Below are 57142 nucleotides of genomic sequence, written 5' to 3' on the forward strand. Positions count from 1 at the left end.
GCATACACCGACACATCCACCGGCGCCAGATCCAACACACCCCCCACCGGAAAACCCGGCCCACGCAACGAGAACTGCTCCCACAACCGCCAACGCCCACCGGGCAGATAAACGGCTTCCTGCTCTTCCGTCTGCTTTTCCGCGGCCATGACGCTCTACCTCTCAAGGCTCCGGTCCGCCGCGCACCATTCGAGAACGGCGCGCGCACTGTGGTATTTGTTCTCGGCCTGGTCGAAGGCGATGCTCTCCGGGCCGTCCAGCACGTCCGCGGTCACCTCTTCGCCGCGATGGGCGGGGAGGTCGTGCATGAAGACCGCGTCCGGGCTGCTTGCCATGGTTTTCTCGGTGACCTGGAAGGGTGCGAACACCTCGCGCCAGTCGGCGGTCGGCTTCTCGGTCCCGGTGGTCTGCCAGCGGGTGGTGTAGACGACGTCGGCGGCCGGCAGGTCCGCCATGTCGTGGCGCTCCTCGATCCGGGCACCGCTCCGCTTCGCGCTGACCGCGGCCCGTTCCAGGTACTCGGGTGCCAGCCCGTACCCGGGCGGGGTGCGCAGCGTGAGCCGGGTGCCCCGGAAGCGGGAGAGCGCCAGGGCCAGGGCGGAGGCGGTGTTGTTGCCCTCGCCCACGTAGATCACGTGCAGGTCCTCGATCCGGCCGAACCTGCGCAGCAGCGTGGTGAGGTCGGCCAGCGCCTGGGTGGGGTGCTCCCCCTGGCTCATCGCGTTGACGACGGCCATCCGCCGCTGGTCGGCGTAGGCGCGCAGTTCGCGCTCGGGACCCGCGGTGCGCGCCACCAGCACGTCGATCATCCGGGAGAGCACCGCGGCGCTGTCCTCCACGGTCTCCCCGGTGTTCTCCTGGAGGTCCCCGGGGCCGTAGGTGATCAGCCGGGCTCCCAGCCTCAGCGCCCCGGCGGAGAAGGCGGTACGGGTACGGGTGGAGGTCTTGCGGAACAGCACGCCGACGACGGTGTCCGCCAGGGGACGTACGTCGTCGGCGGCGCCCGCGGAGAACTCGGCGCCGCGCCGGGCGATGTGCCGCAGTTCCTCGTCGGAGAGGTCGTCGATGGAGATCAGATGGCGGCGTTCGGCCTGGGGCATGGTGCTTCCTCCTGGATGGAGCGGTTCTGGCGGTCTCAGCGGTTGAGCAGTGCGGCGCGGAGCACGTCGATGCCGTGGTCGAGCTCCTCGGGGGTGATGGTCAGCGGCGGCAGCACCTTGATCACCTCGTCGTCCCGGCCGGAGAGTTCGACGATCAGCCCGTGGTCGAAGGCGTACCGCTGCACCTCTTCGGCGCGCTTGCCGCCGCCGCAGCGGCCCAGGTCGACGCCGAGCACCATGCCGCGGCCCCGGATGGCGATCTCCGGTTCGGCGGCGGCCAGTTCGGTTCCGAACGCGGCCAGCCGGCGGGCGGGTTCGGGCAGCCGGTCGAGGAAGTCCGGGCTGCTCCACAGCTCGGCGGCGGCGGTCGCGGCGACGAAGGCGAGCTGGTTGCCGCGGAAGGTTCCGGTGTGCTCACCCGGCTCCCAGACGTCCAGTTCGGGGCGGAAGAGGGTGAGGGCCAGGGGAAGGCCGTAGCCGCTGATGGACTTGGAGACGGTGACGATGTCCGGGACGATGCCGGACTCCTCGAAGGCAAAGAACGTGCCGGTACGGCCGCACCCGGACTGGATCTCGTCGCAGATGAGCAGGATGCCGTGGCGTTCGGTGACGGCGCGCAGTCGGCGCAGCCAGTCCGGGGACGCCTCGTAGACCCCGCCCTCCATCTGCAACGGCTCGACGATCACCGCGGCCGGCGTCTCCACTCCGGAGGAGGAGTCGGCCAGCAGCCGTTCGATGAACGCGACGGAGTCGAAGGGGCCCCGCGGTCCGTCCTCGTACGGGATGAAGGTGACCTCGTCCTGCCCGTGCACCCCGCCGGCACGGCGGGCCCGGCCGTTACCGGTGACGGCCAGCGAGCCCCGGGTCATCCCGTGGTAGCCGCCGCTGAAGGCGAAGATCCCCCGGCGTCCGGTGGCCTTGCGGGCCAGCTTCAGCGCGGCCTCGACCGCATCGGCGCCGGTGGGCCCGGCGAACTGGGCGGTGTACTCCAGGCCGCGGGGGCGCAGGATGTGCTCGGTGAGCGCGACCAGGAAGGACCGCTTGGCCACGGTGTACATGTCGAGCCCGTGCATCATCCCGTCGGAGGCGAGGTAGTCGGCGATCCGCTCCTTGATCGGGCCGGGGTTGTGGCCGTAGTTGAGCGATCCCGCGCCGCAGAAGAAGTCGGTGAAGACGCGGCCGTCCTCGGCGTACAGCCGTGCGCCCCTGGCGCGCTCGAAGACCACCGGGAACTTGCGGCAGTAGCTGCGGACATGGGATTCGTGCCGCTCGAAGACGGCGACGTCCGGCGCCTCGGCCGCGGCGGGGGGCGGGGGCGCGGAGGTGGGAGGGGTGAACGCGATGGTCATGGTGATCGGTGGTCCTTTCGGTTCTCGCCCGTCGTGCCGACCGGCCGGGAGTGGCGGCCCCGGGCCGGTATGACGCGCCGTCGCGGGGTGATGACATGCGGTGACTGCCGGTGGTGTGGTGGTGCCGTGGCGGCCCGCCGCCGTGCCGGGCTTCCTCGCTACCGGCCGCCGTCCGCGAGCCGGGCGGCGGGGCGGCGTGCTCGGCGCCGGGCGCCCAGGACCGGTGCGGACGGTCCGGCGGCGACGGCCGGGTAGCCGGGGAGCGCGGCGCAGAGCGCGGCCACGGTGGGGTGTTCGAAGAGCGCCCGGACCGGGACGTCGATGCCGAGTGCGGCCCGCAGCCGTACCGAGACCCGGGTGGCGAGCAGGGAGTGCCCGCCGAGCTGGAAGAAGTCGTGGTCGACGCCGATGTCCTGGACGCCCAGCACCTCCTGCCAGATCCCGGCCACGGTGCGTTCGCGGTCCGTGCGCGGCCGTGCCCCCGCGGTGGTGTCCCCGGCCGGGCGCCAATGCGCCACCGGGGGCAGCGCCTTGCGGTCGACCTTGCCGTTCGGTGTGCGCGGCAGGGCGTCCAGCGTCACAAAGGCTTCGGGCACCATGTAGTCGGGCAGGGTGGCCAGCAGGGCCGTCCGCAGCTCCTCGTGGCCGGGAGCGCCGGTGGTGTCCTCCCCCGGCACCAGGTAGGCGGCCAGCCGCTGGTCGCCGTCCGGCTGCGGTACGGCGAGGACCACCGCGGCCCGGAAGGGGCCGAGGGCGAGCAGCGCGGACTCGATCTCGCCCGGCTCGATCCGGTGGCCGCGGATCTTCACCTGGTGGTCGGCGCGGCCCAGGATGTCCAGGGAGCCGTCGGGGCGCCGACGCGCGAGGTCGCCGGTACGGTACAGGCGTGCCCCGGGCCGGTCGGCGAACGGATCGGGGACGAAGGCCCCGGCCGTCTGGGCCGGGCGGCCGTGGTAGCCCCAGCCCAGTCCGCTTCCGCCGATGTACATCTCCCCGACCGCGCCTTCGGCCACCGGTTCCATCCGCGCGTCGAGCAGATGGAGCCGGGTGTTGCCGCGGAGTTCCCAGTCCACGGTCCGCCCGTGGGCGTCGAGGCGGGCGGTGGTGGACCAGACGGTGGTCTCGGTGGGGCCGTACAGATCCCATACCCGGGCGCCGCCGGCGGCCAGCCGGACCGCGAGGTCGGTGTGCAGCTTCTCGCCGCCGCTGAGGAGGGTGAGCCCGGCGCCCGGCCGCCAGCCGGCGTCCAGCAGCATCCGCAGGGTCACCGGGGTGGCCTGCACCAGGGCGGTCTGGGCGGTGTCGATCAGCGCGGCCATCCGCTCCGGGTCGCGGGCCTGTTCGCGGTCGGCGAGCAGCAGCCGGGCCCCGGTCAGCAGCGGAAGGCACAGCTCCATCAGCGAGGGGTCGAAGGAGACCGAGGTGATGCCCAGGAACGTGCCACCGGGGCACAGCGGCAGGCGGCCGGCCATCGCCACCAGGAAGTGCGTCAGCGAGCGGTGCTCGACCAGCACGCCCTTGGGATGGCCGGTGGAGCCGGAGGTGTAGAACATGTAGGCCAGTTCGTCCGGGCCGGGGCGGCGCGGCGGTGCCGAGCACGGGGCGGCGGCCACCCTGGCCGCCTCGGCGGGGTCGTCGAGCAGCAGGGTGCGCTCCTCGCCCGGCCGGGGCCCGGCTCCCGTACCGTCCAGCCGCCCGGCGAGCGCCCGTTCACTGACGAGCATCTCGGCTCCGGCGTCCTGGAGCAGATAGCCGATCCGGCCGGCCGGGTAGCCCGGGTCGAGCGGCAGGTAGACGGCGCCTGCCTTGTGTATCGCCAGCAGGGCCACCAGCAGCGCGGGGCCGCGTTCCAGGAAGACCCCGACGGGGGTGCCCGGGGCGGCGCCCAGCTCGGCCAGCCGGTGCGCCAACTGGTTGGCGCGAGAGTCCAGTTCGCCGTACGCGAGCAAGCCGCCGGGGCCGCTGACCGCGACCGCGTCGGGGGTGCGGGAGACCTGCTGGGCGAACAGCTCGGTCCAGGGGAGGTCCGACACCTCCAGCGCGGTGTCGTTGCCCTGGGCCAGGAGCCTGCGCCGCTCCCGGCCCGGCAGGTTCGGCAGTGTGCCCGCGAGCCGGGCGACCGGGGCCTCCGGTTCGGCCACGGCGGCGGTCAGCAGCGCCGTGAAGGCGGCGCCGATCAGTTCGGCGGTGTCCGGGTCGAAGAGCGCGGTGGCGTACTGCATCCGGCCGGAGATCCGGCCGTCCGGCTGGGAGAAGAGGTCCAACGCCAGGTCGAAGGCGGTGCCGGAGGCCGGGGTGGAGATCATCTCGGTGTCCAGGCCGGGCAGATGGTCCGGTTCCTCGGGCAGGGGGAGCAGTTGGAAGGAGACCTGGAAGAGGGGGTTGCGGGAGAGATCGCGTTGCTGGGCCAGCTCGGTGACGATCCGCTCGAACGGCAGCTCGGCATGGGTGAGCGCGGCCAGCGTGTCCGTCCGTACCCGGCCCAGCAGTTCGGCGAAGGACGGTGCGCCGCCGAGGTGGGCGCGTAGCACCACGGAGTTGACGAACAGCCCGATCAGCTCGTCGAGCCGGGGCCGTCCCCGGCCGCTGACCGGGGTACCCACCGCGACGTCGCTCCGGCCGGCCAGCCGGCCCAGGGTGGCCTGGAAGGCGGCGAGCAGCACCATGAACCGGGTGGCCCGGTACTCCCGGGCCACCCGGTCCACCCCTGCGGCCAGCTCGGCCGGGATGGTGAAACGGGCGATGTCGGCGGCGCCGTCCCAGACAGCCGGGCGCGGCCGGTCGGTGGGCAGCTCCAGGGGTTCCAAACCGGCCAGCCGCTCGCGCCAGTAGGCGAGTTGGCGATCGCCGCGCGGACCCGCCAACCGTGCGGCCTGCTGGGCGGCGGCATCGGCGTACTGGAGGGGCAGCGGCGCCGGTTCGACCTGCGGTGCGGTGCCGTCGGTGCGGGCCCGGTACCCGGCCGCCAGTTCCTGGGTGAGGACGGGCCAGGAGAAGAAGTCGAAGGCGATGTGGTGGACCACGATCAGCAGCAGGTGTTCCTGCTCGGCCAGCCGCACCAGGGTCAACCGCATCGGTGGCGCGGTCTCCAGCGGCAGGGGCCTGACCAGTTCGGCGGCGACGAGCCCCGCGAGCCGCGACTCGCGCTTCTCGGACGACAGATGCCGCAGATCCCGGTGGTCCCACGGTACGTCCACGGTGGGCTCCACCACCGCGACCGGCTCGCCGTCCACGGCCGGGTACCGGGTCCGCAGCACCTCGTGACGGGCGAGCACCGCGGCGAACGCGCCGGTCAGTGCCTTCTCGTCGAGGTCTCCGCGGATGCGCAGCGCCAGGGGCAGCAGATCGTCCGGCGTACCGGGGCGCAGGCTGTCCAGAAACCACAACCGCCGCTGTGCGAACGACATCGGCCGGCCGGAACCCGTCTCCTGGGCATCAGCGCTGTCCACCGGTCACCTCCATGGATGCGGACGAGTCCGGGCCTGGCACGGCTCCGGACATCTGCGAGTCTCCGTGCCGCCCCGCTTCCCGCCCAGAGAACTTCCGGCAGCCGTGTCGGCGGCCCACTCCTGCCCATGACTCCCTTGCCCGCCTCCGGCGGCCGTCGGCGGTCTTCCGCCGGCCGGTACGTCCGCCTCGCCCGTCACGACAGGTGAGCGCTCCGGGGCAGCACGGAGGGCGGGCCGCCGTGGCGGCTGCGCACCGATCCGGTCAAGCTTGCCCACGGGCCCGTCCTTCGTGGCCCCCTGGTGCCTCCACGCACCGGCGCCGGCGGGCGCCGATGCCGTACGACTCCCTGCGGCAAGTGGCGGTCACAACGGGTCGGGGGCACCACACAGCCGACGCAACCATCGCCGCGCGCGACGATCCAGGCGGGTTGCCCCCGACGCAGGTGCGGATGCCGCAGAACGGATCCGTACGAGGTCCCGACGACGATCACGCGGGCGCCGACCCCTATGAGACCTGGCCGGTGGGGCCTCTGAACGCGTGCGGCGCCGGCGGGACCGGATGAGGGGGCGACGATCGCGCCGACGACGGTGATGCCGCGCGGATCCGCGCCCACCGGCACGGCTCCGGCTTGCTCGGTCGCGTTCCGAGGTCGTCCGTTCCCGGCATCGGCCGCGGACGCCGATCACTCGGTCGAGGTCCCACCCGCACCGCCACATCGGCCTGGTTCAGGAGAGCCAGTCGCTGTAGTGGGTGGGGGCGATACGGGCGTCGCCCTTGGCGATCAGAGCATCGCCCTGGACGGCGGCAAACATCCCGGCGGTGTTGTCGGTGACGACCGTGCGGCCGTCGGGATGGGCATTGAGGGTGATCCGGCCGAGTTCGTCGAGGGGGAGGACGTCGGGCCCGGCGATGTCGAGGGGGCCGTTCAAAGGGGCACCGACAGCGACTTCGGCGACGGCGTCGGAGACGTCCTGGGCGGCGATCAGCTGAAGCGGAGTGGTGGGCAGCCGGACCGTGTCGCCCTCGGTGGTCCAGGACAAGACCGCGTCCATGAACTCCATGAACTGGGTGGCATGGACGATCGAGTAGGGGATCGGCCCGGCCTTGAGGATGTCTTCCTGCAGGACCTTGGCCCGGTAGTAGTCGAGGCCGGGCACCTGGTCCGCGCCGACGATCGAGAGGATGACGACGTGGCGCACCCCGCCCTTCTGGGCGGCGGCCAGGAGGTTGTCCATCGAGGTCTGGAAGAACGCCGGTGAGGCGTCGTCGAAGGTCGGAGAATTCGTCAGGTTGACGAGGACGTCGGCATCGGCCACCGCCTCCGCCAGGCCCTGTCCGGTGATCACGTCGACACCTGTGGACTGCGAGTGCGGCACAGCCTTGTGCCCGGCCGCGTTCAGCTTCTGCACGACCTGCGAGCCGATCAGGCCGGTACCACCGATCACTGCGACCTTCATGGTTCACCTTTCGTCGCGCACCGACAGGTCATGCCTCCAGGTTGCGACAGTGCGGTGCGCGGCGCACGCGGACCGTGCGCTCCTACGGGCACGCCTTCCTGTGGGCCTGCTCCATCGCGGCGCGCAGCACGACCTGGATCAGGTCCACGCCGGACGTCTCGCCGCACCGGTCGATGTGGCCACCTGGGCAGCCCCGGCGCGGGCCTCCGAAGCGAAGGCCTCGACGGCGTGGTGCATCGGATCCGGCATCTGTTCCTGCGCGTCGATCCGCAGGAGGGGGAACCGTTCCCCGGGCTCCTCTCCACGCATGCCGCGAACCTGAGTCCTGGAGACCCGGTGGTCGTGCACCATCGGCCTGACGACCCCGACGTGCTCTACGAACCGGAACCGCGCGACCCACAGACACCCACGGTGCTGAACGGACGTCCACAGGAGGTACGGCCACGGGTAGGCGGCCTTCCGTTTGGGGACGTCGGTGCCCGCATCGGTCCAGCCGACCATCACCGACGCCGTGATCGGCCACCAGGCCGTCCAGAGCACCCATGAGACATCCTGAAAGATCTGGTTGCTCGCCGACCAGGAGCGACTCCTCGGCAACGAGCACCCCCGATACTCGTGCTGCTCATGATGTGCTGTCCCGGTGGCGGTCGGCGGGAGCTGGCTCTGGGGAGCCTCCGTTGTAGACGAGGCCCGTTCGGTTTGTGCGGGCTGGCGGCGCCGGGCGGGAAGGCTCGCGTTGCCCACGGGCGGGCAGGCTTGCCGGATGCCTTGTCGGTGCAGATCTCTTCGTAGCCAGCCACGCGGAGCGCGTCTTTCTGGGCTTCGGGGTGTTGGTCGCGGGTCGATACACGGGCAGTCTCCGGGCATCTTCCTGGTTTCCTGCTCAAGTCCGGGCGCGGTCCCGAGGGACGTGGTAGCAGTCGGCTGAGCCGCCCTTCGTAAGGTGGGAGCCCATCAAGTGATCCCATCCGAGGAGCCGTCCGCCATGCCGCAGATCACCGTCGACTACTCCGGCGCGCTCGACGCAGCCTTCGACCCGCCGGCCTTCGCGCTCGCCCTGCACCCGATCGTCGTCGAGACCGTCGACGCCCGCCTGGAGGCTTGCAAGACCCGCTTCCGCCGGGTCGAGGACTTCGCCGTTGGGACCGAGACCGGGAGCCACGCCCTCCTGCACGTCGAGATCGGCCTGCTCCACGGCCGCACCGACGCGGCCAAGGCCCGCCTCGCGGCCGCAGTGCTCGCCCTGGTCGCCGCCCAGGTCAAGCCAGTCGATGGCATCGTCCTGCACGCCTCCGTCGAGGTCCCCAACCTGGACGCGTCCTACCGAAAGAACTGACCCACCCACTTCCCGAACACAACGAGCGAGCCAGGCGACAAGCTCCCCCAGCAGCGGCGGGCGGACCTGGACGCACTCGGGATGTGCTGGTGGGGCGGGGGTTGCTGGTCATCGACTCCGAGAACACGTACTGGCGACGCGGGGTCGAGGCCGCCACCTGTGGCTGCCCGAGCCCGGCCTCGCCCCATGCTGCGTACGGGATTGCACAGAGAGACAACCACGGCTGTACACGTTCAACGGTGTTCGGCCGAACAGCTCCTACCGGAATGACCACTCGATTGTCGGCCGAGTCCGGGGCGAGGGTGACGTAGGCGACGGGGACTTCTCCGGCATGCGGGGCGGGGCGGCCACCGCGCTCGCGCCCGCGACGGCAGGGTGGGCGAGGAGGGCGTCCTCGATGACGGCGGGGGCGGTGTTGTGGCCGCCGCGGATGATCAGGTCCTTGGCACGGCCGAGCAGGTGGATGAAGCAGTCGGGGTCCAGGTGGGCGAGGTCCCCGGTGTTGAGCCAGCCGTCGCGCACGCTGCCGGGGTGTCCAGCTGGGGTCCGTGGTCGTCGTGGCCGACGACGTAGCCGGGAAGGACAGTGGGGCCGCTGAGGGCGAGAATCCCCGGTTGCCCCGATGGGAGGTCGTGCCAGTGGCCGTCGTTGCCGATCCGTATCGTCTTCGCGTGCTGGTAGGGCATGCGCTGTCCCGCTGCCTCGGGCCGGCCTCGCTCGCGGAGGGATCTCTGTACGGCGGGCTCAACCAGGGGCGGATCGATGTCGCACGACTGCGCCGTGGCCTGGTCGAAGTGCCGCAGCCCAGGGCGGCGGCTGGTCCTGGCCGTGGACGTCTCGCCATGGCCGCGACCGGACGCCAACACATGTGCTGACCGGGCCTTTTGCGACCACCCCCACACCCCGACTGCACCCCCATGAAACGAAGGAATCCCGGCTTTCGTACGCGGGCGGGTAAGGCTTTGTTCTCTACCCGATGCCGCGCCGTGCGAGGTCGGCGGCTATGCCGTCCAAGACGCCGGTGAGGCCCGAGACGAAAAGGGCGTCGAGGTCCCAGGGGTCGGCGCCCGCCTGCATCGCGGGACCGAGTCGTGGGTGCGCGCCTGGTTTGTAGAGCGAACGGCGTGCATCGTCCGTGGCGTTCGCCGGGCGCCGGTCGGTACGTCGAGCTTGCCGTTCCGCCTCCACGTCGCTGACGTAGGTCAGGGCCACTCCCTGAACGTTGGAACTGAACATGAACATGTAACGGAAGGCGTCGGCAGGTTCAAGGCCGAGTCCGTCGAATTCGGCGAAGGTGCTCTCGCTGTCCGCGGCCAGTGCCCAGCTGGAGTGCGTGCGGGTCGTCACGAGGACCTTCAACAGGATCCACGGATGACGGTGGTACAGCTCCCAGTCTCGGCGGGCGGTTCGTTCAAGGCCGTGCCGCCAGCCCTGCGGCGGCGTGCGGGGCAGCGGGGCATCGGTCAGCGCAGCTTCCGCCATCAGGGCCACCAGTTCGTCCCTGGACGCGATGTGCCGGTACAGGGCCATGGTGCTCGCGCCGAGGTCGGCGGCGACCCGCCGCATGGACAGTGCGTCGAGCCCCTCCGCGTCCGCGATGGCGATTCCAGCCCGCACGATGCGCCCAACGGTGAGGTGATGTGCGCCAGCCTCGCCTTCCGGGGCACTGCTCTCCATGCTGCTTGTCTCCCTGTGTGCCTCTGTCTTCCGCGCCCGGTACGCGCTCGCCCGGCAGGCTTGTGAGCAGAAGCGCCGCGGCCGCCCCCGCCCCGCAGGTGCCAGATCCTTCCCACAGTCTGCGCAGCCCGTCTGCTCCGGCATCACCACACCCCTTTTCGTCACACCCTTCATGCGTGACGAAATCCTAACTCGTCAACGAGGGAGAGGCCGCCTGAGCTGGACATAATCAGCTGCCGAAACGTATTTGCCGCCTGGGGCACCCGTATGCGTATGCTGTACACGAACGATGCGTACTAAGTACGCATGGCATGACGCAATTGACTCCGGCTGATCCGCGACAGCTGTCGGCCAAGAGAGCGCGAGTGAGGGGCATGACACAAGGAAGCAAGAAAGCCGGCACCCGGCAATGGACCAGGCTCGCTGTCCTGGTACCGCCGTGCGTCTTGGCCTCCATGGACATGTCCGTCACGTTGGTGACGCTGCCGTTCCTGGGCCACGGGCGACCACCAGGGCCTCGACCAGGCATGGACCGCCGACGCCCTCCCCGACCTCGGCTCCGCATGGGAGAACGCACGCACCAGGGCCACCGGCAGACTCTCGCTGATGCCCTGACCTCTGCCACCCGCGACAGCTAGCGAGACGCCGCCACCGCCGTCCTGCTCCTCCGCCTGTGCCTGTCCTGCGGCGAGCTCAGCGCCAACCGCATCGCCGGCGACGTCAACGCACTGGCCCTGCTGCGCCTGGCACTCAGAGCCACGGGACACGAACACCGCCCATCGCACGCTGCTCGTACTGTGGCCGAGCCCCGCCTCCCTGCGCCGTGTGACAGAACACCAATGGCTCCACGTACACGACTCCTTCAGTCCCGTCAGGAGAAGCAATGCGCCCCATGACCAGGGAAGAGGTTCGCGGTGCGATCGTGAACCTGGACCCCACCGCAAAGAGGGTCCGACTGCCTACCTGGTTCGACGACGTCCGGTGGCACCGTATCGACTACCTCGGGTGGCGGGATCTGCGCGCTCCGAAACTCGCCTACCTCGTCTCCGAGGCCGACGGCCAGGCGCTGGGAGTGCTGCTGCGGCAGGCGCCGAACGAAGCCGCACTCGGATCGCGCGCGGTGATGTGCGACCTGTGCAGGTCCTCCCGCCGGTTCAACGAGGTTTCGCTGTTCACCGCTCGACGCCCGTCACGCGACAAACGCGAACGCCTCAACACGCTCGGTCTTCTCCTGTGCACCGATCTCGACTGTGCGGACAAGATGAACGCCAAGCCGATCCGCCAAGGCTTCGATCTCCCGGTCGACGACCGCATCGAGGCTCGCCGCGAAGGCTTGCGTTCACGCACGATCGCGTTCATTCGTTCGGTATCCGACACCGAACGAACCACGCGACACAGAAGGTGATATTCAACCTGCGGCAACGCGGATGCAGATCGTCGCCCCTCTTGGCGCGACGGGCCACGCACGGTTCAACGACGGCGTGCTGGGGGCTGCCGAGCTGTACTGGGATTTGTGACTCCACCCACGCGTAAACGCGCGGGCTTCCCGCGTCGGTGGCTAAGCCGCCGTGCGGAGGACCAGCCCGGCCCTGTTGAGGACGTTCGTCGCGCCGACGTGGTCCGCGTTCGCCGCGAACCCGCACGCCGTGCACCGGAACCTCGCCTGATCAATGCGGTTCTCCTTCGCGACGTGCCCGCACTCGGGACACATGCGGGAGGTGTTGCGCGCGTCCACGGGGACCATGAGGCGACCGGCACTCTCAGCCTTGTTCGCCAGGATTCCGAGGAACTGCGTCCAACCCGCGTCAAGGATGCCGCGGTTGAGCCCGGCCTTCGCGGCAGCACCGTTCGGCAGGAAACCGCCGGGCTGCTCGGGGTCGCGCCTGGGAGCGGGGCTCTTGGTCATGCCCGCCGTATTCAGTCGCTCGTGCGCGATCACGTCATGGCCGGTGATGAGCGCGCGGGCGGCCTTGTGGTGGAAGTCGGCGCGCTGCCGCCGGATCCTGCCGTGCAGCCGGGCGACCTTCCGGGCGGCGGCGCGGTGCTTCTTGGTGCGCTGCCGGGTCCGCTTCGGGAACGCCGACAGGCGCCGCTGCGCCTCGGCCAGCTCCTCCGCCATCGATTCGAGGAAGCGCGGGTTGGCGACGTGTTCGCCGTCCGAGGTGGTCAGAAAGTGTGCGACGCCCATGTCGATTCCGACGATCGCACCGGTAGGGGGCAGCTCCTCGGCGGGGACGCTGTCGCAGGCGAGGACGACGTACCAGCGGCTTCCTTCGCGCTTTACCGAGACCGTCCTGACTCGGCCCTGTACCGGCCGGTGCTGGTGGACGCGGATGTGTCCGACGCCCTGGAGGCGGACGCGGGTCTGACGGTCGTGCGGGACAAAGTCCCAGCGGCAGCCGTCCCCGTCCTTGGGGAAGGTGACGGTGTCGAAGTGCCCGACGCCCTTGAAACGCGGGTAGCCGGGGGCCTGTCCGGCCTTGACCCGGCGGAAGAACGCCTGGAAAGCCTTGTCGAGGCGGCGCAGTGTGGCCTGCTGGGAGGAGAACGACCAGCGGCCCTGGCGCTCGGGGTCGAACGCGCGGATCTCCTTGAGCTGCGCGGACTGGTCGCCGTAGCGGACGGTGGTCTTCGAGGTGTGCCGGTAGGCGTCCCGGCGTTCCTGCAACGCGCCGTTGTACAGGGAGCAGTGATCCCGCAGCATCTCGCCGAGCGCCGCGGTCTGACGGACCGTGGGGCGCAGGAGGAACTTGTACGCGCGGATCACGAGCCGTCCCCCTTCTTCAAAGGGCGTTCCCACTGGGTGTCGATGTACCGGCGCACGGCGTCCGCCGAGAGGGCGCCGACCGATGCCGCGAAGTACGACGACGACCACAGGGTGGGCATCCGCGACTTCAGGTGCGGGAACTCCTCGCGCAGCACGCGTGAGGTGAAGCCCTTGAACTGGTTGGCCACGTACGAGGCTGACGACTTCGGGTCGTGCTTGACGAACAGGTGGACGTGGTCGGGCATGACTTCGAGCGCCACGATCTCCCACCCCCGTTCGTCGGCCTTCTGCCGGATCAGTTCGTCCAGTCGTCCCGCGACCCGGCCACTGAGGACCGCACGGCGGTACTTCGGGCACCACACCACGTGGAGTCCGAGGTCACACACGCCGCCGGAGAATCGACGAACCTTCCTGGTCACGACCATGCAATCACTATACACACGCCGCATATCTAATACGGCAGAGAGGCAGGCTCAGGTGAACAGTGCGGATCCGAGCACACAGTTGAGGTCAGCGCAGGACTCAGAAGCCATTCCCCACCCCGCTCAAGCAGGGCGCCCCCTGGCTAGGCCCTGATGGAGTCCCTGATGCCAGGATTGCGGTCCTGGCGGAGGAGGACCACCAGCACCATGGCAGCGCCGCGTAAATACCCCGACGACCTCCGCAAGCGCACGGTCCGTGAGGTACGTGCTGCCGAGCGCGAGAAACTCAGGCAACTCCGCTGGGAGAATGCGGAGTTGAAGCGGGCGAACGAGACCCTGAAAGCCGCGTCGGTGTTTTCTTCCCAGGAGATCGACCGTCCCCGGACGAGCCAAGCAGGTGATCGACCACCTGCGCGGGAGGGGCCTCGGGGGCGGTCCCGTCTGCCGGGTTCGGAGGGGGGCCGTCGACGTACTTCGCTCGCAAGAAGCGGCCGAAGTCGGCCCGCCGGCTCCGTGAGGAGCAGGGCGAGCGAGTACATGAGGGATCTCCGTTTCGTTCAAAGAGGGGCGCTCGGGCTGAGCGCGGGGCCACAGTCCGCTGTCCGGGCCGCTCGATCGAGTTCTCGCGAATATCCGTTTTGGCCCCTCGTGCGGGGTGCGGTGACGGGGTGTCGGGACGGATTCGCGAACGCTTGACAAGGGCGGCCGGGGCGGTGGGGCAGCACCATGAGGGATGCGGGAGCAAGCTACGCAAGCCCGTATTTCCAGTGGAGTTATGTGGGGGTGACAGCCGGATCTTGCGCCGCCGAACGCAAAAGTGGAATACGCCATATTATAACAGGAGGGAGGAGGTTTCTGATCTCTCGTCCGGCGACCAGAAGATCGCAGAGAAGATAAAAACCCATCTGGCGGTAGCGCGAAATGCGGCCGGAGCCTGGAACAGTCCCATTTCAATGGTGACCGGCTCTCGCATCGACCGAGCATACTCCAATGTGCACAAGGCCGAGGTGAAGCTGCTCAAGCTGGTACCTGAAGATGAAGGCGAGCTGAAATGGGCCGGGACCGTTGTCCTCGCTCAGGCCAGGCAGCACCTCGGGCCGAACGATCCCAGGCTGGTGGCGTTGGACGACCGCTTGAAGAACAACGGTCAGGAAATGGGGCCGGATCTGAAAGAACTGGCCATCGCCACCCTGCTTGCCGCACACGAAGCGGAAGAAGTGGAGAGAGCCCAAGCCCGGAGCTTCCATAATGTTCTGCTGGCTGCCGTCATAGCCACCAGCATCGTAGCCACGCTGTTCATCATCTGGAATTTCAAGGGTAAGTCGACGATATCCGCTTTCCTTTGCTTCAGTCCCCCCACCGGGCGGGTTTGCCCAACCGGTAAGGACGCAAGCAGGATCGACGCCTTGCTTGTGGAGGGGTTTGGTGCCGGCGCGGCAGTCTTGGCGAGCTCACTCGCAATCAGAAAGATTCAAGGCACGAACACTCCGTATTCGATACCCGCCATGCTCATCCTCCTGAGGCTCCCCGTCGGGGCCCTGTCGGCCCTGTTCGGGATAGTACTTATCAATGGTCGAGTCGTTCCTGGCCTCTCGAATTTGGATTCCACCGCCCAGATTGCCGCCTGGGCGGTAATTTTTGGAATCGCACAGGAATCTGTTACGCGGATGATTGACACTCAAGGAAACAAGGTCTTGGGGAAAATGCGCGGCCCGGAACGGGGTTTCGAAAGTGACGAGAATTCGTAGTGGCGCTCTTTGGCCTGCGTTCACGTCAAGAAGACCATGATCAGGCGTAATCGGGGATCGCCAGCGGCGCATCCCATGACGCCGGCCAACGCGCGCCGATGCCCATCTCGGCACCCCGTGCCGCTCCGCGCCCTCCCGCCTGCGCGTCGACGGCCCCGGGGAACACGGACTCGTCATCCCCGCTCTCACCGCGCCGGTGCTCGAAGGCGCCGGTGGAAGCACCGCCCCGGGGGACATGGCCGACTGGTGTACAGACGCCGATCAGGCAGGCCGGCCGAGCGGTCGTCCTGCCTGTCGACCAGCTTCCCGAGGTACTCGATTGGTCTTCCCCTGGTCTTCCCCGCTGAGCTCGGGCACTGCCCGTGGCGGCTGCGCGCACGCCCTGGCTTGCCCTCGGACGCCATCCGCTTTTCGGACGTGATCGGTTGGTCCCGGCTGGGTGGGCTCCGCACCATGCCGTCCGGACGGTACTGCGCGGGTGGCTGCGTCCGGTTCGACGACATCCGTCTTGCTGATGTGCTGTCAGGTCTGTTAGGAAACAGGGAGAAGCGGGGTCGACATGCTCAACCAGCCCGCCTGGCCCCGGCCCTTCGCGCCGTTCGTGGCCCAGATGGCGCTTTTGGGTCACGTGCAACGCCGCTGGCCGGCATGGCCGACGATGCCTCCGCGCGCGGCACTCCAGGAACTGATCGACACGGTCGGCAGCGGCAGACCTCTTGATCTGCCCTGCTTGGACCGACAACCCTCCGTTCATCGGCTGCTCGGGTTGGCGTACCCCCGAGCCCGGGCGGACGATGAAGACAGGGGCACTCGGCACCGTGGGCCGGACACGGACCGCGGTCGGCACGTGGAGGTCGGACATGACCCGATCCGGTTCCCTTGCATCGTCCCCGATTCCCGACTCGCTCAAGCCCGGCGGGACCGAGTCGGAGAACCATCCCTGGAAGATTCGGCTGGTCGAGCACCCCGAGCGCTTCGAGTCGTCGTTCTTCCGCGCCGCGAAGAAGACAGCGCACAAGATTCTCGACGAGATGAGTGACACGGATCTGCCGTACGGGCCCCGGCCCGCCGGCTCCGAGCACTGGGAGATGCACCACGGAGGCAGCCTCTGGGTCAGGGGAGCGGGCGGCTGGCGGATGTACCGGGCCCGGGCGGGCATCGAGTGGAGCATGCAGTTCTGCGCTGAGCCGGCGAAGGTCGACCGGCTCAGGCAGGAGGCGGCCGAACTCATCGATGCCTTCCCGCTGACCCTGCCGGCCCTCACAGAGCTGGCATACGAGGAGGCCGACGCACTGCTGCGCACCCCGATCAAGGATGCGGACGGTGTGGAGGCGTGGACCGACTCGTTGTTCAATGCGTGCGTGCCCATGAGCCACGGCAACCACCAGGGGATTCTGCCCAAGGTGCCCGGTGAGCACCACTATCCCTGGCCCGTCAAGGGGGCGGACTTCGTCCGGTACGACGACTTCCAGCTGTGGGTGACTCTGCCCGACGGTACCCATGGCGCCGTCTCTCCGGTGGACCGGCGGGGTTCCGGAGACGGACACGTCCGCCTGGTGCACGTCCCTGAGGGCAGCAGGGCGGCGGAGACAGTGGCCGAGGCGCAGGAGCAGGGGCTGATGGCGGTCCTGCCGCCGAACAGTTCCGCCGCGCTCCAGGCGTTCGCCGGGCAGATCGACGCCGGACGACGCACCGCGGCCGGCCACCTGGCTACGGGCCGGGCGCGCGGGAACGGCCGAGGCTCCCGCTAGCCGCCGGACGAGGAGCCGATATGCCACGCAGGATCGTCATCTGCCTCGACGGGACGGGCAATCAGGTCGGCGCCTGCCACCCCACCAACGTGGTGCGGCTATTCGAAATGCTGGAGGCGGACGACCCCTCGCGCCAGATCCTGTATTACGACCCCGGCGTCGGCACCATGTCGTCGGCCGTCGCCCGCGGCCCGGTCGACCGCTGGCTGTCCCGTGTGTGCGGTCTCGCCTTCGGCACCGGGCTGAGGACCAACCTGGCAGAGGCGTACACGTGCTTGATGCGGAACTGGGAGCCCGGCGATCTCGTGTATGTCTTCGGATTCAGCCGCGGCGCCTATACCGCCCGCGCGCTGGTCGGGATGCTCAACAAGCCCGGACTCATGCGGGCCGGCTCGGAGAATCTCGTCCCCTACGCGGTGGCCAAGTACGCCTTCAACCAGGACATCGACAAGAGCGAGCGGGAGGTGGCCCGGTTCTCGCACGCCTTCTGTCAGCGCACCGACCGCGAGCCGCTGTGGGCGGCGGTCAAACGCAACAATCCGCGGCAGGTCTCCCACTACGCGCTGCCGGTCGCCTATCTCGGTGTCTGGGACACAGTGAAGGCGGCGGGCATCCTCCGCCTGGGCAATCTGCAGTGGCCCTACACCCACCAACTCCCCAATGCCGCCCGCATCCGCCACGCCGTTTCCCTCGACGAGAAGCGGCGCCCCTTCCGCGAGTTCCTGGTCAAAAGCCGGCCGGCGCCGCTGCACGACACAGCGCAGGAGGTCTGGTTCGCCGGTGTGCACTCCGATGTCGGCGGCACCTTCGCCCATGAGAAGGGCGATGCCCTGCTCTCGACGATCACCCTCAAGTGGATCACCGATGAAGTCTGCCAGGATCTGGTCTTCCGCCCCGGCGCATACGCCGAGGCATGTGCGGTGACCGAGGAGTTCGCCGACGCGGCCATCCACCACAATGGCCCGTTCTGGATCCTGGCCGGCCGACGCTCGCGCCGCGTACCCGAGCACGTCGTGCTGCACACCAGCGTCCGGCTCCGCCTGGAGCGAGACTCCACGTACCGTGAGTACCGTACGGACCTGCCCGATCCGGCCGAGCCATACCGCTGGGCCGACCCGGATTGGACCAAGCCCTCCCAACAGCAGGACGGCTGACAACGCCGGACGTCACCAACTGGGAGTCACATCGGTGCCGAAACGACCACCGGCCGGGCGCTTTTCGAAGTGCAGGTGGGGTCCGGTGGCGTTCCCGGTCGAGCCCACTTCAGCGAGCCGTTGCCCGGCCCGTACGGAACCACGGGTGACGGTGGGAGAGGTGGCAGTACCAGTAGTCGAATACGCCTGACCTCAGCACCAGGTAGTTACCGAAGCTGCCGTCCTGCCCGACGCGAACGGAACCGCTGAGGACGGCGACACAGGACGTCCCCTCCGGGGCGGCGTAGTCCGCACCCGTGTGGTAGCCCAGACTCCAGTGGGGTCCCCGCTTGTGGTAGGCGGTTGTCACTGTGTGTCCTGGCACGGGAGAGGAGACGTGCCCACCCGTACCAGTCGTCGCCGGGACGCGGAGCCGGTCCCAGGACTCCCGGCCGGGTATACCGTCGGCGTCACCCCCCGAGAGGTGGATCTTGCGCTGCCAGGCGGCGTAGGACTGGCGGTCGGTGTCGGTCCACTCGGGGCCTGGACCCGTCGTGTACTTCCCGCACCCTTCCGCGACGAGGCGTTTCCCTATGGCAGTGATGATCGGACTGCGTCGGCCTATATGGAAGAACGCAGTTCCAGGGAGAGGCTCTTGCGCAGGCATGACTCTCTCCTCCTCGGAGATCGGCGATCTCTGTCCGGCTCGGAAGAATGACGGACCGGGACACGGCTCGAACTCCGGGCGGTCAGCGGGTCACCCGCCCGGGTTCGCCCAGCTGCTCCTGCACGAACGCGGGCCAGGATCCGGGGTCGACGTGGTTGTTCTCCGGGACATGGGCGTGCGCGTACCAGCCGCCCCGGGAACTCCAGACGCCCGGTGAGCGGGCCGAGACGAAGTCGGTCGGACGGCCCATGGGCCAGGTGTCCGGCACACCCCAGGAGCGCACCCATGTGTTGAGTTCGCTCCAGCCCTTGCAGGGTGTGTCCGTCAGTCGGGCGCACACTCGGCCGTCGGCACGACAGTGCGGGAAAAAGAGAGCTTCGATCTGGAGAACGACTTCGCCGGCACGGTTGGTTCGCGTACCACCGGGCGCATCTTCGAGCGCTTTGCTGCGAGAGGTGGCCGGGAAGAACTGGGCGAACGCGCCGGTGAAGGGATCCCACAGGATATGCGGCGCCGTGCCTCTTCCGCCGTGGGTGAAGAAGTTTTGGAGGCGTGCGAAGGGCACGAGATCCTGTGGGGCTGCCGTGGTGGCATTCCTGTCCGCGGTGATGTGTGCGATTGCCTTCGGCGGAAACGCCGGGTCACACGGCGCATGATCGCCAAGGTCTGCCTTGATGGCCTGCGGCATCCATATCTCGGGCATGTCAGCAGAATGCCCGATCCGGCCTGGTCGCGCGACCGGAGAATGTCTCACGCACTGGAGCCTCCTCCGGAAACCCACACCGAGCTGCGCCAACGTGCCCTGGCTTGACCTCCGTGTCGGCGCCGAGGTCAATGCCGCCCCCTCGGTGAGACCTGGCTGTAGCGACGGGCTACGGCCAGAGCTGCTGGATGCTGAGTTGCATGCCTCTGATGACGGGCGGAAACTGATGCCATAGCACGCGCGCGCATGGATCGCCCGTTGAAACCGGAAACGTCTTCTCCTCCAGGGAGAGAAATCCATGCCCGGCACAACAATTGGCCGACTTCAATGTGAAGACGTCCTGGCGCCGCGGCATCTCAAGGCGGATGTGCGTGCTCTTCAGGCAGTGGGTCACGTCGTCCCCCTTGAATGTATTCGTGCCCATCACCACGGTGGCAGCACCTTGTCCGTTGTCGGCGTCGACGGCTCGTAGCGGCACCTGACGTGCCGACAGCACCGTTTTCACCGGACGTCCTGAGATGCGCACACAGGCGCGAGCGTCAGGCGGATGAAGTGCGCTACCGCCATCCGCACCGATCGGAGCAACCCATGACCGACAACGTCCGAGGCTCCTCGCTCAGGTCCGTGGCCACGACGCCGTGTGCGATCGTGCCCCCACATCTGCTCAACCGGCTGGCCCGAGCCGAGGACCCGACCGTGCACGATCCTGCCCGCCGCACCCTTGCGCTCGACGCGGCACAACGCGTCCAACGCAGGCTGACGGCCGAGATCAACCCGACCGCCGCCCCGCTGACGCGCGGCCCCGACCACTCCGACCGCACCATCTGCGACGTCGAGCACCGGCAGGAGTTGCCCGGCAGACGCATACGCGGAGAGGGCGAGGCCGACGTACCGGACGCCTCGGTCAATCACGCCTACGACGGCCTTGGAGCCACCTTCGACTTCTATCTGCAGACCCTGTCCCGCTTCTCCATCGACGGGGCCGGCCTCCCGTTGGACGCCAGCGTTCACTACCGCCGGGACTACGACAACGCCTTCTGGGACGGCGAGCAGATGGTCTTCGGCGACGGGGACGGGCACATCTTCGGCGACTTCACCCAGTCACCCGACGTCATCGGCCACGAGCTCACCCACGGCGTCACCCAATACACCGCCAACCTGGCATACGTGGGCCAGTCCGGAGCCCTGAACGAGCATCTGTCCGACGTATTCGGTTCCCTGGTCGAGCAGTACGCCAAGGACGAGTCGGTCGAGGAAGCAAACTGGCTGATCGGAGAGGAACTGCTGCGCCCTGGAGTACAGGGCGTCGCGCTGCGCTCGATGAAGGCGCCCGGCACCGCGTACGACGACGACGAGCTCGGCAAGGATCCACAGCCCGCCCACATGAACGACTATGTGCACACCTTCGCCGACAGCGGCGGCGTGCACATCAACTCGGGCATCCCCAATCACGCCTTCTACCTCGCCGCGACTCAGCTCGGCGGCCACGCCTGGGATCGCGCCGGCCATATCTGGTACGACGTGCTCACCAGTGGCACGCTCGCCAGCGACGCCGACTTCACGTCCTTCGCACGACTGACGGCGAACACCGCCGATGCCTACGGGCCACAGGAGCACGATGCGGTACTCCACGCGTGGGATGCGGTCGGCGTGCCCGCGGGCTGAGTCAGCCAGTGTCCCGGTGGAACTGAGCGCCCGCGTGGATCGGCACAAAGGGCTTCTGCGCCTACGGCTGGGCACTCGTTCCCGCCGAAGGGGACCAGCGCGAGTTCCTCGTTCGCCGCAGCATCGACATCAGCGGACGTCCTGTCCGAAGTCCGAAGAGGTCTCATGCGTGTAGGCCGTCCGGCGGCATCCGGATGGTGATGCGAATGATCACCACGGACGATGGTGCTCGAGTCCCGGCGCAGCACCAGGTCTCCTGGTCCGCTGCGGGGATCGGACGCTCCCCGACGCCGCCGCGCGATACGTGCCGCAGAAAGCCCGGCAGGGGCTCGCCGGGCGGCGCTCCACCGGTGCAGTGCCGCAGTGACGGTCGAAGGAGAACCCCGTGGGTCCAGTTGGCGTAGATCGGTGCCTACCGGTGAGACTCTTCGCGGTCGGCTTGAGTGTGTGTTCCGGTCGCGGTCACCGTGAGCGCCTGGTGGACGGCCTGCGGCGTCCGGAGATGATCACGTGAGCACTCCGCCCGGGGCCGGCGTCGGCTCGCACCTGCGGGCGCCACTGATCACAACGGGCACCAGGCGGTCACCGGCTGCCGTGGTATTGATCCTGCTGGTCCTGCTCCCGACGGCGCTGCTGCTGGGTTGGTGGGGCACAGAAGACCTCAGCGGGGCCCTGACCTACTCGGGGCGCATCACCGGTGCCATCCTCATTCTGGTCTCGGCCCTCTCGTTGTTGGGCGCTGCCGCGGTCGTGGACCACTGGTGCCGGAGCAGCTTCCCCTATTCCGGGATGGTCGCGCTGATCGGCACGGTCGCGGCACTGTTGGCCAACGCCATGATCCTGCTCGAGACATTCAGGGACGGCGATTCCACGCTTTACCGGGTGCTGTACAGCCTGCTCACGGCTGGTTCCGCATGGGCTGTCTTCACGGTGTGGCGGACATCGGTCGTCATCCCCGCTCCGAAGCGGGTGGCCGCGGCACTGGTCGTCTCCTCGGGGCTCGCGATGGCCAATTTCGGCTACGAGCACCTCTACCAGCCGTCCCAGCACGGTGCCAGGCCCCTCGTCAGTATCGCCGTGGGAAAGCCTGTGCTGAGTATGGACCATAAGGAATTCGCCGTACCGGTCGACATCAGGATCGAGAACCACAGCGATGTGGGGTTTTTCGTTCTCGGCACCGAATTCCACGCCATGGGCGAACGGGTGTCGCTCAGCCAGACGGACCGGCTCCGCAAGCAGTGGCGTGCAGATGCGAAGACGTTCCGTGACTTCCAGATACAACACCCGCTCTCCCGAAGGGAGATCTTCCAGCCCGGCCAGTTGGTGTTGGCGCAGCCATGGGTACCTGCCGGAAACTGGATCGAGGCAAACGACGCGTTCGTCACCCAAACGGTTGTGCAACTGCCCATCGATACACCGTATGACCAGTTGGCGCTCTACGCCTCCGCGCATTTGGCGCGCAAGGACCGACTCAGCCTGGAGCAGATCCAGGTGAAGGGGTATTCCTGGGGTGGCGGCAAAGTGCCCCAGTGGGTCAAGGAGGACAAGAACCTCGACTCCGTCGTCTCCCGCGGCCGGGTGTACGAAAACAATTCAGTTGACCAGCATACGATGGATCCGCGCTACGTCACTGTCTATTGGCAGTTCGGCACGCATGGTGCAGGCCTGTCGGAATCCATCACGCGAAACGGTGAGGAGAACCGCATCCTGTCCGGAGCGGAAATTCGCAAGATGTTGAACCGGTACGGCTTGGTCACCGCCGAAACGGGTCCGATCAAACGAACGCTCTGGGACATCAAGAACCAGCGATGACCGGCATGACCGCACGGCGCACGTGGGAGTGCTGATCCAATCGCTCCAGCCACACCACGAGGGCGAGAGAACTGTTCACACGGTCCCAGGAATAGGAGTCCCCTATGCCGAACTGTGCCTCCCTCACTGCCCGGCACAGCGTCTCGACGTCGAACATCTCCGCGATCAGTGGATGCCTCGCGGAGCGGCAGAGGTCGAAGAGTTCGTCGCCGTGTGTCCGCAGGCCGCGGACGTAGAGCTGGTTGAAGGGGACATTGACGACCCGACCGCCGATCCGGGGCGGAAGCAGGTTCGCCATCGCCTCGCGCAGCACCGCCTTCGAACGGCCCGGATGGAACGCGACCTCGGCGGGGAGGCGGCGCATCATGGCGATGACCTCCGGGTCGAGGAAGGGGTGTGAGAGGAAGAACCCGTCCTGCCGTGCGCGGCGCCAGGACAGCGGGTCGGGAGCGGCGATGTAATTGGCGGCCTCGTAGAGGGACTGTTCGGGTTTGTGCCCGAATACGAAGCGGCTCTCCGCGATGCTGGCCTCACGGAAGCCGTGAGCTCGCGCGAATCCGGAACGCAGCCATCGGGGGCGGGCGAAGTTGCCGAGGCCGCCGAGTACCGTTCCGCGGCGGCGGACGAGCGCTGTGACCCGTTCGGCGGCCAGCGGAAGAGCCGGCTGCACCACGTAGGCGGAGACGATGTCCCACAAGCCCCGCTCGCTGCCCGCGGCCCAGTCACGTGCTTGCCTCGTCATCAGCCGGAGTTGTCCCGCGCGGGCCAGCCTGTGCAGGTGAAACGGGTTGGCGTCCACAACCGGATCGGCCCCACAGCCGGTCAGGAGGGCGTCGCAGCCCAGATCCGCCGCAGCGGCGTGAAGCCTGCTCCAGAACGGGGCGCGGAAGGCGTGCGCATGAGGCTCGTCCGGGTCTCCCGCGTGGTGCTGGAAGTCGTCGAAGTCGGCCAAGTCGTCGACGTCTACGATCAACGGGCGGGCTGCGGGCGCGTACCGGCGGATCTCCGCCATCGCCTCGTCTATATAAGGCTGTTCGGCAGCGAGTTCTCCCCTTCCGAAGCGCCCGGCGAGCAGGACGAGGTCCCGAGGGTGGCCCTGTCCCGCGGCCAGCAGACGTGCCGCTAGCAGCGCGACGCTGGTGGAGTCGGTGCCGCCGGAAACATGGCATGCCGTCATCCTGCCCATACGGCGCCCGACAGCGTGCTCCAATGCGAGGCGCAGGTCCTTCGCGGCCCCGCCGAGGCCGGGTTCGTCCGCTGCCCGTACCGACGGATCGTGGGACTGACGGACGTGTCGCAGCACCCGACCACGTAGCTGCCCCGTGATCGAAAGTTCCACCACCTCGCCACCGAGTATTCGGTGTACCCCGGTGAACGGGGTGAGTTCCGAGTGGGGTTGCGCCATGTTCCCGGTCAGGTATCGGCAGAAGTAGCGCCGTTCCAGCTCTGCCCCGCCGCCCAGGTGGCGCGCCGAGGTACTCACCGCGGTGACACGGCCACCGGACTCCCTGAAGAACAAGGGGATGCGTGCCTGCTCGTCCCGCATCAGCAGGATGCGGTCGCGATACACCAGGACGGCCGCATAGTCGCCGGTCGGCAGACGCGGTGACGCTTGCGGCCGGCCCCAGTCGTCGAGGATGCCTCGCGCTCCCGCCACGCGCTCACGGACGGAGCCCACCCAGCCGACGACCACCGCGGTCCCGGCCCGTGAGGAAACCGTCGTCACGAGCCCCTGCCGGGCCATGGACCCGGCTGCCCAGAGCTTCGGGACGCCCCCGTCCCACTCGACGCGGAGTGCTTCCACGTCACCGCCCTCCGCCGCCGACCGAGAGAACCGGCGTGTACACGTGCCCGCGCGGATCGGCGTCAGGGATGCACAGGCCTGCCGAAGACGTCCAGGCGTGCAGGGCGAACGGATGCTCGCGTACACCGACGTGGAGCACGGCCTTCAAGCCGCGCCGCCGCAGCAGGACGAAAGCCGTCACAGCCTCGGCCTTGCAGTCGTCGTTGACGAACCAGCTTCTGCGACCGTGTGATTGCACGGCCCGTTTCAGCCGTGCGACGTCCTCCGGGGCGGCGGGGTCCGCACGGGCGTATTCCGGGGCTGCCAAGGACAGGAGCCGAAGGGCGCGCCCGAATCCCATGGTCCGGATCAGCAGGCACGCCCCGCGCAGCCAGAGCCCGATCGCGATGTCCGACTGCTGCCTCCGGCGAGCCGTCGCACACCCGGCGCGGATGAGACCGGTAACGATTTCCGCGCGTTCCTCAGAGATTCCATCAGCGAACTTCCGAATGTCCGCCGTCGCCACTCCAAGAAAACGTGTACGCCGCCAGTCCGCGATCAGCGCTCCGTCGGACATCCTGGTGACACGGCAATGCGGTGACAGGATCCGCGTCATGGCCACCAGGGCATCGGTATCCTCTGCCACTGCACATCCTCCAAGGTCGGCCTGACGCCGTCCCCGCAGCAGACTCGGTCCGACGTGGGGACGGCGTCAGGATTGGTACCCGTGACCGTCGTAGAAGCCGCCGCTGAAGCCCCGGATCAGACGGCCGTTGCCGAGAAGGACGAGCCCGTACGGCATACGATGGCGCAGCAGTCGGAGAAACATCGCCTACCTCCAGAATCAGGCAGTATCGATCAACTTCAGGCTACTCTGCCCTGGTTGCCCCGCAACCGGACAAGGCACCGGCGCCGCGAATCACTCGTGCTTCGCGGCGCCGGTGCCTTGTCCGACGTCCCGAATGCGCGGTCGAGCAGCGAGCCGGCGAACCCGGCCACCAGATAGCCCTCGGTGTCCGCGGCGGACTCCTTGGGCAGCACATTGCGCACACCTCCCATCGCCGGACGCTTCCATCACCTGTGCCCCTTTGCCCTGTGACCGGCTCTCCCGGCCTCCCTGGCAGGTCGTTACCCCTGCGACTACTACGGGCACTCCGTCGCCGTAGGGCTCGCGCCCCTTGGACGATCCCGTGGCACGTCTTCGCTGTACGTATCGAGCGCGAGCAGGCTGTGTGTCGGAAGTGCTCCAGGAACTGCTGCGGAATGACTTTCCGGGATTGGCTGGCCAGGGTGAGGGCCGGCAGGCGCCGTCCGGCGGCATGGATGATCTGATCATTTAGCTCGATCAGGGGCGATAGGCCCGATTCGTCGAAGAGTTGGGCCGACAGCGTGGTGATCTCGGCCGAGGTGCCTTCCGCCCGGGAGTTACGTTCTGGCCCCGGGCGTCTTCCGCTGATCCTGGAGGATCCATGCGACACCCTGTCTCCCGCCCGCGCACGCGAGCCCTGGCCGTCGGGCTCGTGCTGGCTGCGGCCACGCTTGTGCCCTCTGGCTCCGCCGGTGCGGCCGACCAGTACGAGTGGGCCGCGCTGGGCGACTCGTACACCGCCGGTGGCTTCGTCGGGGACCCGCAGCCCCCGCTGGGCGATCCGTCGCGGGATGGCTGCGACCGCACCAGCGACGCCTACCCCGGTGTCGTCGAGCGGGAACTCGCCGAGTTCCCGCCGGGCAAGCCCGTCCACCTGACCAACGTCAGCTGCGGCAACGCAACCATCACCGACATCGCCACGGCCAAGCAGACCCCGGTCAGCCCGGTCCAGCCCCCCGCCGAAGGCTGGCCCGCGGTGGACCCGCAGACCCAGCGGGGCGAGCTCGGCGACCAGACCGATGTCGTCACCATCGGCGTCGGCGGCAACAGCCTGCCCTTCGGCGGCATGCTCCTCAAGTGCCTGGAACTGGGCGCGACCGGCAAGTCCTGCCGCGAGTACTACACCAATCCCCCCGAGGGCGAGGAAAATATCCAGGACAAGCTCGCCCGGGTCCAGGACGAGTACATCGAGATGCTGGCCCAGGTGCACCAGGCCGCGCCCAACGCCAAGGTGATCACGATCGGCTACCCGGCCATCCTGCCGGAGCAAAGCAGCTCCTGTAACCGTCTGGCCCTCACCGAGCTCGGCTCGATCACGCACACCGACATCGACTGGCTCCGTGACCACGTCCTCAAGCCACTGAACAGCACGATCCAGCGAACCTCGTCGTTCTTCGGCGACCGCTACGTCGACGTCTACTCCTCCAGCGTGGGCCACGACGCCTGCCAGCCCGCGGGCATCAAATGGGTCGAGGGAATCTGTGGCGACGCCGCGGGCTACTGGCCTGCCAAGATCCCCGGCACGCTGCTGAACTGCGGACTCATCAACAAGCGCGTCACCCTGGTCCACCCGAACGCCGCAGGACACGCCAACACCGCGGCCCGCGTGGAGCGAGCGATCCGTATCGCCCTCCTTGAACTCTGACCGCCTGGCCCGAACCCAGGTTCCGGGGCCCCGGCACCCCGCACAAAAGCGCGGCCAGGGGCGCCCCGGCCAGCGAACGCGAGGGACCGTCGGTGGTCGACATCTGCCCGGCGCTCACCGAGCGCACTGAGTGTGAGGCGTCCTCGAAACCTCCGGACAGACACATGCCCACTCCGCCGCCCTCGCCGGCGGCGAAGTGCCGGACTGTGGGTCACAGCCACTCGCGGTTCCCGGCCTCACGGTGCGCCTGGCGGATCCTGCCCCGGCCGCCGTGGCAGATCGCGTACCGGCACTTCCCGGTTTGCTGCGGACGAAAGGCTCCACCCGGTGTATCGGGTGGAGCCCGCCCTGTGGAATCGCCTCAGTTATCGGTCCGCCGGCGCAATACTGCGGTGCGGCGGGTCACCGCCGGCTGTCGGCGCGGGCCTTGGTCCAGGCGGCTTCGCGCAGCAGTCGCAGGCCGTTGAGGCCGACGATGATGGTGGAGCCCTCATGGCCGAGGACACCGAGCGGCAGGGGAAGGGTGGCTGCCAGGTCCCAGATCACCAGGCCGGAGATGAACACCGAGGCGATCACCAGGTTCTGCACGACGAGGGAGCGGGCCCGGCGGGAGAGCGCGACGACGGCGGGGACGGTGGCGAGCTCGTCGCGGACGATGACCGCGTCGGCGGTCTCCAGCGCGAGGTCGGAACCGGCCCGGCCCATGGCGATGCCGGTGTGGGCGGCGGCCAGGGCGGGGGCGTCGTTGACACCGTCCCCGATGACCATCACCCTCCGCCCGGCCATCTCCACCTCCTTGATGGCGGCAACCTTGTCCTGGGGCAGCAGCCCGGCGCGGACGTCAGTGATACCGACCTCGTCGGCAAGGCGGCCGGCGGCGCGCGGATTGTCGCCGGTGATCAGCATCGGCGCCCTACCCGTCAGGGCCGTCAGCGCGGTGACGGTGCCGGCGGCGTCCGGCCGCAGCCGGTCCGCGATGCCCAGGACCCCGACAGGGATGCCATCGGCCTCGACCAGGACGGCGGTGCGGCCACCGTCCTCCAGTTCAGCTGCAACCGCAGCAGCACGGACGGACGAGGCGTCCACGGCGTCATTCAGCAGCCGGGCCGGGGCGCCGACCGCGACAGGGCGGCCATCGACGGTAGCGGTGACACCGATGCCGGGTGCGGAAGCGAAATCCTCCACTGCGCGGAGGGTGAGTCCGCGGGTGCGAGCGGCGTCCACAATGGCGCGGGCCAGGGGGTGTTCGCCGGGGTGCTCGGCCGCAGCGGCGAGTGCGAGCAGTTCCTCCTCGCTCAGGCCGGAGCCTGCGAGGGAAAGGATGTCGGTAACGCGGGGGGTTCCCTCGGTGAGGGTGCCGGTCTTGTCGAGCGCGGCAGCATCCACCTGCCCGAGCCGCTCCATGACCACTGCGGACTTCACCAGTACGCCGTGACGACCGGCATTGGCGATCGCGGACAGCAGCGGCGGCATCGTGGCCAGGACGACGGCACACGGCGAAGCGACGATCATGAAGGTCATCGCCCGCAGCAGCGACCCGGTCAGCGACGCCCCGAAGGCCAGGGGAACAGCGAACACCGCGAGGGTGGCGACGACCATGCCGATCGAGTAACGCTGCTCGACCTTCTCGATGAACAGCTGCGTCGGGGCCTTGGTCCCGGACGCTTCCTCGACCATGCTCACGATCCGCGCGATCACCGAGTCGGAGGCATCCCGCTCGACCTTCACCCGCAGCGCACCGGTGCCGTTCAGGGTGCCGGCGAACACCTCGTCGCCGCTCTCCTTGGCCACCGGCAGCGGCTCGCCGGTAATGGTGGCCTGGTCGACCTCGCTCGCCCCGTCCAGGACCCGGCCGTCGGCACCGATCCGCTCGCCCGGCCGCACCAGGACGGTGTCGCTAACAGTCAGTTGCTCGGTCGGTACGGTCTCCTCGGTGCCGTCGTCCAGCAGCCGGGTAGCGATAGCGGGCGCGAGGTCGAGCAGACCGCGCACCGAGTCCGCGGTGCGGGCCGTGGCGATCGCCTCCAGCGCGCCGGAGGTGGCGAAGATGACGATCAACAGCGCGCCGTCCATCACCTGCCCGACCGCCGCCGCACCGAGCGCGGCCACGATCATCAGCAGGTCGACATCGAGCGTCTTCTCCTTCACCGCCTGCAAGCCCGCCCAGGCCGGCTCCCAGCCACCAGTCGCGTACGCGAGGGCATACAGCGGACCCCACGCCCAGGCGGGGGCACCGGTCAGCTGCAGCGGCAACGCGATGAGGAACAGCACCGTCGCCACCGCGGCCCACCGGGCCTCGGGCAACGCGAACACCCGCGTACGACGCCGCGGAGCGACCGCGTCAGAAGAGCCGGTCGCCCCGTGGGCGGGGCGCTCGATCAGGGTGGAAGACATGACAGACAGGACCCCTCGCACAAGCCAATGACGGGACTACCGACCCCAACCACAATACAGGAACATATGAACATCCTTTCATGTACGGGTTGTAGTATCGATACATGGGTCATGGAGCCGCTCCCGCGAAGAACACCGTCCCGCGCACACGTCTGGACGCCGCCAGCGCCGCCCGGGTCGCCACCACCCTGCAGGCCCTGGCCACCCCCTCCAGGCTGCTGATCCTCGCCCGCCTGCGCGAAGGCCCCCTGCCCGCGACCGAACTGGCCGCCGAGGTCGGCATGGAGCAGTCCGCCTGCTCCCACCAACTGCGGCTCCTGCGCAACCTCGGCCTGGTCACCGGAACCCGCACAGGCCGCTCCGTCGTCTACGCGCTCTACGACAACCACGTCGCCGAGCTGCTGGACCAGGCCGTCTACCACATCGAACACCTGCGACTCGGCCTCAGCGACACCACCGACACCGAGGATGCGGACCTCGCCGATACCATGCCGGTCCGCGCCACACCCTGACCAGCTTTTCGGGTGACGAACCCGAGGACCTAATGCCGCGGATGGCGCTCGCAGCGAGCACCGTCGGGAAGCCGCCCAGCAACGGCCAGGACGTCGACGAAGTCCTGGCCCGGCTCCAGGCCGCCGGTGTCGAGCAGGGCATCGCCGCGCACGAGCCGACGCACCGCATCACCGTGCAGACACGGCGCCCACCGGGTGGCGTCCACTCAGTGAAATCCATCCGCCTTCGGCCGGTCGCGTCCACTCCCCCGCCATCAGGGAGTGGACGGCACCCCGTGGCCGCCACTCCCGCAACGCCAGGCGAGGGGGCCGGGCCACTCCACCCGGTGGACGGTCGGGGGTATTTCTCCTTGACCTGGCACCGCGTCAAGGACAAATGCACCCGGCCCGCTCCATGGAGCCAACGGGTGGTTCCACACCCGTGAGGGGCACCTGAAGGTGCCTCGGAAGCACATCGAACAGGTTGAGGCCGGGGCTGGGCCGTCGGGCCGGCGGCTCCGTACGGGCAGTCGCAGGGATCCCGTCGCCCCCGCCTGCCGCGTGACGACGAGCGTGACGCGGTACGTCTCCCGGCCCGGCACGGTGGCGCGGATCGTGCCGTCGCCGATGTGCAGGCCGCTCACCGCTCCCGCGTAACCCTCACCGCGGCCGAGGGACGACGTCGTTCCTGCGGCCTCCCTCAACATGCCCTCGTTCAAACCCAGTTGGATGCTCTTCATCTGCCCCACTCGTCCATTCAAACCGATTCCACGACCTCCCAGGTGTCGTACCCCGCTGCCGGGTCCTGCCACTGGTTGACGACGTGGACACGGTCGACGGTGACGTCGGCCCGCTCAGATCAAACAACGTCCGGCCCAGTTCCTGCGTGAAGAACTCAAGCTGGAGCTGTCCCAGGCAAAGACGTTGATCACTCATGCCCGCACCCGGGCAGCGAGGTTTCTCGGCTACGAGATCACGACCCAGCACAACGACACGAAGAAGACCGGCCGTTACCGTCGGGTCAACGGCCAGATCGCTCTCCGTGTCCCACGGGACGTGATCAAAGCCAAATGCGCCCCCTATCTCGCCCGCGGAGAACCCACGAAGAAGACGGCCCTGATCAACAGCAGCGATCACGCGATCGTGGCGACCTTTGGGACCGTCTACCGGGGCATCATCCAGTACTACCTGCTCGCCGGAGATGTATTCCGGCTGCACCGGCTGCAATGGGTCATGGAAACCTCCATGCTCAAGACCCTCGCGGCCAAGCACCGTTCCTCGGTGTCGAAGATGGCCGCCAAGCACAAAGCCAAAATCGACACGCCCAACGGGCCCCGCGTCTGCTTCGAGGCCCGTATCGAGCGGAAGAACAGGAAACCACTGGTGGCACGGTTCGGTGGAATCCCCCTCCAACGGCAGCGAGCGGCGGAACTCGCCGACCGCGAACCGGTCCGGGTGGACTATCCGCAAAAGGAACTCGTCGCGAGACTCCTGGCGGACACCTGCGAAATCTGCGGAAGCAAGGGCAACGTGCAAGTGCACCACGTCCGGGCTCTCGCTGACCTCGCACATGCCGGATGGCAGCCTTCCGACTGGGCGCGCGTCATGCTCCAACGACGCCGCAAAACGGTCGTGGCCTGCGACGTCTGCCACGACCGCATCCATTCGGAACAGCCGACCAGAACACTCACGCAGTAGTCACTGGAGAGCCGGATGACCGGGAAACCATCATGTCCGGTTCGGCGGGAGGCCGCGCGGAACAGGACGTGCCACGGCAGGCACCTCACCGCGCGGCCGACCCAACCTTCTGGCTCGCCGGCTGCCGCCGCCTGCACCGCCGCTACGAACGCAAAGCCGAACACTTCCTCGCCTTCGTCGGCATAGCAGCAGCCCTCATCGGCTACCGCCGACTCACCAAATGAAACGACGTCTCAGTAGTAGACCGCGATTCTGCCTCGGGGTCCGTCGACGACCTCGACGGGAGTGTCGAAGATGTCCGTGAGGATGTCGTCGCGCATAATCTCGCCCGGGCTGCCGAAGTGGCGCACGGTCCCTTTCTTGACCGCGCAGATGCGGTCGGCGTAGTGACCGGCGAAGTTGATGTCGTGGAGCACGATCACGATCGTGCGTCCGAGCTCGGTGGCCGCGCGGCGCAGGTGCTGCATCATCTGCACGGAGTGCCGCATGTCGAGGTTGTTGAGGGGTTCGTCCAGCAGCAGGTAGTCGGTGTCCTGCGCGAGCACCATCGCGACGTAGGCGCGTTGCCGCTGGCCGCCGGAGAGTTCGTCGAGATAGCGGCCTTCGAGCTCGCGCAGTCCCAGGAAGTCGATGGAACGACCGATGACCTCCTCGTCCTGGCGGGTGAGGCGTCCCTGCGAGTGGGGAAACCGTCCGAATCCAACGAGTTGGCGCACGGTGAGGCGGGTGACGAAGTGGTTCTCCTGGCGCAGGATCGAGACGATCTTGGCGAGGTCCTTCGAGTCCGTGTCGGCGATGTCGTAGCCGGCGATCTCGATCGCTCCCGAGTCGATGCCCAGGAGTCGGCCGATCATGGTCAGCAGAGTCGACTTGCCGGCGCCGTTGGGACCGACGAGAGCGGTGAGGCCGCCGGCGGGGATGGTGAGGTCGACGGGGCCGATCGCGACCTCGCTGGTGTAGCGCTTGGCGACCTGCGTGAGGGTGATCACAGCCGTCCCTTTCTCAGGAGGTGGACGAGGAAGCATGTGCCACCGACGATCTCGATGATGACGCCGACCGAGCCGGCCGCGTAGAAGATGTTCTTGAGGACGAAATAGGCGCCGCCCAGGACGACGATGCCCGTAAGCCAGGCGACGGGGAACACATAGCGGTGGTCGTGGGTGTCGGCGAGTTGGTAGGCGAGCATCGCGACGAGGAAACCGAAGAACGTCATCGGGCCGATGAGCGAGGTGGAGACGGCCATCAGCATCGAGACGAGCAGCAGCACGATGATCGTCTCGCGCCGGTGGTTCACGCCGAGGTTGGTTGCGGCCTCGCGGCCGAGCGCGAGGACGTTCAGGCGCCGGCCCCCGGCCCACAGCATCCCGCCGGCGACCGCGGCGATCGGGATCGAGACGGCGAGGTAACTGGCGTCGGCGTTGGCGATGCTGCCGATCAGGCGTGCGGTGAGCACGTCGAACTCGGTGGGCGTCAGTAGCCGCTGCATGAAGGTCGACAGCGCCCCGAGACCGCCGCCGAGGATGATCCCGATCAGCAGCATGAGCTGGATGTTGCCGTACTTGCCCGACAGCAGCCAGCCGTAGAGCACGGCGGCGAAGGCGACCATGAGCACGACCTGCGCGACGAATTGCCACACGCCCTGCACGAGGGTGACCCCGGCGGTGCCGAGGAAGAACACCGCGCTGGTCTGGATCACTCGGTAGAGGGACTCGAACCCCATGATCGAGGGAGTGATGATGCGGTTGTTCGTGACCGTCTGGAACGCAACCGTCGCCAGCGCCTGACAGAACGCGACGACGACGACGATGACGACGCTCGTCGCCCGCAGTTCGGCGATGCGCCAGAATCCGGTGGTGCCGAAGGGCATCGGGTTGTCCCAGGCGAGGTTGCCGAGAACGATGAGCGCGCTGAGCACGGCCAGTGCGGTGAGAACAGCCCAGTACCGGCGGTGTGCTCGCGCGGTCGGTAGAGCGCCGGAGTGACGGACCGCGCGTGGGGTGGCGGGGGCGATGTTCTGTTCAGGCATGGCGGCGCTGTCTCAGCAGGAGGGAGATGAACACGAACGAGCCGAAGACCGCCAGGATCAGGGCGACCGGCACTTCGAAGGGCATGACGACGAGGCGGCCGATGATGTCGCAGATCGTGACCGTCGCGATGCCGACCAGGCATACCCAGGGCAGGTTCGACCGGAGGTCGTCGCCGCGGAACAGGGAGACGATGTTGGGCACGATGAGTCCGAGGAAGGGCAGGTTGCCGACGACGACCGTGACGATGCCGGTGGCGATGGCGATGAGTCCGGTGCCCAGCAGTACGACCCTGTTGTAGTTCAGGCCGACGTTGGTGGCGATGTCCTGACCGAGTCCGGCCACGGTGAAGCGGTCGGCGGCGATGAACACGGCCACGACGACGATCGCAACCGCCCACAACGGTTCGTACTGACCGCGCAGCACCGAGGTGAACGAGCCGAGGAACCACACGCCCATGCTCTGGAGCATGTTCGTGGACAGCGCGATGTAGGAGGAGACCGCGCCGACGACGGCGCCGAGCATCATGCCCACGATGGGGACGATGATCGAGGAACGCAGGGTTATCCGGCGCAGGAACAGGAAGAAGATCATTGTCCCGGCGAAGGCGGCGACGACCGCGCCGGTCATCTTCACCAGCAGCGGCGCCCCGGGCACGAGGATCGTGATCAGCAGCAGCCCGAGCCCGGCCCACTCCGTCGTGCCGGTGGTGGTCGGCTCCACGAAGCGGTTCTGCGTGAGCTGCTGCATCACCAGGCCCGACATCGCCATTGCCGCTCCCGCAAGCACGAGCGCGATGGTGCGGGGGACGCGGGTGATGACGAACATCTCGGCCCCGTCCTCCCCGCCAAAGATGTCGTAGACCCCGACGAAGAGGGAAAGGACGACGAGTCCCGCGGTGACGACGAGGCCGATCAGTAGCGGCCAGGTGAACAGGCGGGCCTTGGGCACGCGGGTGCGGCAGGATCCGGCATCCGGGTGCGGCGGCCGCTCGACTGCCGGGGTGCCGGTGGGCGGGACGGTCATGCGGGTGCGCTCTCAGTCGAAGACGGGGGTGGTCCGGGCGGCGTCGGTGGTGTCACGTCGCCACGACGGGGCCGCGGGCCGGACCGGCGGCGCCGGTTCGGCCCGCAGGCCCGACAGGTCCTGCCCGTCACATCAAGCGTTCGCCTCAAGCTTGTCGGCGAGGTCGTTGAAGAAGGTCGTGTAGGTCTGGATGCCCTCGTTCACGTAGGTGAGCTGCGGGAAGTACATGATGTTGCCGTTCTTGACGGCGGGGACGTTCCGCAACGCCTCGGAGTTCGCCAGCAGTTCGTTGGCCGGAACGTAGGAATCCGAAGACCCCTTGCTGACGGCCGCGTCGCGGTCGAGTGCGATGATCAGGTCGGGCTTTGCCGCGGCGATCGCCTCGACGGAGATGTCATCGCCCTGGTGGTCGTTGGAGCCGTCGGTCTTGATCGCGGGCGTCAGCCCGAGGATGTCGAACACCGGGCCGACCGTGCGCCCCGTGCCCGGCGCCGCGTAGTTGATCTCGCCGCCCGAGGTGATCACCCCGATCACGCTGTCCTTCGGGTCGTAGGCGTCCTTGACGCGCGCGATCGAGGCGTCGAAGTCGTCGATGAGCTTCTGCGCGTCCTTCTCGTGCCCGAAGATCCGTCCCAGACCCTCCACCTGCCGCTTCAGCTCCTCGTCGAAGGGCTTGTCCTCACGCGGGTCGAGCTCGACGATCGTCGCGTCGGGGGCGAGCTTCTTGAAGTCCTTGTGGTACGAGGCGAAGCGCTGCCCGTTGATGATCAGATCGGGTTCGGCCGCGACGACCGCCTCCAGGTCTGGTTCGTTGTGCGTCCCGAGATTCACGATCGACTTGTCGGTCTTGTAAGGGTTGTCCGCTGCGATCAGGTCGACCGGTGCGGCGCTGAGCTTGACGCCCCAGTCGGACAGGGTCTGGAACGTACGGTTGTCGGTGGCGACGATGCTCTTCGCCGGCAGCTTGACCTTCTGTGTCCCGTGGTTGTCCTCGACCTCGACCGACGACGGGGCAGCCGCGTTCGCACCAGTATCGGTCGCCCCCTTCCCGCCGGAGTCACCGCCGGCGCATCCGACAAGACCAAACGTCAGAACGGTCGATATCGCGGTGGCGGCGAGGATGTGGCGGCGCTGCGTGAGCATGGTGCAGGAACTCCATTCCAGCGGGTGGCGTCGGTGCACGGCGTGGTGCCGACGGAACTCGGGATCGATGTGAGCGTTCCGGCACGGAAGGCGCCCACATCGAGGTAAGCATAGCCTTACCTTACATTGACTCTCATTCGGCCGGTACCTGTGGTTCCGGTTTAGCCGACCGCAGTGGACGGGGCGGAGCCGGCGGCGGGGCGCACGAGTGTCGGTGGCCGGCATCAGGTCATGCGGTGCAGGAGGTGGCGATCGCCACGGGGGGCGAGCCCGACCCGGCCGCGACGTGGGTCGTACGGTCCATGCCGACGGCGCGGTTCAGCGATCTCGCGGACGGCGCCCGCGCGTTCGTGGGCTCGCTCCAGCACACCGTCAACCTGCGCGACCGCGGGCCGGGCTCGGCCAGTAGTTCGTGTCGGGGAAGAGTCGCAGGCCCCGCCTGCCGTTCAAGCGTGCACTCGGAGCGATCCCGCAACGTCTGGCCGTCGTAGGGCGGTTGCGGTCCCTTCGGCGGAGGCCGGGAAGACGACCGGCGGGTGCGCACCGGTGGCGCTCACCGATCCAGTCGAGCACGCTTTCGCGTTCGAGTAAGCACGGTGGCCCAAGAACCCCCTCCAAGTTCGTCCCGACTGCGTCGGGGATCCAACGAAGCGCCTCACGGCGCACTCTGGACCAAGATCTTCACCGACCACGTCTCTGCGCGGCCATCGTCGACCGCCTCGCCTTCAACGGCACCACCGTCGAGACCGGAACCGACTCCTACCGGCTCGCCAGCACCCGAGCACGAGCCGAAGCGCCCGCCAAGGCAGGCTGAATCAGCGGGAGCAGATCACGCTGACAAGAGTGAACGACGCGTAGAACGGCCCCTGGGAGAGGCTGGCGAACCAGTGATGGCCGCGGTCTCGGTCGATGTGGCCCTCGTTGATGGCTTGCTGCATGTTGCGGCCCAGGCCCAGAGTGTGGTCCGCCTCTTGGAAGTCACGGAAGACCGGTGTCGTGGCGAGCGCAGCCTCCACAACAGAAGCCTGCCTGTTCGGCGAGACGCGCAAGACTGCGTCCGACGGTTGCATGGCAGACCACTTCTGCAGCGGTGTAGCGGGTGAAAGCGCGGCTCGTCTCAAGATCCTCAGCGTCAACGATCAGGGTGTCCCAATCGGGTTCGGCAAGGCCGATTCGCGCGCCTGGCCGGGTTGCACGGTGGAGCTGCGCAAGAGCCTCCGCGGGGTCGGCAACATGCATGAGGACTCGGTCGGTCTTGGCCCGATCCACCGTGCCCGGCTCGACGGGGAGAGCGTGCACGTCCCCTTCACGGATCTCCACCCTGTGCAGATCGTTCGTGCGTTCGCGAGCCCGGGCAAGCATGGCCGGGTCACGGTCGACGCCGATCACTGTGCCCCTGTCCCCGACACGTTCCGCCAGTGCTGGCAGATCTGTGCCCGGGCCACATCCCACGTCCAGGACGGTCTGGCCCGCCTGGAGATCCAACAGGTCCAGCAACTGCCGCTTGTACGCACGGCCGGCATCGCCGACGGCAGCCCGCAACATGTAGGAAGCCTGATCAGGCCGGGACACGCCAAGGGTCGATGACATACAGGCCAGTCAAGCACTCCGCTCCCCAAGTGACGTCATTTCTTGTCAACATCCACGACCCCCGAGATCATCAACCGCCGCCCGAAAACGCAGACAAACACCGCTGCTGGAACTGAACAAAGCCAATCGCCTGATGACTCATCTCGGACTGGTGACCGTTGTCGTGCGTGACTACGACGAGGCCATCGCTCTCTATCGGGACGTCGTCGGGTTCGAGCGCACGGCGCGCGTCTCCACTGGACCACGGCCCTGGCGCACCGGGCACGCCGGCACAACTACGGTGGCCACTTGGGGGCCTCCTTGGGAACCCACTTGGGTGCCTGACCTGCGATGCGCGGGGAACCCCTGGTCACCAAGGAGGTCCGCCGCTGTTCCGCGGCCCGTGGACGCCGTTGGAGGCGGAGAACGCGGCCATGCACAAGAAGGTCCGCGAGCTGGAGGAGGAACGCGAGATCCTGCGCAAGGCGGCGAACAGGGCACGCGTAGCTTGATCTGGCACTACGACGGGCACTTGGGCAGCGCGACGCTCAACTGCTGCAGGTTGTCAGGAGCGACCCGGATGCCCGGAAGCCACAAGCTCTGCCCTTCCCACATGACGTGGATCCAGATGCTGCTGTGCTTCCCGTCCTCGTCGAAGACGGAGACACCGTCGGCGATCCGGCAACGGGCGCGCAGCAGGTCGTGGTGCCAGACACGGACAGCCGAGTTCACGGTCGTGTAGGGACGGTAGGGATCGTAAGCCAGAGACATCGAGCATCGGTGCGTACGGGGTTTCTGACAGTCCTTCTGCGCATTGTGGACAAGCACACCGGCATCGCCGTATCTGCTCCTGGCGTTCTGTGCGGCCGCTTCGCCCGGACCACTTGGCCGGTCGTCCTCCAGCTCAGCGGCGGGACCTCGCGCCAGTGGTCCGATGGAAGGGTGCTGCAGAGCGAGCAGAGCCAGGAAAAGCCCCGTCGTGAGGCCGGCGGCGGCACCGAATGCCGCGAATGCCCAGCGACCGGCCAGACGTTCACGCAGGCGGCGCCACCGAGGGAGGGCGGCGGGTTGTGCCGTGGTCGGGGCGACGGGCTCCCCGAGCGATTCGGGCCGGCTGCGGTCGGCTGCCTCCCACAGGGTCCGGAATTCACTCGGATCGGCCCCTAACACCTGGCACAGCTCGCCGACGACCGACCACGGGGGAACGATGTCGCCGCGGAAGTAGCGTGAGAGCGACGAGTCACTGATGGGCACCTGCTTCTCCAGAGCGCGAAGCGTGCGGCCCGACCGCCGCTGCAGCCTCCGTAACGCCTCCCCCAGCTCTTGCGCTGCCGATGCGTGTTCCGGTTGCCCGCGGTCAGTCATTGAGGACGTCTCCCTGCGTTGGTCCGGCAACGGCGTCCCGTTGGCTGTTTCATGCCCCGGGACTGATGCGTCCCAGCAGGTCAGGACTGTATTTATCCCGACATAGATGAAGCAAGCAGGATCAGATTGTGAAGAGCCATCAACCCCCGCAAACTCTCCTCATCGGCCCCGCAAACCACCCCCGAGGGTGAGCGAGCCGGTGTCCATGCCCGCGTCGTACCGCCACGCCGGCCGATCCTCCATCCTTCACAGAAGGGACCTTCGTCATGACCCGTCCGCACACCTTCCTGCCCGCCCTCGCAGTGACCGCGGTGACCGTGTTCGGCGTGGGCGTGGCAGCGCCCGCCGTCGCCGCTCCTACAACTGTCCAGAGCGTGTCCCCCGCCCGGCAGGCAACAGGGCACGACGTCTACCGCGACTGGTACGCCAGTGAGACCAACTGCAAGCAGGCCGGCATCGCCGGCATCGAGCGCGGGCACTGGGACAGCTACAGCTGCGCCCCGGGACGCGGCGGCCTCCTGTGGCACCTGTGGAGCAACCGCTGACCCGTCATGCACGCTCGGGCCGGTGCGTACCAGGTATCACCGGTCCGGCCGGCCCGCCCCACGGGAAGCAGCCGACCGGCCGAAGGTCAACGAGCCGAGGAGTGGGCATTCCAGGTCATGCGCCCCGGCACATGCGCTCGCCCACCGGATCGACGAACTCGCCGATACAGCATTTCTGACACCACAGGCGTCTTCCGATGCCGTCTGACTCGGCTGATACCCGCAGGCAGGTACGGCGTCCCGCCTCCGGCATCGCAGGTGCCGGAGGCGGGACGCTTCCCGTCATGGCCACGGCCGTACCGGACGACTGAAACGAACCGCGCGAGACCCTGCCACGCACCCGGTGTCATGTCGGCCCGATCCTGTGAGACTCAAACCCCATTGCCCCAGGCGGACTCGGTGATCTGTGAGGCTGTGAGACAAAGAACAATGGGGCACGAGCGAACACTTCCGCCGCTCCGTGGCAGCGCTCCCCGCCCCCGGGGCCGTGACGCGCACGCGCTCTCGCGGGACCCTCCCGCAACCGCTGCCACCCGGCTGCTGTGCGGCACACAGCCCGCAGCACCAGTTGCGCAAGGTGCAGTACAAGGTGCGAGGAGAGCCACCGGCGAAAGCCGCTCTGCCAACGTCACAGGGCTACGCTTCGCTTTGGTGATACATAAAGGACCTGTCTGATCAGGAACACCGAACGGCTGGTAGTCGCAAGTGAGTTCTCCCAAGCCGATCACTGGAAGGACTCAATTCACTGCTCAGCTCGCGGTACCGCTGCTAGAGGCTTGCTTCCGACCGTGTGGCGGACGCGGCCTCAACGGCCACGGCCAGTGGATCGCGGGCCGGGCGGCCAAGAAGATCCGTGAGGTCGGGAACGGTGCCGTCCAGAAAGCCATGCCGAATGCCCGTGGCGATCGAAGCGAGCATGGGCGGCTGGAACGGCAGGAGCCCCGGCGTCTCATCGAGCAGCCTGCGCCGGTACTCGCCCAGCCCGATGATCCGGTGCGGGACCCCGAGCCGGGCGGCCACCTCACCCGCCGTGATCGGCGTACCGACCAGGTCATAGACCCGCCCACTGTGCCGGGCCGGATCCGCCGCAACGACCGCCGCGGCATCGGCGAGATCCTCCCGCGCGACCGCCGCCAGGGCACCATCCCCGAACGCGGACTCCACACCATCGCCGGCCCATATCAGCAGGCCCCCGAAGAGTTCGGCATACAGACCATTGCGCAGGACCGTCCACGGCAATCCGCTCGCCCGCACCAGGCGCTCGGTGGCACGGTGCGCCAGCGCGAAACCGAGATGGTCGCCGGCCGTGGTCAAGCTCGTGTAGACGACGTGGTCAACACCATCACGCACGGCCGCGCCCAGGACCGCCGTGTGCCGCTCGACGACCTTGTCGTCCTCGGCATAACCGGCGGAAATCAGCACCAGGGTCGACACCCCGGTGAGGTCGAGGCGCGCGTGGTCGTCGAAGTCGAGATGCCTCATCCCCTCGCCCGGCGTGCGGCTGCCGCCCATCGCGACGGCGCCCCTGGCACGCACCGCCGCAAGGGTGGCCGAGCCGAGGTTCCCGTTCGCTCCCGTCACCAAGATCATGTCAATCGCAGTCTTTCGTCGTGGTTCTCATCGGTAACTACGCTTGATCCTTGACCGCACGCACACCGGCCACAAGAAGGCAGTTTGATGTCACTCACGCACACCGGGGTAACCACCCCCGCCGACCTCGGCCCCTGTGGCCGCGAAGACCACCCCGACTGCGGCATCCGCGACGTCCTGGACCGCATCGGCGACAAATGGTCGGTGCTCGTGATCGTTGAACTCGCGGGCGGGCCGCGCCGGTTCCGCGAACTGCAGCGCGCCATCGACGGCATCTCCCAGCGCATGCTCACCCTCACCGTCCGCAGGCTCGAACGCGACGGCCTCGTGCTGCGCACCGTGTACCCGACCGTCCCGGCCCAGGTCGACTACCGCCTGACCGAGACCGGAGCCGGCCTAACCCACCTGGTCAAGGCACTCGCCGACTGGTCACTCACCCACCGCGCCGTCATCGCCGAAGCACGGCACGCATACGACCAGACCCACCCCGACCACAACATCCGCTGACGAGAAACACGGTGACCACGCACCATTCGACCGGCACGGACACGCTGTCAACAACGTCATGCCCCCGCAACAGCCAGCGCCCCGGCAGCATGGCTCAGAGCCATTGCGCATTCGAGCCGCCACCGTCGGCATGAAACGCGGGCGGGCGGGAGGTTCTGGCCCGGCGGTGGGAAGGGGTGCCGGTCACCATCGGCGCAACCCGCGACCCGCGACCCCGAGTGCCAGAACGGCCCCGTACGTGCCTGTACGGGGCCGTTCTGTTCGCGGGATCGGGGCGGCTGGAGGCCGTCTTCGGGGGTGCCCGGTGACCGTGCCGTAGCAGTGGCACACCGCCTCCTCCGCCAGGTCGGCCGTGCGGCCGGTACAGGCCCACAGCACTCCCCGCGCCGCAGGACCGGACGCGGCCGGTCCTGCGGCCGGAGCGCGTCGCGGCCCCGTCAGCGTCGGCATCCCACCCCTGCTCGACGGCCAAGGGGAGGAGCCGTCACACGGTCATTGCCCGCGGCGTGGAGAGGGAAGTCAGCCCCACACGCCGAGGGTGAACTCGGCGATCACTACCGAGAGCAGGAACGAGGCGCTGATCGCGACGAGCCCAACCGGGATGATCTTCCAGCCGATGTGGCGCAGCAACGGCAGATCCTTGCCCAGCGACAGTCCCGCGAGGGTCAGCATGATCGTGGCGATGGACAGAAAGTCCACCGAACCGACCAGACTGTTGAGGCTGTCGGAGGCGAAGAACCACGGGCTGGACGCGTACGCGCCCACCGTGGTGATCCACACGATCGCGGAGATCTTCCGGCTGACCTTGGCAAGGAACAGACCGAGCAGCACCAGGCCCAGCAGCACGGCGTAGCCGCCGACGATGTCCCAGCCGATCGTGCCGGCCGCGACCGAGGCGGTGCCGAGGCCGAGCACCGTCAGGACGCCGAGTGACAGCCAGAGCGGGATCCTGATCTCGCCCGAGGCGGCGGCGACTTCCTCCCGGAAGGCGCGGTTCGCGGCGGCGCCGTCCGTCGGGCCGTCCGAGGCGGAGAGGGCCTCGGGCGTCGTCGTGTCCGGCGTGCGGGTGTCCTGACGGCGAGTGAGGAAGCGGTAGAACCGGTCCGCCAACGGCAGCGCTACGTAGATGCCCACGTAGACCCCGAGGATGGTGGTGATGAGGTTCGACACCGCCGCCATGCCGAGGATGGCCTCCTCGTGCCCCGGGTACGCGGCCACGATGCTGGCCGAGGACGCGGCCATCATCGATCCCGAGCCGACCCCGGCGCCCATGGCGAGGGCCAGTGGGTCGAAGATGTTCCAGTTCGACACCAGCGAGGTCAGGAGCGTGATGAACACCGCTCCGAACATCGTGCCGAACACATACATGGCCAGGACACCGCGGTACTGGTCGGAGTCCGGCCCGTACCTCTCCGAGACCATCGCGAAAGACGGCTCGCGGTCCAGCGAGAAGGTGGCTCCGACCGTGGCCTTGCCCAGGCGCAGTGCGACAGCGAGCGGCAGCGCGAGGGCCACCGTGCCCAGCAGGTGGCCGATCTCCTGGAGCAGCAGCGCGGGCCCGGCCTTGACGAGCGTCGGCAGGCTGGGGCCGATGTTGAAGGCAAGCCGGGCGACCAGGAGCATCACGGCCACGCCGACAAGCGCGGACGCCACCTTCTGGAGGCGGATGCCGAGGGGGCGGACCTTCTGGACCGACACCAGCAGGCCCAGGATCAGACCCCACACCATGGGGAAGACGATGACGGAGCCGATACCCAGGTCGATGTCGAGTTGCCCGACGGCCTGCACGACCAGGGCGATGACCAGGGCGAGGGCGGCAATCGGCAGGATCTGACGCGACCCGGCGACGCGGTCCTCGGCCGCGGTGGTGGGGCTGCTCATGTCGCCACCGCCTCCTTACTGACGTCACGGCGGTAGGACGCGGCGATGAAACGGGGCCGGTGCTCGGCACTACCCGCCGCGTCGACGACGGTCCAGGCGAGCGCACGGGCCGCCTCGAACATCATGTCGTACGCCAGGGGCGTGTCGGCGACGGCCGCGAAGGCATGGGAGTGGATGGGCACGTCGGCGCCCGGAATGCTCAGCCACGGATGCAGGCTGGGGATGACCTGGCTGACGTTGCCCATGTCGGTCGAACCGCCGGCGAGCCGGCCGCCGGAGGTCACGTCCCGCCCGAAGGCGGCCATGGCCGACGTCCAGAAGCCCGCCAGGGCGTCGTCCTGCACGAGCGGCTCGTAGAGCGGCTCGGTGGCCTCGACGGTCAGCTCCGCACCGGCCGCCAGAGCCGCACCCTCGAAACACCGCCGGACACGCTCCAGCAGCGCCTCGTACTCGGGCAAGGTGAACGCCCGGCACTCGAAGTCGACGACCGCCCGCTCGGGAATGATGTTGGTGGCGACACCGCCCTCGGAAACGAACAGCGCCACCCGCTGGTCACCCGGCAACTGCTGACGCAGCAAACCGACGGCCACCTGGGACAGTGTGGCGGCATCAGCGGCGTTCACGCCCTGGTGGGGTGCGGCCGCGGCGTGCGCCGCACGTCCCCGGAACACGGCCCGGTATCGGCCGACCGCCTGCGCGGTGCTCCCTGCGGGGTTGTAGCCGACCCCGTCCTGCACCGGGTGGACCATCAGGGCCAGGCCCACCCCGTCGAACGCTCCGGCCTCCAGCAGCAACGCCTTGCCGCCGCCGTGCTCCTCGGCCGGGGTGCCTATCGCCTTCAGCGTGATGCCGAGTTCGTCGACGTGCGGGGCCAGGGCCAGCGCGGCGGCCACCGAGGCGCCGGCGATGAGGTTGTGGCCGCAGGCGTGACCGACCTCGGGCAGCGCGTCGTACTCGACGCAGAGCGCGACCGTCAGTTCGCCGCTGCCCGCGGTGGCGGTGAACGCGGTCGGCAGACCGCCCGTGCCGCGCTCGACGGTGAACCCGCCCTCGGCGAGCAGCTCGGTGATCGCCGCGGCGGACTCGGTTTCCTGGAAGGCGATTTCGGGACGCGCGTGCAGGGCGCGGGCCAGTTCGAGCACGCGGTCCTGCCAGTCCGACACGCCTGTGGAGGTGTCGGTCTTGAGCCGGCTGCCGGAGCCGGCGGGATTCTTCGTGGCCACGGGTGCCTCCTAGTAGCTCAGCGAGGGGAACGGGGCGCCGGCGGCCCGGGTGGGCGTCCAGACGGCCTTGGTCTGCGTGTACTCGTCCAGCACTCCGGGGCCGGAGGAGCGGCCGTGTCCGGAGTCCCCGAACCCGCCGAAGGGCACCGCGACGTGGATGGTCTTGTAGGCGTTGATCCAGAAGGTGCCGGACTTCACGGCGCGCGCCACGTGGTGGGCGCGGGCGACGTCCTGGGTCCAGACCGCTCCGGCCAGGCCGAAGTTCGTGGCGTTGGCGCGGGCGATGGCCTCCGCCTCGGTGTCGAAGGCGTCGGCGCCGACCACCGGGCCGAAGACCTCGGTGGTCTCCAGCGGGTTGGCGGGCGTGACCCCGTCCAGCAGGGTGGGCGGCACCCAGTGTCCGCTCGCCAGCGCCGAGTCGGTGAGCCGGTCGGGCAGTCGTGTGCCGGTCACCCGGCGGGCGCCGCCCGCGAGCCCGGCCTCGATCAGCGAGGTGACCGTGCCGAACTGGGGCCGGGTGATGATGGGGCCGACCTCGGTGGTGGGGTCGAGGGGGTCGCCCAGCCGCAGCCGGGACGCCCGCTCGGCCACGCGCGCGATGAACTCCTCGTGCACGGAACGCTCCACGAGCAGCCTGGAACCGGCCACGCACGACTGACCCGCTCCGGAGAAGACGGCCGACACGGCGCCGTCGGCCGCCCGGTCCAGGTCGGCGTCGGCGAAGACGATGTTGGCGCTCTTGCCCCCGAGTTCGAGGACGGTCGGGATACCGGCGCCCGCCGCGGCGACCGCCACCCGGCGGCCGGTGGCGACCGAGCCGATGAAAGACACCTTGCCGACCCGGGAGTCGGAGGTGAGGGCGGCGCCGACGGTGGCGCCGAGGCCGGTGGCGACGTTGAACACGCCGTCCGGCAGCCCCGCCGCATGAGCCAGCTGGGCCAGCCGCAGGGTGGAGGCCGGGGTGAACTCGCTGGGCTTGACGACGACGGCGTTGCCGGCCGCGAGCGGTGCGGCCGAGTTCCAACCGCCCGTGAACAGGGGCGCGTTCCACGGGGTGATGGCCACCACGACGCCCCAGGGGACCCGCTCGGTGTAGGTGTGCCAGTTGCCCGGGACAGGGATCGTGTGGCCCAGCAGCTTGTCCGCCCAACCCGCGTAGTAGCCGAACATCTCGGCGACCTTGGCGGCCTCGGCGCGGGTGTCGCGGACGGGCTTGCCCGTGGTCGCGGATTCGAGGAGCGCGAGTTCCTCGGTGTGCTCACCGATGGTCCTGGAGACCTCACGCAGGATCGCGGCCCGTTCGAACGGGTCGGTCGCGGCCCAGACCTCGGCCCCGCGGACGGCGGAGGCCAGCACGGAGTCGGCCCCTTCGGTCCCGGCGTCGGCGTAGTCGGCGAAGCCCTCGCCGGTCGCGGCGGCGGTGAGGTGCACGGCCTCGCCGCGGCCGGTGACGATCCGGCCGTCGACGAACGAGCCCAGGCCCTGCGGGAAAGCGGCGTCGAGAGCGGCGCGGGCGGCGACGGCGCCGGAAGTGCTCAGGTCCGTCGGGAAAGTGGTGGTGCTCATGCTGCGGTGGTTCCTTCGGAGATGAGGGAGGGGGCTACGGTGCGGGCGATCTCGGTGAAGTCGGCGCCGGGGCCGAGCGCGGCCAGGGCCTCCTGCCAGACGCGGCCGGCGGCGGCCAGCAGCTGCGGGTTCTCACCGCGCTGCCCGGCGGTCTCCACGGCGAGCGCGGCGTCCCGGGCCATGAGTCCCAGGGCGAACCCGGAGTCGAAGGTGCCGGTGAGCACCCAGTCCGGGTACATGGCCGCAGACGCCTTGCTGGCGCCGGAGGCGCCGCTGATGCCCGCCGCGGCGGCGGAGGGATCGACGCCGTATGCCTTCGCCACGGCGAGGGCCTCGCCGACCGCGACCAGGTTGACCGCCGCAAGGGCGTTGTTGAGGAGTTTGACCACGTTTCCGGAGCCGGGGGCGCCGAGGTGGCGGTACTGGCCGCCGGTGAGTGCGTCCAGGACGGGCCGGGCCGCGTCGAGTGCGTCGGGGTCGGCGCCGACGAACGCGGCGAGCCGCCCCTCGGCCGCGCCGTCGCGGCCGCCCGAGACAGGTGCGTCCACGAAGGCCGCGCCCTTTTCCGCCGCGAGGGCCGCGCACTCGGCGGACGTCCCCGGCTCCGACGTCGTGGTGTCGACGATGGCGAGCGTGCCCGGCCGCGCCAGCAGAGCGGGCACGGTCGTCTCGACGACGCGGGCCGAGGGCAACGACAGAACGACATAGGGCGTGCCGGCCAACTGATCGAGGTCCTCGACGGCCTCCACGCCCGCCTTTGCGGCCGCGGACCGGGTGGCGGGCGCCGGATCGAATCCGCGCACCCGCCACCCCGCCCGCAGCAGGGCGGTAGCCATGGCACCGCCCATCGAGCCGAGGCCGACAACGGCGATGTGCTTGCTCATCAGTGCTCCTGTCATGAGGGAACGTGCGTACGGACACGAGCGAGGCCGGGGAGACGGGCCTCGTCGGTCCGGGAGGAGACGTGCTCAGGTGGGCTCGGCAGGCCCTGGGAAGGGGCGGCCGGGGCAGGCCCGTCGGCGCGGTCAGCGCTCACACGCGGGCAGTGGGAAGGGGTGTTGCAAGGCGCGTAGGCCATCGGCGCTCCGAGGGCGGCACCGATCGGGCGGCGGGGGGCGTGTGCGGTACGGCGGCGACAGCCGGTGGGGCGCGCCACCGATAGGGGCCGTGCCGTGGGGCGTCGCCGACCGCGCGGACCGGATCGGACGTCCACGCGGTGCGACGGGGAGAGAGCGGTTCAGTCGAGGTAGACGTCCAGGTCCTTCCAGAGTTGTTGGGTGCGGCGGATGGCGGCACGGCTGCGCTCGGGGTGAGCCGTCTGCATGCCGGCGAGGAGTCCGTAGACCACCGAGGTGGCGGCCGTGACGGACTGGAAGAAGGAGATGCCCTCCGACGGCACGATCAGCAGATGGTGGGCGATGGAGGTGGCGAGCCGACCGCGCCGCATGTCGGTGATGGCGACCACCGTGGCGCCCGCCGCACGGGCCGCGTCGGCCGCGACGATGATCTGTTTCGTGGACCGCCACATGTTGACGACCACGAGCACGTCACCCGGACCGAGGCAGTTGACGGCGGTCGCCAGATGGACGCCGGCCCGGTGCTCCAGCGTGATGGGGTAGCCCATGGTGGAGCCGAGATGCGCCATGACACTGGCCGGACCGGCGAATGAGCCGACCCCGACCACCAGGATCGACCGGGCCGAGGCCAGCGTGGCGATGGCCGCCTCCGCGTCGGCGGCGGAGTTGCTCTCCAGGGTCTGGCGCAGATTCTCGATGTCGTGCGTGAGCGCGTCGTGCAGCGGGCTGCGGTGCTCGCCGTGTTCGGTCAGGGTCTCCTCGGTGGAGATGTGCACCAAGTAGCGGGCCCGCAACTCGCGTTGCAGATCCGGCCAGCCCCGGTAGCCCAGCGTCTGGGCTGCCCGCACCACCGTCGAACTGTTCACGTCCGCCCGCCCGGCGATCTCCGCGATCTCCGCGTACGAGGCCAGCTGCGGATTGCGGACGATGACGTCGACGACCCGGGCCTGAGCCTTGGACAGCGGCACATCGGGCAGGGCGTCGCCCAGCCACTGGCTGTCGCCGTCGGCGGGGTCGTGGTTCTGCAATGCGGACACAGGTCATGCTCCTTGGTACAAGACGCAGCATGCTGCAAGCGTGATTGCAGAACCGTACATCGCAATTTCATTTGCAGGAACCCCCCTGTGCCCGGCCCGGTAAATCCGCGCACCGAGGTTCACCCCCCGGGGAGCGATCCCCCGGGCATCCCACACCGCACCTCCGGCTGTCTCACCAGAAAGCCGCATAGGAGGGCCCGGCAGTAGGCGTCACTCGTCCTGTCCCATCGGGGTCAGACCGGTCTCACCGAACTTCGACCTGGCTCACGGGGGCTCGATGCCACCGACCGCCCTGACGGCCTGCCCCGACCGCTGTCGAGGGCCCGGAATACCGTGGCCGGGTGAACGGTTCGAGCGCACCGGCCGGGTCCGATGGACCTGCCCGCCGCCCCGACACGCCAGGGGCATTGCTGCCCCTCCCGGGAACCGACGACGCGGCCGTCGCGTTCTTCGCCGGCGTGGCGGACCTCGACGCGACCGACCCGGCCTCCCACGCGCTGGAGGAAGGGATCCAGCTCGCCTCCGGAACCCGGCTGGAGCAGTTCGCGCGGGCCGGCTCGGGGGATGCGTCCTGCTTCGTCGGCGAGGGCGGCGAGGAACGTCCGGTGGTATGCGTGAGCAACCGCAAGCACGCGCGGAGGTGCGCCGAGTTGCGCCCCCACGCGCCCTTCCCTGTGGGTTCACCGGCCCCGCATGCTGAAGGGCGCACGGCGGAAAGGAGCCGGGCGCGGCGTATCGGCCCGGACCGGTGCGCGCGGGGAGGACGTCATGGAGCCGGCGGTGGATCAGGGGCCTTCCGTACAGGAGGTCGGGGCGTGGTACGACCGCTTGGGGGGTCTGTACAGCCTGACGATGGGCGACAGCATGCACCTGGGCATGTGGGACGACGGGGTGCGCCCGAGGCCCGGGCGGGCGCTGTCGGCGGAGGAGGCGTGGCAGGAGCTGACAGCGGCGCAGGACCGGTGGACCGATGAGCTGATCGACGAGATCGCCCTCGGCCCCGGGCAACGGGCGCTGGACATGGGCTGCGGCACCGGACGGCCCACGGTGCGCCTCGCTCATGCCTCCGAGGGGCAGGTCGTCGGTATCACCGCCAGCGGCGCCCAGGTCGAGCAGGCCCGCGATCGTGCCGGCCGCGCCGGCGTCGCCGACCGCGCCCAGTTCCTGCAGGCCGATGCGATGAACCTGCCGTTCGAGGACGCCTCGTTCGACGCCGTATGGGCGATCGAGTCGTTCGCCCACTTCGCCGACCGCCCCCGTGCTCTGCACGAGGCCCGGCGCGTTCTGCGCCCCGGTGGCCGGCTCGTCCTGGCTGACTGCTTCGAACATGTTCCGTTCACCGACCAGGATGTGGCGCTGTTCCGCGCAGGCTTCGCGCTCGCTCGCCTCCCTGGCTCCCTCGGCGACTACCCGGCCCTCGCCCGGCAGGCCGGCTTCACCATCGACCGTGTACGTGACAGGACCGGTGACTTCACACCTACCTACCACCTGATTCCCCAGATCTTCGCGGCACGTCGCCGACAGATCGAGGAACTCCTGGGCACCGACACCGCCACGCAACTGGACTCGGCCTATCCACTGATCCTCGGCCTGTGCCGGGACAAAATGGGCTACGTCATGGTCGGGGCTCACAAACCTGCCCTTTGATCGCCGCGCTCGCCGCCCCCTGGCGGCAGACATACACCCTGCTCGCTCTGGTCCCAACTGTCACCGTCCCCGCGTACCCACTCACTCCATTGGCATTCCGGGTGTTGCCCGGCGTGCGCAGGTGCCAGGGCCGGGGGGGCCTTTTCCTCGGGCTGTCGCCATTCCAACTCGGCGAGCCGGTCCGAGCGTTCGTACAAGGCGCGGACGAGGCGAACCCGGCCCTGGACGCACCGGACCGAGCCGCGCAGCGGGGTGGCAAGGCCGCGTTCGGTCCGTCGGTTCGAAGTCGGCGGCCGGATCGGATCTCCGCGGCCCTGATCCATGTGCCGGCCGGACTTCGCCGCACCCTCCGGAGAACTCGCGGCGCCGACTCGGGAGGAGTTCGACGAAGACCGCACCGAGCGACCGTCCGGCGAAGGAAGGCAAAGAAGCCTCTTGCACCCGGCGATCCTCCTGGAGTGGGCTGTCCCCCATGAAGAAGAGAAGCATTGCGGCACTGACCGCGGCCCTGGCCGTGGCGCCCCTTCTGGCGGCGGGTGCGCCGGGGCAGCGTGCGGTGGCCGCCGAATCCGGTGCCGACGGTTCCTCGTCCCCCACCGAATCGACGCGCCTGCGCGGAGTGGACCTGGAGACGGTGACGATCCCCGAATTACAGGCGCACATGAAGCGCGGGTCCCTGACCTCGTCGGAGCTGACCCTGTTGTACCTCCGACGGATCAAGGCCATCGACCCGAAGATCAACGCGGTGCTGCGCACCAGCCCGACAGCCCTGCGCCAGGCAGCCGCGAGCGATGTCAGGCATCGCCTCGGAAAGGTCCGCGGACCGCTCGACGGCATCCCCGTCCTGCTGAAGGACAATGTGAACACCCGCGACATGCCGACGACGGCCGGATCGCTGGCGCTGGCCGGAAGTCCGCCGGACACGGACGCGGAGCTGGTCGGACGGCTTCGCGCGGCAGGCGCGGTGATCCTCGGCAAGGCCAACATGTCCGAATGGGCCAATTTCCGCGCGACGAAGCCGACGTCGGGCTGGTCGGCCGTGGGCGGGCAGACACACAACCCGTACGTCCTGGACCGGAATCCCTGCGGATCGTCCTCCGGTTCGGCCGCCGCGCTCGCCGCGTCGTTGGCGCAGGTGGCGATCGGCACCGAGACGGACGGCTCCATCGTGTGCCCGGCCGGGATGAACGGGGTCGTCGGCCACAAGCCCAGCCTCGGGCTGGTCAGCCAGTCCGGCGTCGTCCCGATCTCCGCCGAGCAGGACACGGCCGGCCCCATGGCACGCAACGTCATCGACACCGCGATCACCCTCTCGGTGCTCAGCGGTCACGACGCCGCGGGCACCGACGGGGCGTTCGGCCTCACGGACGCGGTCACACGCCCCGGCGGCCTGAGCGGCAAGCGGATCGGCCTGTGGCGGCTCCCCTCGCTCGGCGCCGAGGTGGACGCCCTGATGACCCGGACCGCGACACGACTGCGTGCCGCCGGGGCCCAGGTCGTCGAGGTGACACTGCCGTACCAAGACAGGCTCGCCGAACTTGAGTTCCCGGCCCTGCTGAGCGAGTTCCACCGGGACATCGACGCCTACCTGTCCACCCGCAACGGGCCTCGCGACCTCGCCGAGCTGATCGAGTTCAACCGCACGCACCCGGCCGAGCGGACCTGCTTCGCCGGCCAGGAGTTGTTCGAGCAGGCCCTGGCCGCGCCGCCGACCACGGACCCGGCCTACCGGGCCATGCGCGCCGAGCTGAAGGACCTGTCCCGGCGGTCCATCGACGAGACCATGGCCGCCCACGACCTGGACGCCATCGCCTCCCCGGCGAACCCGCCGGCCTGGACGACCGACTGCGCACGGGGCGACAACGACGTGATCCCGTCCTCCACTCCCGCAGCTGTCGCCGGGTACCCCTCGCTGTCCGTGCCCGCCGGGTTCGTCGGCGAGGTGCCGGTCGGACTGCTCCTGATGGCCGGCGACCACCAAGACGCCGAGCTGCTGTCACTGGGGGCGGCGGTGGAGCAGCGGCTGGACGCCTGGCGGGCACCGCGGTACCTGCCTTCGGTGACGTCCGACGCCACTCGGTGAGGCGGCCGGCGGCGGCACCGCCGTCTGTCGGCCGATGCCGTCGCCGTACCGCTCTCGCTCTGCGCCCGCGAAGGCCCTCGTGGAGGCGGACTCAGCGTGGATTCGCCGGACGGCCGCGCCTCGCGGCGGCTCCGGCCGCTGCGCAGGCAAGCGGCCCCCAGGTCGCAGCCCGCCCGCTACTGGGGGGCTGGGTCGGGCTCGGTGTCAGGCAACAAAGACGGGTCTCAGGACCGCGGCGAGGAGCAGCAGTGCCGCGCCTGGCACTGGACCGACAACCTCCGTTGCCATTTCCGGGACGCGCGGGTGGAATGGGGGTATGGACGAACGTTCACCGATCGCCGCCACGCTGGCCCAGGTCGGCTCCCGCCTCAGGCGTATCCGCTCCCAGCGCGGCATGTCCCTGTCGGCGCTGGCCGAGGCCACCGGCATCTCCAAGAGCACACTGTCGAGGCTGGAGTCGGGGCAGCGCCGCCCGAGCCTGGAGCTGTTGCTGCCCATCGCGCAGGCCCACCAGGTACCGCTGGACGAGCTCGTCGGGGCGCCAGAGGTCGGCGACCCGCGGGTCCGCTGCAAGCCCCGCGTCCACAACGGTCGTACGGTGATCCCGCTGTCGACACAGCCGGGGCGCCTGCAAGCCTGGAAGTCGGTCATCCCTGCGGAACACAACCGGCCCGAGCCGGTCACGCACGAGGGACACGAGTGGCTGTACGTCCTGTCCGGGCGGGTGCGGCTCATCGTGGCGGACCACGACCTCATCATGGGGCCGGGCGAGGCGGCCGAGTTCGACACCCGCCTGCCGCACTGGGTCGGCCCCGCGGGCGACTCCCCCGTGGAGGTGCTCAACCTGTTCGGCCCGCAGGGGGAACGGGTGCACGTCCGGGCCAAGCCCCGGTCCCGGGAGGATCCGCCGACCTGACCGGAAGATCCACTTCCTGGACCGCCCTTTCGGGAGGCAGGGCGAGTGGCCGCGTGGGTGCCGGATCAGGGCACGAGCTGCTGGGCTGCCAGTTGCTGTGAGACATGACGCCGGTGGCACAGGCTGACACCTGTGAAAACCAAGGTGCCTTGATGGGCATCGGTCGGGTAGCGTGCGGGCCATGCGGAGTCCTGAATCAGACAAGGTGGGGGCTTTCGGTCACGCCGTCAGCCCCCTGCACCCCTGAGTTCGTAGTCCTGCCGTCCCGCCGTGCTTCTGCGGCCGGACCAGCACGCCTTGGGGCGCTGACCGCGGTGACGAGATGACCTTCTCGTGCTTCTCCTCACCTCGGAGCCACTCGATGCCTCTCCCGCTGTACCTGCTTGCCCTGGCCGTCTTCGCCATGGGCACCTCGGAATTCATGCTCGCCGGCCTCTTGCCGGACATCGCCTCGGACCTCGGCGTCACCGTCGGGACAGCAGGCATGCTCACCTCTGCCTTCGCGATCGGAATGATCGTCGGTGCTCCGCTCATGGCGGCCCTCGCCCGCAACTGGCCCGGACGGGCCGGCCTGCTCGGGTTCGTCCTCGTGTTCTTGGCAGCCCACGCCGTGGGCGCTGCCACCTCGAACTTTCCGGTCCTGTTCGCGACCCGGGTGGTCGCAGCGCTCGCGAACGCAGGGTTCCTCGCCGTCGCTCTCACGACTGCCGCCGCGCTGGTACCTGCCGACAGGAAGGGACGCGCGCTCGCCGTGCTGCTGTCGGGCACCACGGTGGCCACGATCGCCGGCGTCCCCGGAGGGTCACTGCTCGGCACACTGCTCGGCTGGCGGGCCACGTTCTGGGCCGTCTCCGCACTCTGCCTCCCCGCGGCCATCGGCATCCTCACCGGTCTCCCGGCGCGCGGTGTGCGGAAGGACGTGACTGGCGGGCCTGCCTTGCGAGCGGAACTCGCACAGCTGAAGAGTGCGCGGTTGATGCTGGTCATGCTGCTCGGCGCGCTGGTGAACGCGGCAACCTTCGCGAGCTTCACCTTCCTCGCCCCCGTCGTGACCGACACCGCCGGGCTGGGCGAACTGTGGATCCCCGTCGTTCTGTCGCTCTTCGGCGCCGGTTCCTTCACCGGTGTCACCGTCGCCGGACGACTGTCCGACCGGCGCCCCGGCCTGGTCATGGCCGTCTGTGGCCCGTCGTTGCTCATCGGCTGGCCGGCCCTGGCCATGCTGGCCGACAAGCCGACCGCTCTGCTTGTCCTCGTGTTCGCTCAGGGTGCGCTGTCGTTCGCGCTGGGCAGCACGCTGATCACACGGGTTCTGTACGAGGCGGCAGGAGCCCCCACCATGGCCGGCTCCTACGCGACCGCCGCACTCAACATCGGCGCCGCCGTCGGCCCCCTGATCGCCGCGACCGCCCTCGGCAGCGAAGCCGGAAACCTCGGACCGCTGTGGGCAAGCGGACTCCTCGTCGCGGCCTCGCTACTGGTCGCGTTCCCCTCGCGCGGTGTGCTCACGGCCGGCCGGAACAGCGAGCTGCTCCAGTGACGCATGCGGACGTTCTGCATGGGATCCCCGCCCGCCTTCCTCTCCGGCGTCCCGTCCAAGGTCGACGGCACGCCCATTCCGTTGCGGGGATTCCGGACGAGGTCGTGGGCCTTCGACCAGCCCGCCGTCCAACGTTCCGACATGGCCCGCCGGTTCTGGGAGATGGATCCGACGGCTGTCGGCGAGGGGCGGAGCGGCGGTCTCGCGCAGCCGGGTTCCGTCTCATCGAGACCGCCGTGCCACCGCAGCGGCTCGACGCGTTCAGCTCGGTTTCACCAGCCGTGCTTCGAGGAGTTCGATCCCACCCTCTTCATCCGCGCGAGTCGTGCCATCGAGCCGGAAACCCGATCGTTCGTAGAAACGTATTGCCGAAGTGTTGGGAACGTACGCGTACACGCACAACGGGTCGTAGCCCCTCCCCTCGAGATCGGCTACCGCGTGCCCGAAGAGCTGCCTGCCCAGTCCAGTGCCGATGCGCTCGGGCTCGATGTACAGACCGTAAACCTCGGCAGCGCGAGGACCGAGATCCGGATCCTGGTCCTGATCGGCCGGGCCTGTTCGGCAGAAGCCGACTACGGCATCGCCCTCCTGAGCGATCCACAGACGGTGCTCATCGGGGATCTCGGCCAGATATTCGGCCCACTCGTCAGCGTCCTTCACGGGGTCGAGCCCACGAAGATACTCCCGACTCATGAACCCTGCGTACGCCTCTCGCCACGCGCGGACTTTCAGGTCGCCGATGGCCTGCGCATCTCTGAAAACAGCAGAGCGGATCATGGGCCGAGTGTAGGAGGGCCATGGCAGGTTGAAGAACAGATTTTTCGACCGGGCCGACGACGCCGAGCGCTGGGGGGAAGGTCGAGGGACTGAACGGTGGTCACCGCGCGCAGACGGAGGCCGGGGCCAGGAACAGAGGCGTCCGCCCGTTCCGGAGGATGGGCGGCCGGCCGGACGTCGTCACGGCCCCGGGAATGCATGGTGGCGCGTCGGGTGCCTGTGCGGGGCAGGCCGTGCACGAGCTCGGAGCACCGCTCCCGCGTTCCCTCATGGGGCCACGGCCTCGCCGGCGCGCCCCAATCACCCGACACAGCCGTTCAGTCCTCGGTGTGCTCGTCGAGCAGCGCGGCGAATCCCGGAGCGATCACATATGTGCGTCCGGCGTCGTGGTCGTAGCTTGTCACCGGGCCACCGGGGGTGAGCACGAGGGGGTTACCGGCGAGGTCGAAGGACACGACCAGTCCCCTGTCGGTGCCGGGCCACCCATCGCGCCGGAAGCGCAGAGTGAGGTCTACGACGCTCACACGCTCCAGCAGGTCCGAGTTCCGCAGCCCGTATACCGCGACGCCGACGTAACAACCCCCGAAACGCTCGACGAACTCGGCGTAGTCCGGGTCGAGACCGACCCCGAGAGAGGAAAGGGCGGACTCGAGCTCCGTCCGGTCGGTCGGCGTCCCGGCGCCGTATCGCCGGACGGCGCGCTCCAAGCGGTCCAGCAGCGTGGGTTCGAATGGCACATCGTGATCCTAGTAATGCTTGGTCAGGTCGGCTGTGGTGGTGCGTGTCTTTCGGGTTCGTATCGCGTTGAGTGTGTGACTCCGGACGAGATGACTGCGGTGCGTGGTGAGTTGTAGGCGTTCGCGGCGGAGGTGTTCGAGCCGTTCGCGAGAAGCGATCAGCGCCGGTGGGGCCAGGTCTATCCGAGGGGGGACCTGTCCCCGAGTGGTGGACGAAGCGGTGCCCGCCGCCGGGGCAAGGTCGTACGGTTCGGTGCGGGAAGGGCGATGGAGCAGCCGAATCTCGTCGCACCGGCGGATGTCCCCGCGCTTTCTGCGCGCTTCTGGGTGTTGGTGGTGGCCACCGGTGTGACGGCAGGGCTGGCGGGTGCCGCGTTGATGGCGTTGCTGCATGCCACGGCCCACCGGACGTACGGCTACGGAGCGGGGAGCTTCCTGACGGCGGTGGAGCGGGTCGGCGCGTACCACCGTGTGGCGGCCCTGGCCACCGCCGGGGCGGTTGCCGGGATCGGCTGGTGGCTGCTGCGGTGGTGGACCGGACCCGGTGGCTCCGAGGTGAATACGGCGCTGTGGCGGGACGAAGGGCACCTGCCGCTGCGGCGAACGCGGCGACCATGGGTCGCGGCACCCGTTCGACCGGCCCGGCCGGGCAACTCCCCTTCATCACCACCCGGTACGGCGAGCCTCCCGCGACACCGCTTGGCGCGGGCCGAAGGCCATCACGACCGGATGACATTCGAAGACAGTGGAGGTCGCTGTCCGAAGGAGGCCATCGAGCAGCCGGCGGACGAGCCGGCCGGGTTCGTTCGCGCACGGGAGCCCCGTCCGAGGGCTTCCGGCCGCCTCGCGGTCGCACGCACCGGACGATGCCTCTTCCCTGCCGACGCCCACGGGACATAGCGCCGCGGCATACCCAGACGTGAGGTACCCGGCACCGTGCTTCTTCGGGAACCTGGGGCGGTCAACCCCCACAG

General features: G+C 69.0%; 47 protein-coding genes and 7 pseudogenes. 20 read left to right on the forward strand and 34 right to left on the reverse strand.

Features of this window, described 5'->3' with window-relative positions; translation table 11 throughout:
* Positions 1-155: 155 nt before the first annotated feature.
* The 5 genes from ACIHCL_RS12850 to ACIHCL_RS12870 all read right to left on the reverse strand — a co-directional run bounded on the left by ACIHCL_RS12850 (position 156) and on the right by ACIHCL_RS12870 (position 7896).
* Positions 156-1100, reverse strand: coding sequence for an ornithine carbamoyltransferase (locus ACIHCL_RS12850; RefSeq protein WP_399860582.1), 945 nt, complete (start codon positions 1098-1100; stop codon positions 156-158).
* 35 nt (positions 1101-1135) lie between these two features.
* The gene (locus ACIHCL_RS12855) at positions 1136-2449 is read right to left on the reverse strand and encodes a diaminobutyrate--2-oxoglutarate transaminase (RefSeq protein WP_399860583.1); all 1314 of its coding nucleotides are present in this window, start codon (positions 2447-2449) and stop codon (positions 1136-1138) included.
* 158 nt (positions 2450-2607) lie between these two features.
* Complete coding sequence (locus ACIHCL_RS12860) at positions 2608-5898, reverse strand: amino acid adenylation domain-containing protein (RefSeq protein ID WP_399860586.1); 3291 nt, start codon at positions 5896-5898, stop codon at positions 2608-2610.
* 726 nt (positions 5899-6624) lie between these two features.
* Complete coding sequence (locus ACIHCL_RS12865; RefSeq protein WP_399860589.1) at positions 6625-7356, reverse strand: SDR family oxidoreductase; 732 nt, start codon at positions 7354-7356, stop codon at positions 6625-6627.
* A gap of 138 nt (positions 7357-7494) precedes the next feature.
* Positions 7495-7896, reverse strand: coding sequence for a hypothetical protein (locus ACIHCL_RS12870; RefSeq protein ID WP_399860592.1), 402 nt, complete (start codon positions 7894-7896; stop codon positions 7495-7497).
* A 445-nt stretch (positions 7897-8341) separates the two neighbouring features.
* Between ACIHCL_RS12870 and ACIHCL_RS12875 the strand changes: the two genes are divergently transcribed.
* On the forward strand, positions 8342-8692 hold the full coding sequence (locus tag ACIHCL_RS12875) for a 5-carboxymethyl-2-hydroxymuconate Delta-isomerase (RefSeq protein ID WP_399860595.1): 351 nt from the start codon (positions 8342-8344) through the stop codon (positions 8690-8692).
* Positions 8693-8950: 258 nt separating this feature from the next.
* Here the strand turns inward: ACIHCL_RS12875 and ACIHCL_RS12880 are convergent, their stop codons facing one another.
* Positions 8951-9214, reverse strand: coding sequence for a hypothetical protein (locus tag ACIHCL_RS12880; protein WP_399860598.1), 264 nt, complete (start codon positions 9212-9214; stop codon positions 8951-8953).
* A 203-nt stretch (positions 9215-9417) separates the two neighbouring features.
* On the opposite strand from ACIHCL_RS12880, the pseudogene ACIHCL_RS12885 reads away from it, so the two are divergent.
* Positions 9418-9580, forward strand: a pseudogene (locus ACIHCL_RS12885) (transposase); the annotation flags it as partial.
* Between the two features lie 81 nt (positions 9581-9661).
* Here ACIHCL_RS12885 and ACIHCL_RS12890 read toward each other — a convergent pair.
* On the reverse strand, positions 9662-10369 hold the full coding sequence (locus ACIHCL_RS12890; protein WP_399860601.1) for a TetR/AcrR family transcriptional regulator: 708 nt from the start codon (positions 10367-10369) through the stop codon (positions 9662-9664).
* A 671-nt stretch (positions 10370-11040) separates the two neighbouring features.
* On the opposite strand from ACIHCL_RS12890, the pseudogene ACIHCL_RS12895 reads away from it, so the two are divergent.
* Positions 11041-11124 (forward strand): annotated as a pseudogene (locus ACIHCL_RS12895) (RNHCP domain protein); the annotation flags it as partial.
* Between the two features lie 137 nt (positions 11125-11261).
* Complete coding sequence (locus tag ACIHCL_RS12900; protein WP_399860604.1) at positions 11262-11774, forward strand: FBP domain-containing protein; 513 nt, start codon at positions 11262-11264, stop codon at positions 11772-11774.
* A gap of 153 nt (positions 11775-11927) precedes the next feature.
* Here ACIHCL_RS12900 and ACIHCL_RS12905 read toward each other — a convergent pair whose 3' ends face one another.
* Positions 11928-13136 carry an RNA-guided endonuclease InsQ/TnpB family protein gene (locus ACIHCL_RS12905; RefSeq protein ID WP_399860606.1) on the reverse strand — a complete coding sequence of 403 codons (1209 nt, stop codon included), beginning with the start codon at positions 13134-13136 and terminating at the stop codon, positions 11928-11930.
* Complete coding sequence (gene tnpA, locus ACIHCL_RS12910) at positions 13133-13561, reverse strand: IS200/IS605 family transposase (protein WP_399860609.1); 429 nt, start codon at positions 13559-13561, stop codon at positions 13133-13135. Before tnpA ends, ACIHCL_RS12905 begins: the two co-directional genes overlap by 4 nt.
* Before the next feature lie 794 nt (positions 13562-14355).
* Here tnpA and ACIHCL_RS12915 point away from each other — a divergent pair.
* The 3 genes from ACIHCL_RS12915 (at position 14356) to ACIHCL_RS12925 (ending at position 18211) form a co-directional block, all read left to right on the forward strand.
* On the forward strand, positions 14356-15306 hold the full coding sequence (locus ACIHCL_RS12915; protein WP_399860611.1) for a hypothetical protein: 951 nt from the start codon (positions 14356-14358) through the stop codon (positions 15304-15306).
* Positions 15307-16166: 860 nt separating this feature from the next.
* Positions 16167-17057, forward strand: a complete 891-nt coding sequence (locus ACIHCL_RS12920; protein WP_399860614.1) for a DUF6424 family protein — start codon at positions 16167-16169, stop codon at positions 17055-17057.
* Positions 17058-17077: 20 nt separating this feature from the next.
* Positions 17078-18211, forward strand: coding sequence for a DUF2235 domain-containing protein (locus tag ACIHCL_RS12925; protein WP_399860616.1), 1134 nt, complete (start codon positions 17078-17080; stop codon positions 18209-18211).
* A gap of 12 nt (positions 18212-18223) precedes the next feature.
* Here ACIHCL_RS12925 and ACIHCL_RS12930 read toward each other — a convergent pair whose 3' ends face one another.
* The 4 genes and pseudogenes from ACIHCL_RS12930 to ACIHCL_RS12945 form a co-directional block, all read right to left on the reverse strand.
* Entirely contained in the window at positions 18224-18319 is a 96-nt protein-coding gene (locus ACIHCL_RS12930) for a hypothetical protein (RefSeq protein WP_399860619.1), read from the reverse strand.
* Positions 18320-18611: 292 nt separating this feature from the next.
* Positions 18612-18854, reverse strand: a pseudogene (locus ACIHCL_RS12935) (peptidoglycan-binding protein); the annotation flags it as partial.
* Positions 18855-18939: 85 nt separating this feature from the next.
* Positions 18940-19560, reverse strand: coding sequence for a hypothetical protein (locus ACIHCL_RS12940; protein WP_399860622.1), 621 nt, complete (start codon positions 19558-19560; stop codon positions 18940-18942).
* A gap of 169 nt (positions 19561-19729) precedes the next feature.
* On the reverse strand, positions 19730-20065 hold the full coding sequence (locus ACIHCL_RS12945; protein ID WP_399860624.1) for a hypothetical protein: 336 nt from the start codon (positions 20063-20065) through the stop codon (positions 19730-19732).
* 83 nt (positions 20066-20148) lie between these two features.
* Here ACIHCL_RS12945 and ACIHCL_RS12950 point away from each other — a divergent pair, with 83 nt between their 5' ends.
* Together ACIHCL_RS12950 and ACIHCL_RS12955 are read left to right on the forward strand one after the other, a co-directional pair.
* Positions 20149-21225 carry a M4 family metallopeptidase gene (locus ACIHCL_RS12950; protein ID WP_399860627.1) on the forward strand — a complete coding sequence of 359 codons (1077 nt, stop codon included), beginning with the start codon at positions 20149-20151 and terminating at the stop codon, positions 21223-21225.
* A gap of 510 nt (positions 21226-21735) precedes the next feature.
* Complete coding sequence (locus ACIHCL_RS12955) at positions 21736-23037, forward strand: hypothetical protein (protein WP_399860629.1); 1302 nt, start codon at positions 21736-21738, stop codon at positions 23035-23037.
* Here the strand turns inward: ACIHCL_RS12955 and ACIHCL_RS12960 are convergent.
* The 3 genes from ACIHCL_RS12960 to ACIHCL_RS12970 form a co-directional block, all read right to left on the reverse strand.
* Positions 23021-24841 (reverse strand): asparagine synthase-related protein, encoded by a 1821-nt coding sequence (locus ACIHCL_RS12960; protein WP_399860632.1) that lies wholly within the window; start codon positions 24839-24841, stop codon positions 23021-23023. The two genes, ACIHCL_RS12955 and ACIHCL_RS12960, sit on opposite strands and share 17 nt — an antisense overlap.
* A gap of 1 nt (position 24842) precedes the next feature.
* Positions 24843-25436 carry a lasso peptide biosynthesis B2 protein gene (locus tag ACIHCL_RS12965; RefSeq protein ID WP_399861216.1) on the reverse strand — a complete coding sequence of 198 codons (594 nt, stop codon included), beginning with the start codon at positions 25434-25436 and terminating at the stop codon, positions 24843-24845.
* A gap of 248 nt (positions 25437-25684) precedes the next feature.
* On the reverse strand, positions 25685-25879 hold the full coding sequence (locus ACIHCL_RS12970) for a hypothetical protein (protein WP_399860635.1): 195 nt from the start codon (positions 25877-25879) through the stop codon (positions 25685-25687).
* Between the two features lie 410 nt (positions 25880-26289).
* Here ACIHCL_RS12970 and ACIHCL_RS12975 point away from each other — a divergent pair, with 410 nt between their 5' ends.
* A complete protein-coding gene (locus tag ACIHCL_RS12975; protein ID WP_399860637.1) occupies positions 26290-27333 on the forward strand; it encodes an SGNH/GDSL hydrolase family protein in 1044 nt (347 codons plus the stop codon).
* Positions 27334-27735: 402 nt separating this feature from the next.
* On the opposite strand, the gene ACIHCL_RS12980 is transcribed toward ACIHCL_RS12975, so the two are convergent.
* The gene (locus tag ACIHCL_RS12980) at positions 27736-29727 is read right to left on the reverse strand and encodes a heavy metal translocating P-type ATPase (RefSeq protein ID WP_399860639.1); all 1992 of its coding nucleotides are present in this window, start codon (positions 29725-29727) and stop codon (positions 27736-27738) included.
* A gap of 104 nt (positions 29728-29831) precedes the next feature.
* Here ACIHCL_RS12980 and ACIHCL_RS12985 point away from each other — a divergent pair, with 104 nt between their 5' ends.
* The gene (locus tag ACIHCL_RS12985; RefSeq protein ID WP_399860641.1) at positions 29832-30239 is read left to right on the forward strand and encodes an ArsR/SmtB family transcription factor; all 408 of its coding nucleotides are present in this window, start codon (positions 29832-29834) and stop codon (positions 30237-30239) included.
* Between the two features lie 29 nt (positions 30240-30268).
* Here ACIHCL_RS12985 and ACIHCL_RS12990 read toward each other — a convergent pair whose 3' ends face one another.
* Complete coding sequence (locus tag ACIHCL_RS12990; protein WP_399860644.1) at positions 30269-30403, reverse strand: hypothetical protein; 135 nt, start codon at positions 30401-30403, stop codon at positions 30269-30271.
* 670 nt (positions 30404-31073) lie between these two features.
* Here ACIHCL_RS12990 and ACIHCL_RS12995 point away from each other — a divergent pair.
* Positions 31074-31916 (forward strand): annotated as a pseudogene (locus ACIHCL_RS12995) (group II intron reverse transcriptase/maturase); the annotation flags it as partial.
* Between the two features lie 110 nt (positions 31917-32026).
* Positions 32027-32140 (forward strand): annotated as a pseudogene (locus tag ACIHCL_RS13000) (IS5/IS1182 family transposase); the annotation flags it as partial.
* 9 nt (positions 32141-32149) lie between these two features.
* On the opposite strand, the gene ACIHCL_RS13005 reads toward ACIHCL_RS13000, so the two are convergent.
* From ACIHCL_RS13005 to ACIHCL_RS13020, 4 genes are all read right to left on the reverse strand, one after another.
* On the reverse strand, positions 32150-32905 hold the full coding sequence (locus ACIHCL_RS13005; protein ID WP_399860647.1) for an ABC transporter ATP-binding protein: 756 nt from the start codon (positions 32903-32905) through the stop codon (positions 32150-32152).
* Positions 32902-33942: an iron chelate uptake ABC transporter family permease subunit gene (locus ACIHCL_RS13010; protein ID WP_399860649.1), complete on the reverse strand. Its 1041-nt coding sequence runs from the start codon at positions 33940-33942 to the stop codon at positions 32902-32904. Before ACIHCL_RS13010 ends, ACIHCL_RS13005 begins: the two co-directional genes overlap by 4 nt.
* A complete protein-coding gene (locus tag ACIHCL_RS13015; protein ID WP_399860651.1) occupies positions 33935-34966 on the reverse strand; it encodes an ABC transporter permease in 1032 nt (343 codons plus the stop codon). The genes ACIHCL_RS13010 and ACIHCL_RS13015 overlap by 8 nt, the downstream gene beginning before the upstream one ends.
* Positions 34967-35098: 132 nt before the next feature.
* Entirely contained in the window at positions 35099-36109 is a 1011-nt protein-coding gene (locus ACIHCL_RS13020; protein WP_399860654.1) for a siderophore ABC transporter substrate-binding protein, read from the reverse strand.
* Positions 36110-36750: 641 nt separating this feature from the next.
* Here ACIHCL_RS13020 and ACIHCL_RS13025 point away from each other — a divergent pair.
* Positions 36751-36923: pseudogene (locus tag ACIHCL_RS13025) on the forward strand (AAA family ATPase); the annotation flags it as partial.
* Between the two features lies 1 nt (position 36924).
* Here the strand turns inward: ACIHCL_RS13025 and ACIHCL_RS13030 are convergent.
* The 4 genes and pseudogenes from ACIHCL_RS13030 to ACIHCL_RS13045 form a co-directional block, all read right to left on the reverse strand.
* Entirely contained in the window at positions 36925-37125 is a 201-nt protein-coding gene (locus ACIHCL_RS13030) for a hypothetical protein (protein WP_399860656.1), read from the reverse strand.
* Positions 37088-37699: a methyltransferase domain-containing protein gene (locus ACIHCL_RS13035; protein WP_399860659.1), complete on the reverse strand. Its 612-nt coding sequence runs from the start codon at positions 37697-37699 to the stop codon at positions 37088-37090. The genes ACIHCL_RS13030 and ACIHCL_RS13035 overlap by 38 nt, the downstream gene beginning before the upstream one ends.
* 498 nt (positions 37700-38197) lie before the next feature.
* Positions 38198-38449 (reverse strand): hypothetical protein, encoded by a 252-nt coding sequence (locus ACIHCL_RS13040; protein ID WP_399861253.1) that lies wholly within the window; start codon positions 38447-38449, stop codon positions 38198-38200.
* 375 nt (positions 38450-38824) lie between these two features.
* Positions 38825-39043, reverse strand: a pseudogene (locus ACIHCL_RS13045) (helix-turn-helix domain-containing protein); the annotation flags it as partial.
* Between the two features lie 266 nt (positions 39044-39309).
* Here ACIHCL_RS13045 and ACIHCL_RS13050 point away from each other — a divergent pair.
* The gene (locus ACIHCL_RS13050; RefSeq protein ID WP_399860662.1) at positions 39310-39588 is read left to right on the forward strand and encodes a hypothetical protein; all 279 of its coding nucleotides are present in this window, start codon (positions 39310-39312) and stop codon (positions 39586-39588) included.
* 768 nt (positions 39589-40356) lie between these two features.
* Here ACIHCL_RS13050 and ACIHCL_RS13055 read toward each other — a convergent pair.
* A complete protein-coding gene (locus ACIHCL_RS13055) occupies positions 40357-41178 on the reverse strand; it encodes an NmrA family NAD(P)-binding protein (RefSeq protein ID WP_399860665.1) in 822 nt (273 codons plus the stop codon).
* A gap of 87 nt (positions 41179-41265) precedes the next feature.
* Here ACIHCL_RS13055 and ACIHCL_RS13060 point away from each other — a divergent pair, with 87 nt between their 5' ends.
* Complete coding sequence (locus tag ACIHCL_RS13060) at positions 41266-41685, forward strand: winged helix-turn-helix transcriptional regulator (protein WP_399860667.1); 420 nt, start codon at positions 41266-41268, stop codon at positions 41683-41685.
* 519 nt (positions 41686-42204) lie between these two features.
* Here the strand turns inward: ACIHCL_RS13060 and ACIHCL_RS13065 are convergent.
* The 5 genes from ACIHCL_RS13065 to ACIHCL_RS13085 form a co-directional block, all read right to left on the reverse strand.
* Positions 42205-43566 (reverse strand): DUF3100 domain-containing protein, encoded by a 1362-nt coding sequence (locus ACIHCL_RS13065; protein WP_399860670.1) that lies wholly within the window; start codon positions 43564-43566, stop codon positions 42205-42207.
* Positions 43563-44789 (reverse strand): amidohydrolase, encoded by a 1227-nt coding sequence (locus tag ACIHCL_RS13070; RefSeq protein WP_399860673.1) that lies wholly within the window; start codon positions 44787-44789, stop codon positions 43563-43565. The genes ACIHCL_RS13065 and ACIHCL_RS13070 overlap by 4 nt, the downstream gene beginning before the upstream one ends.
* Before the next feature lie 9 nt (positions 44790-44798).
* Positions 44799-46355 (reverse strand): aldehyde dehydrogenase family protein, encoded by a 1557-nt coding sequence (locus tag ACIHCL_RS13075; RefSeq protein ID WP_399860675.1) that lies wholly within the window; start codon positions 46353-46355, stop codon positions 44799-44801.
* Positions 46352-47239 carry an NAD(P)-dependent oxidoreductase gene (locus ACIHCL_RS13080; RefSeq protein WP_399860677.1) on the reverse strand — a complete coding sequence of 296 codons (888 nt, stop codon included), beginning with the start codon at positions 47237-47239 and terminating at the stop codon, positions 46352-46354. Before ACIHCL_RS13080 ends, ACIHCL_RS13075 begins: the two co-directional genes overlap by 4 nt.
* A 353-nt stretch (positions 47240-47592) precedes the next feature.
* Complete coding sequence (locus ACIHCL_RS13085; RefSeq protein WP_399860680.1) at positions 47593-48468, reverse strand: MurR/RpiR family transcriptional regulator; 876 nt, start codon at positions 48466-48468, stop codon at positions 47593-47595.
* An 852-nt stretch (positions 48469-49320) separates the two neighbouring features.
* Here ACIHCL_RS13085 and ACIHCL_RS13090 point away from each other — a divergent pair.
* The 4 genes from ACIHCL_RS13090 to ACIHCL_RS13105 all read left to right on the forward strand — a co-directional run bounded on the left by ACIHCL_RS13090 (position 49321) and on the right by ACIHCL_RS13105 (position 54654).
* On the forward strand, positions 49321-50115 hold the full coding sequence (locus tag ACIHCL_RS13090; RefSeq protein ID WP_399860682.1) for a class I SAM-dependent methyltransferase: 795 nt from the start codon (positions 49321-49323) through the stop codon (positions 50113-50115).
* A 472-nt stretch (positions 50116-50587) separates the two neighbouring features.
* The gene (locus ACIHCL_RS13095; RefSeq protein WP_399860684.1) at positions 50588-52198 is read left to right on the forward strand and encodes an amidase; all 1611 of its coding nucleotides are present in this window, start codon (positions 50588-50590) and stop codon (positions 52196-52198) included.
* Between the two features lie 316 nt (positions 52199-52514).
* The gene (locus tag ACIHCL_RS13100; protein ID WP_399860686.1) at positions 52515-53114 is read left to right on the forward strand and encodes a helix-turn-helix domain-containing protein; all 600 of its coding nucleotides are present in this window, start codon (positions 52515-52517) and stop codon (positions 53112-53114) included.
* Positions 53115-53475: 361 nt separating this feature from the next.
* The gene (locus ACIHCL_RS13105; RefSeq protein ID WP_399860689.1) at positions 53476-54654 is read left to right on the forward strand and encodes a Cmx/CmrA family chloramphenicol efflux MFS transporter; all 1179 of its coding nucleotides are present in this window, start codon (positions 53476-53478) and stop codon (positions 54652-54654) included.
* A 261-nt stretch (positions 54655-54915) separates the two neighbouring features.
* Here ACIHCL_RS13105 and ACIHCL_RS13110 read toward each other — a convergent pair whose 3' ends face one another.
* Both ACIHCL_RS13110 and ACIHCL_RS13115 read right to left on the reverse strand, forming a co-directional pair.
* Complete coding sequence (locus ACIHCL_RS13110) at positions 54916-55431, reverse strand: GNAT family N-acetyltransferase (protein WP_399860692.1); 516 nt, start codon at positions 55429-55431, stop codon at positions 54916-54918.
* Positions 55432-55748: 317 nt separating this feature from the next.
* Complete coding sequence (locus tag ACIHCL_RS13115; protein WP_399860694.1) at positions 55749-56168, reverse strand: SMI1/KNR4 family protein; 420 nt, start codon at positions 56166-56168, stop codon at positions 55749-55751.
* Positions 56169-57142 lie beyond the last annotated feature (974 nt).

The organism is Streptomyces sp. NPDC052042, from assembly GCF_044548345.1.
Classification (GTDB): Bacteria; Actinomycetota; Actinomycetes; order Streptomycetales; family Streptomycetaceae; genus Streptomyces.

Bases quoted from the DNA above. Each gene is read 5' to 3' on its own strand.
- ACIHCL_RS12850 (WP_399860582.1), bottom strand. From the start codon at position 1,100: ATGCCCCAGGCCGAACGCCGCCATCTGATCTCCATCGACGACCTCTCC.
- ACIHCL_RS12855 (WP_399860583.1), bottom strand. From the start codon at position 2,449: ATGACCATCGCGTTCACCCCTCCCACCTCCGCGCCCCCGCCCCCCGCC.
- ACIHCL_RS12865 (WP_399860589.1), bottom strand. From the start codon at position 7,356: ATGAAGGTCGCAGTGATCGGTGGTACCGGCCTGATCGGCTCGCAGGTC.
- ACIHCL_RS12875 (WP_399860595.1), top strand. From the start codon at position 8,342: ATGCCGCAGATCACCGTCGACTACTCCGGCGCGCTCGACGCAGCCTTC.
- ACIHCL_RS12890 (WP_399860601.1), bottom strand. From the start codon at position 10,369: ATGGAGAGCAGTGCCCCGGAAGGCGAGGCTGGCGCACATCACCTCACC.
- ACIHCL_RS12900 (WP_399860604.1), top strand. From the start codon at position 11,262: ATGACCAGGGAAGAGGTTCGCGGTGCGATCGTGAACCTGGACCCCACC.
- tnpA (WP_399860609.1), bottom strand. From the start codon at position 13,561: ATGGTCGTGACCAGGAAGGTTCGTCGATTCTCCGGCGGCGTGTGTGAC.
- ACIHCL_RS12920 (WP_399860614.1), top strand. From the start codon at position 16,167: ATGACCCGATCCGGTTCCCTTGCATCGTCCCCGATTCCCGACTCGCTC.
- ACIHCL_RS12925 (WP_399860616.1), top strand. From the start codon at position 17,078: ATGCCACGCAGGATCGTCATCTGCCTCGACGGGACGGGCAATCAGGTC.
- ACIHCL_RS12940 (WP_399860622.1), bottom strand. From the start codon at position 19,560: ATGCCCGAGATATGGATGCCGCAGGCCATCAAGGCAGACCTTGGCGAT.
- ACIHCL_RS12950 (WP_399860627.1), top strand. From the start codon at position 20,149: ATGACCGACAACGTCCGAGGCTCCTCGCTCAGGTCCGTGGCCACGACG.
- ACIHCL_RS12965 (WP_399861216.1), bottom strand. From the start codon at position 25,436: ATGACGCGGATCCTGTCACCGCATTGCCGTGTCACCAGGATGTCCGAC.
- ACIHCL_RS12970 (WP_399860635.1), bottom strand. From the start codon at position 25,879: ATGGGAGGTGTGCGCAATGTGCTGCCCAAGGAGTCCGCCGCGGACACC.
- ACIHCL_RS12975 (WP_399860637.1), top strand. From the start codon at position 26,290: ATGCGACACCCTGTCTCCCGCCCGCGCACGCGAGCCCTGGCCGTCGGG.
- ACIHCL_RS12980 (WP_399860639.1), bottom strand. From the start codon at position 29,727: ATGTCTTCCACCCTGATCGAGCGCCCCGCCCACGGGGCGACCGGCTCT.
- ACIHCL_RS12985 (WP_399860641.1), top strand. From the start codon at position 29,832: ATGGGTCATGGAGCCGCTCCCGCGAAGAACACCGTCCCGCGCACACGT.
- ACIHCL_RS13010 (WP_399860649.1), bottom strand. From the start codon at position 33,942: ATGCCTGAACAGAACATCGCCCCCGCCACCCCACGCGCGGTCCGTCAC.
- ACIHCL_RS13015 (WP_399860651.1), bottom strand. From the start codon at position 34,966: ATGACCGTCCCGCCCACCGGCACCCCGGCAGTCGAGCGGCCGCCGCAC.
- ACIHCL_RS13020 (WP_399860654.1), bottom strand. From the start codon at position 36,109: ATGCTCACGCAGCGCCGCCACATCCTCGCCGCCACCGCGATATCGACC.
- ACIHCL_RS13035 (WP_399860659.1), bottom strand. From the start codon at position 37,699: ATGTCATCGACCCTTGGCGTGTCCCGGCCTGATCAGGCTTCCTACATG.
- ACIHCL_RS13040 (WP_399861253.1), bottom strand. From the start codon at position 38,449: ATGTCTCTGGCTTACGATCCCTACCGTCCCTACACGACCGTGAACTCG.
- ACIHCL_RS13050 (WP_399860662.1), top strand. From the start codon at position 39,310: ATGACCCGTCCGCACACCTTCCTGCCCGCCCTCGCAGTGACCGCGGTG.
- ACIHCL_RS13055 (WP_399860665.1), bottom strand. From the start codon at position 41,178: ATGATCTTGGTGACGGGAGCGAACGGGAACCTCGGCTCGGCCACCCTT.
- ACIHCL_RS13060 (WP_399860667.1), top strand. From the start codon at position 41,266: ATGTCACTCACGCACACCGGGGTAACCACCCCCGCCGACCTCGGCCCC.
- ACIHCL_RS13065 (WP_399860670.1), bottom strand. From the start codon at position 43,566: ATGAGCAGCCCCACCACCGCGGCCGAGGACCGCGTCGCCGGGTCGCGT.
- ACIHCL_RS13075 (WP_399860675.1), bottom strand. From the start codon at position 46,355: ATGAGCACCACCACTTTCCCGACGGACCTGAGCACTTCCGGCGCCGTC.
- ACIHCL_RS13080 (WP_399860677.1), bottom strand. From the start codon at position 47,239: ATGAGCAAGCACATCGCCGTTGTCGGCCTCGGCTCGATGGGCGGTGCC.
- ACIHCL_RS13090 (WP_399860682.1), top strand. From the start codon at position 49,321: ATGGGCGACAGCATGCACCTGGGCATGTGGGACGACGGGGTGCGCCCG.
- ACIHCL_RS13095 (WP_399860684.1), top strand. From the start codon at position 50,588: ATGAAGAAGAGAAGCATTGCGGCACTGACCGCGGCCCTGGCCGTGGCG.
- ACIHCL_RS13100 (WP_399860686.1), top strand. From the start codon at position 52,515: ATGGACGAACGTTCACCGATCGCCGCCACGCTGGCCCAGGTCGGCTCC.
- ACIHCL_RS13105 (WP_399860689.1), top strand. From the start codon at position 53,476: ATGCCTCTCCCGCTGTACCTGCTTGCCCTGGCCGTCTTCGCCATGGGC.
- ACIHCL_RS13110 (WP_399860692.1), bottom strand. From the start codon at position 55,431: ATGATCCGCTCTGCTGTTTTCAGAGATGCGCAGGCCATCGGCGACCTG.